This is a genomic window from Hydrogenophaga sp., from assembly GCF_030158645.1.
GTDB lineage: Bacteria > Pseudomonadota > Gammaproteobacteria > Burkholderiales > Burkholderiaceae_C > Hydrogenophaga.
In genome coordinates, this window is sequence record NZ_JAOASO010000045.1 from 1 (window position 1) to 54,803 (window position 54,803).

At 67.8% G+C, this 54,803-nt stretch carries 56 protein-coding genes and 1 tRNA gene (1 of these 57 running past the window's edge); 30 read left to right on the plus strand and 27 right to left on the minus strand.

What is annotated here, in order from left to right:
• Positions 1 to 132 precede the first annotated feature (132 nt).
• Genes Q1W68_RS05025 through rapZ form a run of 3 tightly spaced genes read left to right on the plus strand, consistent with a single transcriptional unit; the run spans position 133 to position 3,662 of the window.
• Positions 133 to 1,044, plus strand: a complete 912-nt coding sequence (locus tag Q1W68_RS05025) for an NAD kinase (protein ID WP_300653525.1) — start codon at positions 133 to 135, stop codon at positions 1,042 to 1,044.
• A 45-nt stretch (positions 1,045 to 1,089) separates the two neighbouring features.
• Positions 1,090 to 2,733, plus strand: coding sequence for a DNA repair protein RecN (recN, locus tag Q1W68_RS05030; protein WP_300653522.1), 1,644 nt, complete (start codon positions 1,090 to 1,092; stop codon positions 2,731 to 2,733).
• A 14-nt stretch (positions 2,734 to 2,747) separates the two neighbouring features.
• Positions 2,748 to 3,662 carry an RNase adapter RapZ gene (rapZ, locus tag Q1W68_RS05035; protein WP_300653521.1) on the plus strand — a complete coding sequence of 305 codons (915 nt, stop codon included), beginning with the start codon at positions 2,748 to 2,750 and terminating at the stop codon, positions 3,660 to 3,662.
• Here rapZ and mutY read toward each other — a convergent pair.
• From mutY to mutM, 3 genes are all read right to left on the minus strand, one after another.
• Positions 3,659 to 4,762 carry an A/G-specific adenine glycosylase gene (gene mutY / locus Q1W68_RS05040; protein ID WP_300653519.1) on the minus strand — a complete coding sequence of 368 codons (1,104 nt, stop codon included), beginning with the start codon at positions 4,760 to 4,762 and terminating at the stop codon, positions 3,659 to 3,661. The two genes, rapZ and mutY, sit on opposite strands and share 4 nt — an antisense overlap.
• Positions 4,759 to 6,702 (minus strand): dynamin family protein, encoded by a 1,944-nt coding sequence (locus tag Q1W68_RS05045; RefSeq protein WP_300715751.1) that lies wholly within the window; start codon positions 6,700 to 6,702, stop codon positions 4,759 to 4,761. The genes mutY and Q1W68_RS05045 overlap by 4 nt, the downstream gene beginning before the upstream one ends.
• A gap of 92 nt (positions 6,703 to 6,794) precedes the next feature.
• Positions 6,795 to 7,610, minus strand: a complete 816-nt coding sequence (gene mutM / locus Q1W68_RS05050; RefSeq protein ID WP_300653515.1) for a bifunctional DNA-formamidopyrimidine glycosylase/DNA-(apurinic or apyrimidinic site) lyase — start codon at positions 7,608 to 7,610, stop codon at positions 6,795 to 6,797.
• 235 nt (positions 7,611 to 7,845) lie between these two features.
• Here mutM and Q1W68_RS05055 point away from each other — a divergent pair, with 235 nt between their 5' ends.
• The 7 genes from Q1W68_RS05055 to pth all read left to right on the plus strand — a co-directional run bounded on the left by Q1W68_RS05055 (position 7,846) and on the right by pth (position 13,632).
• Positions 7,846 to 9,516, plus strand: a complete 1,671-nt coding sequence (locus Q1W68_RS05055) for a tetratricopeptide repeat protein (protein ID WP_300715752.1) — start codon at positions 7,846 to 7,848, stop codon at positions 9,514 to 9,516.
• A complete protein-coding gene (locus Q1W68_RS05060; RefSeq protein WP_300653511.1) occupies positions 9,513 to 9,986 on the plus strand; it encodes a lipoprotein insertase outer membrane protein LolB in 474 nt (157 codons plus the stop codon). Before Q1W68_RS05055 ends, Q1W68_RS05060 begins: the two co-directional genes overlap by 4 nt.
• 14 nt (positions 9,987 to 10,000) lie before the next feature.
• Positions 10,001 to 10,891: a 4-(cytidine 5'-diphospho)-2-C-methyl-D-erythritol kinase gene (gene ispE, locus Q1W68_RS05065; RefSeq protein ID WP_300653529.1), complete on the plus strand. Its 891-nt coding sequence runs from the start codon at positions 10,001 to 10,003 to the stop codon at positions 10,889 to 10,891.
• Positions 10,892 to 10,988: 97 nt separating this feature from the next.
• A tRNA-Gln gene (locus Q1W68_RS05070) sits at positions 10,989 to 11,065 on the plus strand.
• Between the two features lie 98 nt (positions 11,066 to 11,163).
• Positions 11,164 to 12,138 (plus strand): ribose-phosphate pyrophosphokinase, encoded by a 975-nt coding sequence (locus Q1W68_RS05075; RefSeq protein WP_069047428.1) that lies wholly within the window; start codon positions 11,164 to 11,166, stop codon positions 12,136 to 12,138.
• A 101-nt stretch (positions 12,139 to 12,239) separates the two neighbouring features.
• Positions 12,240 to 12,869, plus strand: coding sequence for a 50S ribosomal protein L25/general stress protein Ctc (locus tag Q1W68_RS05080; RefSeq protein ID WP_300715753.1), 630 nt, complete (start codon positions 12,240 to 12,242; stop codon positions 12,867 to 12,869).
• 91 nt (positions 12,870 to 12,960) lie between these two features.
• A complete protein-coding gene (pth, locus tag Q1W68_RS05085) occupies positions 12,961 to 13,632 on the plus strand; it encodes an aminoacyl-tRNA hydrolase (RefSeq protein WP_300654661.1) in 672 nt (223 codons plus the stop codon).
• Here pth and Q1W68_RS05090 read toward each other — a convergent pair.
• From Q1W68_RS05090 to Q1W68_RS05110, 5 genes are read right to left on the minus strand one after another with little or no spacing between them, the layout of a single operon-like run.
• Positions 13,569 to 13,880 (minus strand): YfhL family 4Fe-4S dicluster ferredoxin, encoded by a 312-nt coding sequence (locus Q1W68_RS05090; protein ID WP_300654659.1) that lies wholly within the window; start codon positions 13,878 to 13,880, stop codon positions 13,569 to 13,571. The genes pth and Q1W68_RS05090 overlap by 64 nt on opposite strands.
• A gap of 16 nt (positions 13,881 to 13,896) precedes the next feature.
• The gene (coaD, locus tag Q1W68_RS05095) at positions 13,897 to 14,415 is read right to left on the minus strand and encodes a pantetheine-phosphate adenylyltransferase (protein WP_300654656.1); all 519 of its coding nucleotides are present in this window, start codon (positions 14,413 to 14,415) and stop codon (positions 13,897 to 13,899) included.
• Positions 14,416 to 14,451: 36 nt separating this feature from the next.
• Positions 14,452 to 15,066, minus strand: a complete 615-nt coding sequence (rsmD, locus tag Q1W68_RS05100; RefSeq protein WP_300654653.1) for a 16S rRNA (guanine(966)-N(2))-methyltransferase RsmD — start codon at positions 15,064 to 15,066, stop codon at positions 14,452 to 14,454.
• 36 nt (positions 15,067 to 15,102) lie between these two features.
• The gene (locus Q1W68_RS05105; RefSeq protein WP_300715755.1) at positions 15,103 to 16,449 is read right to left on the minus strand and encodes a pitrilysin family protein; all 1,347 of its coding nucleotides are present in this window, start codon (positions 16,447 to 16,449) and stop codon (positions 15,103 to 15,105) included.
• Positions 16,446 to 17,849, minus strand: a complete 1,404-nt coding sequence (locus Q1W68_RS05110) for a pitrilysin family protein (RefSeq protein WP_300715756.1) — start codon at positions 17,847 to 17,849, stop codon at positions 16,446 to 16,448. Before Q1W68_RS05110 ends, Q1W68_RS05105 begins: the two co-directional genes overlap by 4 nt.
• A gap of 29 nt (positions 17,850 to 17,878) precedes the next feature.
• On the opposite strand from Q1W68_RS05110, the gene ftsY reads away from it, so the two are divergent.
• Positions 17,879 to 18,904: a signal recognition particle-docking protein FtsY gene (gene ftsY / locus Q1W68_RS05115; RefSeq protein WP_300715757.1), complete on the plus strand. Its 1,026-nt coding sequence runs from the start codon at positions 17,879 to 17,881 to the stop codon at positions 18,902 to 18,904.
• Positions 18,905 to 18,908: 4 nt separating this feature from the next.
• Here the strand turns inward: ftsY and Q1W68_RS05120 are convergent, their stop codons facing one another.
• Both Q1W68_RS05120 and Q1W68_RS05125 read right to left on the minus strand, forming a co-directional pair.
• Positions 18,909 to 19,118 carry a zf-HC2 domain-containing protein gene (locus tag Q1W68_RS05120; RefSeq protein WP_300715758.1) on the minus strand — a complete coding sequence of 70 codons (210 nt, stop codon included), beginning with the start codon at positions 19,116 to 19,118 and terminating at the stop codon, positions 18,909 to 18,911.
• Positions 19,115 to 19,699 carry a sigma-70 family RNA polymerase sigma factor gene (locus tag Q1W68_RS05125; protein WP_300715759.1) on the minus strand — a complete coding sequence of 195 codons (585 nt, stop codon included), beginning with the start codon at positions 19,697 to 19,699 and terminating at the stop codon, positions 19,115 to 19,117. The genes Q1W68_RS05120 and Q1W68_RS05125 overlap by 4 nt, the downstream gene beginning before the upstream one ends.
• A 59-nt stretch (positions 19,700 to 19,758) precedes the next feature.
• On the opposite strand from Q1W68_RS05125, the gene Q1W68_RS05130 reads away from it, so the two are divergent.
• The 9 genes from Q1W68_RS05130 (at position 19,759) to Q1W68_RS05170 (ending at position 27,082) form a co-directional block, all read left to right on the plus strand.
• Positions 19,759 to 20,277, plus strand: a complete 519-nt coding sequence (locus Q1W68_RS05130; protein WP_300654883.1) for a TlpA disulfide reductase family protein — start codon at positions 19,759 to 19,761, stop codon at positions 20,275 to 20,277.
• Between the two features lie 132 nt (positions 20,278 to 20,409).
• Positions 20,410 to 20,691, plus strand: a complete 282-nt coding sequence (locus Q1W68_RS05135) for a DUF2282 domain-containing protein (RefSeq protein ID WP_300654880.1) — start codon at positions 20,410 to 20,412, stop codon at positions 20,689 to 20,691.
• Positions 20,692 to 20,718: 27 nt separating this feature from the next.
• Positions 20,719 to 21,624 carry a DUF692 domain-containing protein gene (locus Q1W68_RS05140; RefSeq protein WP_300715760.1) on the plus strand — a complete coding sequence of 302 codons (906 nt, stop codon included), beginning with the start codon at positions 20,719 to 20,721 and terminating at the stop codon, positions 21,622 to 21,624.
• Positions 21,621 to 22,448 carry a DNA-binding domain-containing protein gene (locus Q1W68_RS05145; protein ID WP_300654875.1) on the plus strand — a complete coding sequence of 276 codons (828 nt, stop codon included), beginning with the start codon at positions 21,621 to 21,623 and terminating at the stop codon, positions 22,446 to 22,448. Before Q1W68_RS05140 ends, Q1W68_RS05145 begins: the two co-directional genes overlap by 4 nt.
• Positions 22,445 to 22,933 carry a DoxX family membrane protein gene (locus Q1W68_RS05150; protein WP_300654872.1) on the plus strand — a complete coding sequence of 163 codons (489 nt, stop codon included), beginning with the start codon at positions 22,445 to 22,447 and terminating at the stop codon, positions 22,931 to 22,933. The genes Q1W68_RS05145 and Q1W68_RS05150 overlap by 4 nt, the downstream gene beginning before the upstream one ends.
• 49 nt (positions 22,934 to 22,982) lie before the next feature.
• Positions 22,983 to 24,191, plus strand: a complete 1,209-nt coding sequence (locus Q1W68_RS05155; RefSeq protein WP_300715762.1) for an ABC transporter substrate-binding protein — start codon at positions 22,983 to 22,985, stop codon at positions 24,189 to 24,191.
• Positions 24,167 to 25,840 (plus strand): ABC transporter permease, encoded by a 1,674-nt coding sequence (locus Q1W68_RS05160; protein WP_300715763.1) that lies wholly within the window; start codon positions 24,167 to 24,169, stop codon positions 25,838 to 25,840. Before Q1W68_RS05155 ends, Q1W68_RS05160 begins: the two co-directional genes overlap by 25 nt.
• Positions 25,837 to 26,487, plus strand: coding sequence for an ATP-binding cassette domain-containing protein (locus Q1W68_RS05165; protein WP_300715764.1), 651 nt, complete (start codon positions 25,837 to 25,839; stop codon positions 26,485 to 26,487). The genes Q1W68_RS05160 and Q1W68_RS05165 overlap by 4 nt, the downstream gene beginning before the upstream one ends.
• Complete coding sequence (locus Q1W68_RS05170; RefSeq protein ID WP_300654861.1) at positions 26,477 to 27,082, plus strand: CDP-alcohol phosphatidyltransferase family protein; 606 nt, start codon at positions 26,477 to 26,479, stop codon at positions 27,080 to 27,082. The genes Q1W68_RS05165 and Q1W68_RS05170 overlap by 11 nt, the downstream gene beginning before the upstream one ends.
• A gap of 12 nt (positions 27,083 to 27,094) precedes the next feature.
• On the opposite strand, the gene Q1W68_RS05175 is transcribed toward Q1W68_RS05170, so the two are convergent.
• From Q1W68_RS05175 to Q1W68_RS05190, 4 genes are all read right to left on the minus strand, one after another.
• Positions 27,095 to 29,812, minus strand: a complete 2,718-nt coding sequence (locus Q1W68_RS05175) for an HAD-IC family P-type ATPase (protein WP_300659282.1) — start codon at positions 29,810 to 29,812, stop codon at positions 27,095 to 27,097.
• A gap of 123 nt (positions 29,813 to 29,935) precedes the next feature.
• Positions 29,936 to 30,580, minus strand: a complete 645-nt coding sequence (locus Q1W68_RS05180) for a BLUF domain-containing protein (protein ID WP_300651844.1) — start codon at positions 30,578 to 30,580, stop codon at positions 29,936 to 29,938.
• A gap of 91 nt (positions 30,581 to 30,671) precedes the next feature.
• On the minus strand, positions 30,672 to 31,985 hold the full coding sequence (locus tag Q1W68_RS05185) for a TIGR04283 family arsenosugar biosynthesis glycosyltransferase (protein ID WP_300659279.1): 1,314 nt from the start codon (positions 31,983 to 31,985) through the stop codon (positions 30,672 to 30,674).
• The gene (locus tag Q1W68_RS05190; RefSeq protein WP_300653347.1) at positions 31,982 to 33,040 is read right to left on the minus strand and encodes a hypothetical protein; all 1,059 of its coding nucleotides are present in this window, start codon (positions 33,038 to 33,040) and stop codon (positions 31,982 to 31,984) included. The genes Q1W68_RS05185 and Q1W68_RS05190 overlap by 4 nt, the downstream gene beginning before the upstream one ends.
• A 109-nt stretch (positions 33,041 to 33,149) precedes the next feature.
• Between Q1W68_RS05190 and Q1W68_RS05195 the strand changes: the two genes are divergently transcribed.
• From Q1W68_RS05195 to Q1W68_RS05205, 3 genes are read left to right on the plus strand one after another with little or no spacing between them, the layout of a single operon-like run.
• Positions 33,150 to 35,339 (plus strand): FAD-dependent oxidoreductase, encoded by a 2,190-nt coding sequence (locus tag Q1W68_RS05195; RefSeq protein WP_300715767.1) that lies wholly within the window; start codon positions 33,150 to 33,152, stop codon positions 35,337 to 35,339.
• Positions 35,339 to 36,091: a DUF3047 domain-containing protein gene (locus Q1W68_RS05200; protein WP_300715768.1), complete on the plus strand. Its 753-nt coding sequence runs from the start codon at positions 35,339 to 35,341 to the stop codon at positions 36,089 to 36,091. The genes Q1W68_RS05195 and Q1W68_RS05200 overlap by 1 nt, the downstream gene beginning before the upstream one ends.
• Before the next feature lie 23 nt (positions 36,092 to 36,114).
• Complete coding sequence (locus Q1W68_RS05205) at positions 36,115 to 37,305, plus strand: FAD-dependent oxidoreductase (RefSeq protein WP_300715769.1); 1,191 nt, start codon at positions 36,115 to 36,117, stop codon at positions 37,303 to 37,305.
• On the opposite strand, the gene Q1W68_RS05210 is transcribed toward Q1W68_RS05205, so the two are convergent.
• From Q1W68_RS05210 to senB, 5 genes are all read right to left on the minus strand, one after another.
• Positions 37,278 to 37,688, minus strand: a complete 411-nt coding sequence (locus Q1W68_RS05210) for a low affinity iron permease family protein (RefSeq protein WP_300652688.1) — start codon at positions 37,686 to 37,688, stop codon at positions 37,278 to 37,280. The genes Q1W68_RS05205 and Q1W68_RS05210 overlap by 28 nt on opposite strands.
• Before the next feature lie 69 nt (positions 37,689 to 37,757).
• On the minus strand, positions 37,758 to 38,453 hold the full coding sequence (locus Q1W68_RS05215) for a haloacid dehalogenase type II (RefSeq protein ID WP_300715771.1): 696 nt from the start codon (positions 38,451 to 38,453) through the stop codon (positions 37,758 to 37,760).
• Positions 38,450 to 38,839, minus strand: a complete 390-nt coding sequence (locus Q1W68_RS05220; RefSeq protein WP_300715772.1) for a RidA family protein — start codon at positions 38,837 to 38,839, stop codon at positions 38,450 to 38,452. Before Q1W68_RS05220 ends, Q1W68_RS05215 begins: the two co-directional genes overlap by 4 nt.
• Positions 38,840 to 38,842: 3 nt before the next feature.
• A complete protein-coding gene (gene selD / locus Q1W68_RS05225) occupies positions 38,843 to 39,916 on the minus strand; it encodes a selenide, water dikinase SelD (protein ID WP_300715774.1) in 1,074 nt (357 codons plus the stop codon).
• A 37-nt stretch (positions 39,917 to 39,953) separates the two neighbouring features.
• Positions 39,954 to 40,922, minus strand: coding sequence for a selenoneine biosynthesis selenosugar synthase SenB (gene senB, locus Q1W68_RS05230; protein WP_300659270.1), 969 nt, complete (start codon positions 40,920 to 40,922; stop codon positions 39,954 to 39,956).
• A 61-nt stretch (positions 40,923 to 40,983) separates the two neighbouring features.
• On the opposite strand from senB, the gene senA reads away from it, so the two are divergent.
• Positions 40,984 to 42,123, plus strand: coding sequence for a selenoneine synthase SenA (gene senA / locus Q1W68_RS05235; RefSeq protein ID WP_300652676.1), 1,140 nt, complete (start codon positions 40,984 to 40,986; stop codon positions 42,121 to 42,123).
• Here the strand turns inward: senA and Q1W68_RS05240 are convergent, their stop codons facing one another.
• Positions 42,124 to 42,924, minus strand: coding sequence for a helix-turn-helix transcriptional regulator (locus tag Q1W68_RS05240; RefSeq protein WP_300652673.1), 801 nt, complete (start codon positions 42,922 to 42,924; stop codon positions 42,124 to 42,126).
• 96 nt (positions 42,925 to 43,020) lie between these two features.
• Between Q1W68_RS05240 and Q1W68_RS05245 the strand changes: the two genes are divergently transcribed.
• Positions 43,021 to 43,962: a DMT family transporter gene (locus tag Q1W68_RS05245; protein ID WP_300652672.1), complete on the plus strand. Its 942-nt coding sequence runs from the start codon at positions 43,021 to 43,023 to the stop codon at positions 43,960 to 43,962.
• Here the strand turns inward: Q1W68_RS05245 and egtD are convergent.
• Positions 43,937 to 44,938 carry an L-histidine N(alpha)-methyltransferase gene (egtD, locus tag Q1W68_RS05250; RefSeq protein WP_300652670.1) on the minus strand — a complete coding sequence of 334 codons (1,002 nt, stop codon included), beginning with the start codon at positions 44,936 to 44,938 and terminating at the stop codon, positions 43,937 to 43,939. The genes Q1W68_RS05245 and egtD overlap by 26 nt on opposite strands.
• Before the next feature lie 170 nt (positions 44,939 to 45,108).
• Here egtD and Q1W68_RS05255 point away from each other — a divergent pair, with 170 nt between their 5' ends.
• The 4 genes from Q1W68_RS05255 to phnE are packed head-to-tail and all read left to right on the plus strand — an operon-like array spanning position 45,109 to position 48,488.
• Complete coding sequence (locus Q1W68_RS05255; protein ID WP_300652669.1) at positions 45,109 to 45,972, plus strand: putative selenate ABC transporter substrate-binding protein; 864 nt, start codon at positions 45,109 to 45,111, stop codon at positions 45,970 to 45,972.
• 16 nt (positions 45,973 to 45,988) lie between these two features.
• Entirely contained in the window at positions 45,989 to 46,822 is an 834-nt protein-coding gene (locus Q1W68_RS05260) for an ATP-binding cassette domain-containing protein (protein WP_300652666.1), read from the plus strand.
• Positions 46,823 to 46,824: 2 nt separating this feature from the next.
• Complete coding sequence (locus tag Q1W68_RS05265; protein ID WP_300652664.1) at positions 46,825 to 47,667, plus strand: ABC transporter permease; 843 nt, start codon at positions 46,825 to 46,827, stop codon at positions 47,665 to 47,667.
• Positions 47,664 to 48,488 carry a phosphonate ABC transporter, permease protein PhnE gene (phnE, locus tag Q1W68_RS05270; protein WP_300652662.1) on the plus strand — a complete coding sequence of 275 codons (825 nt, stop codon included), beginning with the start codon at positions 47,664 to 47,666 and terminating at the stop codon, positions 48,486 to 48,488. The genes Q1W68_RS05265 and phnE overlap by 4 nt, the downstream gene beginning before the upstream one ends.
• A gap of 3 nt (positions 48,489 to 48,491) precedes the next feature.
• Here phnE and Q1W68_RS05275 read toward each other — a convergent pair whose 3' ends face one another.
• The 5 genes from Q1W68_RS05275 to Q1W68_RS05295 all read right to left on the minus strand — a co-directional run bounded on the left by Q1W68_RS05275 (position 48,492) and on the right by Q1W68_RS05295 (position 53,273).
• Positions 48,492 to 49,784, minus strand: coding sequence for a type II toxin-antitoxin system HipA family toxin (locus tag Q1W68_RS05275; protein ID WP_300652659.1), 1,293 nt, complete (start codon positions 49,782 to 49,784; stop codon positions 48,492 to 48,494).
• Positions 49,781 to 50,077 carry a helix-turn-helix domain-containing protein gene (locus Q1W68_RS05280; protein WP_300652655.1) on the minus strand — a complete coding sequence of 99 codons (297 nt, stop codon included), beginning with the start codon at positions 50,075 to 50,077 and terminating at the stop codon, positions 49,781 to 49,783. The genes Q1W68_RS05275 and Q1W68_RS05280 overlap by 4 nt, the downstream gene beginning before the upstream one ends.
• A 92-nt stretch (positions 50,078 to 50,169) precedes the next feature.
• Complete coding sequence (gene egtB, locus Q1W68_RS05285) at positions 50,170 to 51,489, minus strand: ergothioneine biosynthesis protein EgtB (protein ID WP_300652652.1); 1,320 nt, start codon at positions 51,487 to 51,489, stop codon at positions 50,170 to 50,172.
• A gap of 9 nt (positions 51,490 to 51,498) precedes the next feature.
• Positions 51,499 to 52,611, minus strand: a complete 1,113-nt coding sequence (locus tag Q1W68_RS05290; RefSeq protein ID WP_300652649.1) for a PQQ-dependent sugar dehydrogenase — start codon at positions 52,609 to 52,611, stop codon at positions 51,499 to 51,501.
• A gap of 77 nt (positions 52,612 to 52,688) precedes the next feature.
• Complete coding sequence (locus Q1W68_RS05295; protein WP_300652647.1) at positions 52,689 to 53,273, minus strand: NnrU family protein; 585 nt, start codon at positions 53,271 to 53,273, stop codon at positions 52,689 to 52,691.
• A gap of 143 nt (positions 53,274 to 53,416) precedes the next feature.
• Between Q1W68_RS05295 and Q1W68_RS05300 the strand changes: the two genes are divergently transcribed.
• Positions 53,417 to 54,760, plus strand: a complete 1,344-nt coding sequence (locus tag Q1W68_RS05300; RefSeq protein WP_300652644.1) for a hypothetical protein — start codon at positions 53,417 to 53,419, stop codon at positions 54,758 to 54,760.
• A gap of 4 nt (positions 54,761 to 54,764) precedes the next feature.
• On the opposite strand, the gene Q1W68_RS05305 is transcribed toward Q1W68_RS05300, so the two are convergent.
• Positions 54,765 to 54,803: the 3' end of an outer membrane protein assembly factor BamE gene (locus Q1W68_RS05305; RefSeq protein ID WP_300715777.1), read on the minus strand. 438 nt of this gene lie beyond the right edge of the window; the window shows 39 of its 477 coding nt (coding positions 439–477); the start codon falls outside the window, past its right edge; the stop codon is at positions 54,765 to 54,767.

Consider the following 54,803-nt stretch of genomic DNA (forward strand, 5'->3'; position numbering starts at 1 on the left):
TTGAGCAGCAGCTTCGCGCGGTCGTCCAACATCGTTTCATTTTACGGAGAGACCGGTGCCCGGTACGGTTCGCAGGCGAGGGTTTTCGGGCAATCCACCACAGACAGGCTATGTTGTAATTTGGACATGAGCATGCCCCCCGACACACGGTCCACACCCTCCCGAACGGACCGTCCCTTGCGCTTCGCGCATGTGGTCATCGTCGGCAAATACCACGCACCCGGGTCGCGCGACGCGGTGGACGAGATCGCCCACTTCCTGCACGACCAAGGTTGCGATGTGTCGATCGAGCAGGAAACCGCGTTCAACACCGGGCTCACGCAGTACCCGGCGCTCACCGTGCCCGAGATGGGTCAGCACTGCGACCTGGCCCTGGTGGTGGGCGGTGACGGCACGATGCTGGGCATCGGTCGCCAGCTGGCGCGCTACGGTGTACCGCTGGTGGGCATCAACCAGGGACGCCTGGGTTTCATCACCGACATCCCATTTGAAGACTTCCGAGACAAGCTGCGCCCCATCCTGCGCGGCGAGTTTGAGGACGACCCACGCTCGCTCATGGCCGCGGGCGTGTGGCGCGATGGCCGCAGCGTGTTCGAGGCCACCGCCCTCAACGACGTGGTGGTCAACCGCGGTGGTGCGGCCAGCATGATCGAACTGCGGGTGGAGGTGGACGGGCACTTCGTGGCCAATCAGCGCGCCGACGGCTTGATCATTGCCTCGCCCACCGGCTCCACCGCTTACGCCTTGTCGGCTGGCGGCCCCTTGCTCCACCCGGCCATCGGCGGCTGGTTGATGGTGCCGATTGCACCGCACACCTTGTCGAACCGGCCGGTGGTGTTGCCCGGCCATTGTGAGATCGCCATGGAGATTGTTTCAGGCAAAGAGGCCAGCGCCAATTTCGACATGCAGTCCTTCACCAGCCTGCTGCCCGGCGACCGCATCGTGGTCCGCCGCTCCGAGCATGCCCTTCGCCTGCTGCACCCGGTCGGCTGGAGCTACTTCGACACCTTGCGGAAAAAACTCCACTGGAACGAAGGCGTCTGAGGAACCGGCAGAATCCGGCCTGTCCCCAACCTCACACACCCCGACATGAGCCTCCGCCGCATCGCCTTGCGCGACTTCGTCATCGTGCAATCCCTCGACCTGGAACTCGACCAGGGCTTTGGCGTACTCACAGGCGAAACCGGTGCGGGAAAATCGATTCTCATCGACGCACTCCAGTTGGCGCTGGGCGCGCGTGCCGAGAGCGGTGTGGTGCGCGAAGGCGCTGCGCGTTGCGAAATCGCTGCCGAATTCGACGCACTCCCCTCCGTCACACCCTGGCTGGAGGAGCACGGTTTCCCGGTCGACGACAGCCTGCTCTTGCGCCGCACCGTGGACACCGAAGGCCGCAGCCGCGCCTGGATCAATGGCAGCGCCGCCACCATGGCCCAGCTCAAGGCCCTGGCCGACGGTCTGGTCGACATCCACGGCCAACACGCCTGGCAGAGCCTCACGCGGGCGGAAGCCGTGCGCGACCTGCTCGACGCCTACGCCGGCATCGACACCCAGGCAGCCGCCCTCGCCTGGTCGCACTGGCGCCACCAGCGCAAGGCGCTGGACAACGCCACCGAGAAACAGAACACACTGCAGCAGGAAAGCGAACGCTTGTCCTGGCAGATCACCGAGCTCGACAAGCTCTCTCCCCTGCCGGGCGAGTGGGAAGAACTGAACACACAACACAGCCGCCTGGCCAACGCGCAAGGTCTGCTGGACGCCGCTCAAGCAGCCGTCACTGCCCTGGACGATGAAGAATCCAACGCCGCAGCGCTGATCCACCGTGCGCTGACGGCGCTGCAGGCACAAGCCCACATCGAGCCGCGTTTTGCAGACGGCATCGCCGCGCTGGAAGCCGCCCTCGCCCTGGTGCAGGACACGGTGCACAACCTGCACCAGTACACGCGCCACACCGACCAGGACCCGTCCAGTCTGGAAGCGCTCGACCAGCGCCTGGCGCAATGGGTGTCGCTGGCGCGCCGTTACCGCCGCAACCCCGAAGAATTGGCCGATGTGCTGGCGCAATGGAAGCGTGAACTCACCACCATCGACCGGGCGCTGGATCTGGACGCGCTCCAACAAGCCGAGCGGTCGGCCTGGAAATCCTTCAACACCGAGGTGCTGGGCATCACCAAGGAACGCCAGAAGGCAGCGCCCAAACTGTCGAAGGCGGTCACGCAGAGCATGCAGACCCTGGGCATGCAGGGCGGCGTGTTCGAAGTGGCTTTGCTGCGCCTCGATGAACCCCAGGCGCACGGCTGGGAACAGGTTGAATTCCGGGTGGCGGGCCATGCGGGCGCCACACCCAAACCGGTGGGCAAGGTGGCCTCGGGCGGTGAACTCTCGCGCATCGCGCTCGCCATCTCGGTGGTCACCAGCCGCCTCGGACAAGCGCCCACCTTGATCTTTGACGAAGTGGACTCCGGCATCGGTGGCGCTGTGGCACACACCGTGGGCCAATTGTTGCGCCAGCTCGGACGCGACCGCCAGGTGCTGGCCGTGACCCACCTGCCCCAGGTGGCGGCGTGTGCCGACCACCACCTGCTGGTGAGCAAACAGCTGGTGGGCAAACAAACACTGAGCACGGTGGCGCCAATCGGACACGAAGCGCGGGTGGTCGAGCTCGCGCGCATGCTGGGTGGCAGCGGGAAGTCGGAGATTTCGCTGGCGCACGCCCGCGAACTCCTCTCGGCGTGATCGCTCCAACCGCCATGACATCAACAAACGACGCCCCGATCCACCTGGTGCTGATCACCGGCATGTCCGGCTCGGGCAAATCGGTCGCACTCACCGCGCTGGAGGACGTGGGCTTTTATTGCGTGGACAACCTGCCACCCGAATTGCTCGAGGCCTTCATCGAACTCGAACAGAGCCACAAAGCCAGCAAGGTCGCGATTGCCATGGACGTGCGCAGCGCGGGCTCATTGCCGGGCTTGCCCAAGCGGCTGGCGCAACTTCAGCACCACGCGCAGCGTCCGGTGAACCTCACGACGGTCTTCCTCGACGCGACCACCGACACGCTGGTGCGCCGGTTTTCGGAAACGCGGCGCCTGCATCCGCTCTCGCTCAAGCAGTTCAACGACCAGCACCGCGCCCTGACCGACGCCATCGAGCAGGAACGGGAGCTGCTGGCCGAACTTCGAGACCAGGCACTGGTGCTCGACACCAGCCTGATCCGTCCCACGCACCTGCGCAGCCAGATCAAGGACCTGCTGGGTGCCACGCAAGCGCCACTCACGCTCGTGTTCGAGTCCTTCGCGTTCAAGCGCGGCATTCCGATGGACGCCGACTTCGTGTTCGATGTGCGCATGCTGGCCAACCCACACTACGAACCCCACCTCAAACCACTGACCGGCCGCGACGCAGCGGTGGCCGCCTACCTGAACGCGCAGCCGGAGGTGCGGCAGATGGAGCAGCAGATCACCGATTTTCTGGCGCACTGGCTGCCGCAAATGCTGCGCGACCACCGCAGCTATGTGACCGTGGCCGTTGGCTGCACCGGCGGGCAGCACCGCTCCGTGTACCTGGTGGAGCAACTCGCGCGAGCGTTCGGCGCGGATTGGTCAACGCGAGTGAGGCACCGCGAATCCGACAGCTGGCCAACACCGATGGTGCCCGGCGTTTAAGTCTGCGCAAACAGATCGGGCGTCTGCAAGGCCTGCAACAGCAGCTTCACAGGTGTGGGCAAGCCATGCTGGCCCAGGCGGGCAGCGTCCACCCATCGGCCTTCGGGCAATTCGCCGGGCATCGGCGCCGACGCCAGTTCCAGCAACAGGGGGTGCAATCGCAACTCACGGTGGGTGAGGCTGTGCGAGACAGCGTCCAGCGCGACCAGTCGATCCACCCAGGCTGAGGGCAAGCCAGCGTGGGCGGCCTGCTCGCTTTCAAACACCGGCGGGCAATACAGCCCGGCCCAGATGCCGCTGGCAGGTCGGCGCTGCAACCAGAAGCGCTCGGGTCCGTCGGCGAGCTTCACCAGCAACAACCACCAGCTTTCATGGCGGCGCTTCAAGGTGCGGGACTTCACCGGAAACCGCTGCGGCTCACCCGCTTGGAGGCCCCGGCAAATGCCCTGCATGGGGCACTGCCCGCAGGCCGGACGGCTGCGTGTGCAGACCGTTGCGCCCAGGTCCATCAGGCCTTGTGTGTAGGCGGTCATGTCGTCGGCAGCCGGGTTGTCCGGCAACAGCGCCTGCGCCAACGCCCACAACGCGCGTTGGGATTTTGTCTGGGCCAGATCGCCTTCAAACGCGAGCAAGCGCGTGAGCACCCTGCGCACATTGCCGTCCACGATGGACACGCGCTCACCAAAACAGAACGATGCGATGGCGGCCGCGGTGGATGCACCGATGCCGGGCAAGGTTTCGAGCCCGGCGGCCGTTGAAGGGAACTCACCGCCGTGCTGCTCGACCACCGCCTGCGCGCAACGGTGAAGGTTGCGAGCGCGGCTGTAATAGCCGAGGCCGCTCCACAACGCCATGACCTCGTCGGCGTCGGCGGCGGCCAACGCCTGCACGTCGGGGAATCGCTCGAGGAATTGCGCGTAGTAGCCCAGCACGGTGCTCACCTGGGTCTGCTGCAGCATGACCTCGGACAGCCACACGCGGTAAGGATCGCGACTGCCCTGCCAGGGCATGCCGCTGCGCCCGGCGCGGCGTTGCCACTCGATCAACAGGGGTGCAAAGTCGCGAGGCAAGTCGACCCGTTGGCCGACGACGCCGCTCATGCCGCCAGGGCTTCGGCGGGTTCTTCGTCCGGCGCGGCCATCAGGTGGTCCGTCAGCTCGGACAACTTGGTGTCCAGCAGATTGAGCTTGACCTGGTGCGTCTGCAGTTCGCGGATGCGCTCGTCAAGTCCCCCCGCCGCTTGCTGGATGCGTGACACCGCTTCAATGCGCCGGGTGAAGTTGCGTCGGCGTTCGCGCAGTTGGGCATCCAACTGTGCCGCTGCCGATTTGTTCCACAGCTCCACCTCGTTGACCGCGGTGTCGTACACCACGCGCAAGCGGCTCATGAGCGCGCGCGCCAGGCGTTCGGCAAATTCGGGATTGGCCAACTTGAGCGCGTTGCCCAGGCTCAGGTACTGCAGGTGGCTCTTCTCGATCAGGTCGAGGTCTTTCACATACTGGGCCAGCTGGGGCGGCATGGGCGCCTGCAACGAAAAGCCGTACTCGGCGTTCAGGCTCTTGAAACTGCCTTCCAACATGGACTGGATGTCGCCCGCCATGCCGTCGGCCTTGTGCATGTCGGCGCGCAGCCGGTCAAAGGTGTGGTCGTACGCGCGGCGCACGCCCAACTTGATGCCCGGCTGGCGCAGCGCCTTGGCCAACACCGCCACCTCGGTCTTGAGGTGGGTGGCACTCAACATGGCGAACAGGTCTTTGAGCAAGCGCAAGTGCACCGAACGCACCGCCTGGATCTTGGCACCACTGGCATCAAAATCGGCCTGTTCCTGCTCGATGCGCAGACGCATCTGCTTGATCACGCCGGCGTTCTTGCCGCGCAAGCCTTCCAGCTCCTGGATTTGCTCGACGAGGTCGCGCGAGCGGGTGTGCACCATGCGCGTGGTCTCTACCCGCAAGGACTGGATGCCGGTGGCCACCGCCGCGCTCAGGATCTTGCGCCGCTGCCCCAGCAGGTCCACACCGAGTGCCGTTTCCAGCTCCATCAGGTTGCTGGCCTCCAGCAGTTTCTTGTCGCGATGGACCTTGGCCAGCAGGCCTTTTTGTGCAGACACCGCCAGCACCTGGCGCGGCGAAAGTCCGAGGATCTCGGCCGAGTCGGTGCGCTGCGATGCGATTTGCAACTGCACCTGCTCGGGGGAGCTCAGCGCGTCCCACATGGTGTCGATCTTGTTGAGCACCACCAGCCGCGACTCTTTGCCTTCACCCAGCACCGACAGGTGCTGGCGCCAGATGGTCAGATCGGACTTGGTCACGCCGGTGTCGGCCGCCAGGATGAACACCACCGCTTGGGCCTGCGGCAGCAGGCTGACAGTGAGTTCGGGTTCGGCACCAATCGCATTCAATCCCGGCGTGTCCAGAATCACCAGACCTTGTTTGAGCAGCGGGTGCGCCATGTTGATCAAGGCGTGGCGCCACTTGGGCACCTCCACCGTACCGTCCGCAGCGGTCAGCGGATTGTCTTCAGGCGCTTCATCGCTCCAGAAACCCAGACCGCGTGCTTCGTCCAGCGTCACGCGCCGCACCTCGGCCACTTTCTGGATCGCACTCGCCAGTTGCTTGGGATCGTTCACGTCCAGATCAATGCGCTCCCACTTGTCGGGAGCGTTGCGCCAATCGAGCAAGGAGAGGGGCTGCAAACGGGTCTCGATGGGCAGCAGGCGCAGGCAGGGAGGCACTTCCGCGTCGTAACCCAGCTCGGTGGGACACATCGTCGTGCGACCCGCACTCGCCGGCATGATGCGGCGCCCGTAACCGGCGAAGAACACCGCGTTGATCAGCTCCGATTTGCCACGCGAGAACTCGGCCACGAAGGCCACCATGATCTTGTCGTTCTTGACCTGGGCGTGAAGTCCGTCAAGCCGCTCGCGGATGCCGGGCTCCATCAGGTCGTGGTCGGTCAACCACTCGGCAAGCAGCCGCAACCGCAAGGCAAACTGCTTGCGCCATGCACCGTGTTGATCAAATTCCTGGTTGAAACTCATAGTCCTGTGTCGCGTCCGTCAATCAATATAGCATCGGGTCCCGCCGCAAAACCGGACGGACCGCATGCCGTGCCAACGGCACCGGTCGTCGATCAAATTTTCTGGCAAGTGGTGCAAAAAAACGTCGATCTTTGCCCCTGACGCATGGACTTGACCGCCGTGCCACACACCCTGCAGGGCTGACCTTCCCGGCCGTACACCATCGCGTCCAACTGAAAGTAGCCCGACTGACCTTCGGCGCTGGAGAAATCGCGCAAGGTGCTGCCGCCCAGCGCCACGGCGCGGTTGAGCACCTGCACGATGGCGGTGTGCAGACGCAGAGCCCTCGGTTTGCTCAGGCGATCGGCGCGCACGGTGGGCCGGATTCCCGCCAGAAACAAGGCTTCCGATGCGTAGATGTTGCCCACCCCCACCACAATGTCACCGGCCAGCAGAACCTGTTTGATCGGCGAGCGGCGGAGTTGGAGGGCTCGGTGAAAGGCGAGCGGGTCGAACCCCCCTTCCAGAGGCTCCACACCCAGCTTGCCCAGCAGCTTGTCGGCGGGCGTGACATCAAGGGCCGGCGCATACACCACCGCACCGAACCGCCGGGGGTCGTGCAAGCGCAATGTCCCCCGGCTGGTCAGCAGCTCAAGGTGATCGTGATGGCCCCGAGGCGGCAGTTCGTGCGCGAACTGCAGACTGCCCGACATGCCCAAGTGCAGCAGCAGATGGCCTTCGTCCAGATTGAGCAACAGGTACTTGCCCCGCCGGGTAACCGATCGGACCAGGCGTCCTTCGAGCGAGGCCACGTCGCAACCCAGGGGCCACCGCAGCGGCTTGCCCATCTCCATCCGCAGTATCGATGCGCCCGCGATGCGGTCGGCGAAGCTGCGCCGCGTGACTTCGACTTCAGGGAGTTCGGGCATGGATCTGCATTTCCTTTGACACAGCCGGAACGCTTGTGCGGTCATCGGATCAGACCCCTGCGCCCCTGAAACCTTCCATTATCATGAACCGATGAATACCTTGCACCGCCTCGCAGGCCCATCCACTCGGCATTTCGGGCTTGCGCGCAGATCGGCCCTGGCCCTCGCTCTGGGCATTGGTTGCTGGAGCGCCCTTGCCCAGACGGCACCGGTGGTGCCCGCGCCAGCAAGCCCCGTGGCGCCAGCTGCCGGAGGTGTCGTCAGCTCGGCGCTGACCGCCCCGCTCTTTTACCAATTGCTGCTGGGCGAGTTGAACGTTCGCGCGGGCGAGCCCGGGACGGGCTATTCGTTCATCCTGGACGCCGCGCGCAAACAGCGCGATCCACTGCTCTACCGCCGTGCGGTTGAAGTGGCGCTGCAGGCCCGCTCGGGCGAAGCAGCCCTCACCGCAGCCCGGGCCTGGTCAGACGACATCCCGGGCAGCTCTGAAGCCAACCGCTTTGTGCTGCAAATCCTGCTGGCCCTCAACCGCGTCAATGAAACCGGACCGGTGTTGCAAACCATCCTCAAAGACGCCAGCGCATCCGAGCGCAACGACGCCATCAACGCCATTCCCCAGACTTTTTCTCGCGTGACCGACAAGGCGCGGGCCGCAGCCGTGGTGCGCGAAGCGTTGGGTCCCTATCTCAAGCAACCGGCCCACGCGGCGCCCGCCTTCACGTCGGTGGGCCGCATGTATCTGGCGCAAGACCAGTTACCTGAAGCACTCGTGTCGGCCCGCCTGGGCCACACCGCTGAACCGGCGTCTCCTTTCCCCGCCCTGCTGGCGCTGGAGATCATGGAGCGCGGGGAAGCCTCGGCCGAGCCCATCGTGCGTCAGCAAATCGAAGCCAGCAGCATCTCAACCCCTGCCGACACGGCAGTTGCACTCTCGTACGCGCGTACCTTGCTGGACACACAACGGAATGCGGAAGCCCGCGCACAGCTCGAAAAACTGACCACGCGTCAGCCCGAACAGGCGGAGCCCTGGCTGTTGCTGGGCTCCATGCAACTGCAGGAAAACGCCCTGCCAGCCGCCACCGCATCGTTGGAAAAGTACATGGGGCTGGCGCGACAGGCTGGCGACGAGCGATCCGCTCGCGGGCTCACGCAGGCCTATTTGATGATGGCGCAGATCGCAGAGAAGCGGCAGGACTTCCCCGCCGCCAACGCCTGGCTGGACCGCATCGAAAATGCCGACGACATCATGGCGGCGCAGATGCGGCGGGCATCGGTGCTGGCCCGGCAAGGCAAGATGGCGCAGGCCCGTGCCCTGCTGCGCAGCCAGCCCGAGCGCACCCCGGAAGACGCGCGTCTGAAGCTGGTGGCCGAAGCCCAGTTGTTGCGCGACTTCAAGGCGTGGAAAGAAGCGTACGAGGTCTACGGCGAAGCAGTGGCCCGGTTCCCCGATTTGCCCGATCTGCGCTACGACCAGGCCATGATGGCCGAGAAGGCGGGCAAGCCAGCGGACATGGAGGTGCTGCTGCGCGCATTGATCGCGGCCAAACCCGATTTCCACCACGCCTACAACGCCCTGGGCTATTCGCTGGCCGACCGCAACGAGCGCCTGCCCGAAGCCAAGAAGCTGATCGAAAAAGCGGTGGAACTGGCACCCGGAGATGCCTACATCCAGGACAGCCTGGGCTGGGTGGAATTCCGGCTGGGCAACACGGCGCGAGCGGTTGAAATCCTTCAAGCGGCGTATGGCAAGCGCCCAGACCCGGAAATCGCGGCGCACTTGGGTGAGGTGCTGTGGTCGCAAGGACAGCGCGATCAGGCGCTCAAGATCTGGCGCGAGGGCCTGCTGCTGTCTTCCGACAACGAGACCCTGCAAGGAACGCTCAAGCGACTGCGCGTCAAACCATGAGATGGGCAGCGCTGCTGGTCTCAGCCGCTTTGCTGTCGGCCTGCGCCACACCACAACGAGCCGTTCAGCCCGGGGAAGAACTCTGGAGTGGCCGTCTGGCCATGACCGTGCAGAGCGATCCACCCCAGTCTTTCTCGGCTGGCTTTGATCTGCGCGGTACGCCCAGTGCGGGCGAACTGCAACTCACCACGCCGCTGGGCACCTCGCTGGCCACCGTGGTGTGGTCTCCCGGCCGCGCGGAGATGCGCCAGGGCGGGCAGGTCACGCGTCGGGGCAGCCTGGACGAACTCACCACCGAACTCAGCGGCACCGCAGTGCCGGTGGCCGCCCTCTTCGGCTGGCTGCGCGGGCAGGCGGGCGAGGTACCCGGCTGGCAGGCCGATCTGAGCCGACAAGCCGAAGGACGCATCACGGCCCGTCGCATCGCGCCCGTGCCCACGGCCGAACTCCGGGTCGTCGTGGAGCCATGATGTCGGGAACCGGTTTGCGTCGACTGCTGGAGGTGCCGGCGCCCGCCAAGCTCAACCTGTTCCTGCACATCACCGGGCGGCGCGACGATGGCTATCACCTGCTGCAGTCCGTCTTCATGCTGATCGACTGGTGCGACCGTTTGCACTTCGAATGGCGTGCGGACGGCGGCATCAGCCGCGAAGACCTCACGCCAGGTTCGCTGCCAGCCGAAGACCTGTCGGTGCGCGCTGCCCGGGCGCTTCAGCGCGCCACCGGCTGCACCCAGGGCGTGCACATCGCGCTGGAAAAGCACCTGCCAGCCGAGGCCGGCATGGGCGGCGGATCATCTGACGCCGCCACCACCCTGCTGGCACTCAACCGCCTCTGGGGACTGGGACTGACGCGATCGCAGCTCTCGGCGATCGGGCTCACCCTTGGCGCCGATGTGCCCTTCTTCATCGGCGGGCGCCACGCCTGGGTCGAAGGCGTGGGCGAGCGCCTCACACCCCTGGGCATGCCCGCTGCGCGTTTTGTGGTGGTCAAACCACCGGGCGGCGCGTCCACGCAACGCATCTTCGGCGCGCCAGAACTCAAACGGGACACAAAAACGGCTATACTCCAAGGCTTTGCTGCAAACGACTTGCGAGAAGATGCCCAAGCAATTGGGGTGATCGACCTCCAGAAAATCCTGGAATTCGGACACAACGATCTTCAACCCGTGGCGCAGGCGCTGTGTCCCGATGTGGGACGCTGCATCCAGTGGTTGCAAGACCAAGGTTTGCAGGGGCGCATGACCGGATCGGGAACGGCGGTGTTTGCGCAGATGCCGCAGGCCATGCAACTGACCTCCGCCCCGAGCGACTGGACGGTTCGTGAATGCAGCAACATGGATGTCCATCCATTGCTCGACTGGTGCTCCGATTAGAATCGGCAAGCGTTCAGCCCAGGCAGTGGTTGCGCAACCTGCGACAAGGTTTTTTTCGGTGGTCTGTCCGGCTTCACGCTGAACAAATCTCCTGCGTAGGGGAGTCGCCAAGTTGGTAAAGGCACTGGATTTTGATTCCAGCATGCGAGGGTTCGAGTCCTTCCTCCCCTGCCACCGTATTCATCACATCACGTACCCAACCGGCCGTTCCACGAACGGCCATTTTTTGACGGCGATCCATTTGGGCCGTCGCTCAAACAGCTGGGAACCCCATGCAAGTTCAGCCGCCCGATTTCATGATCTTCACCGGCAACGCCAATCCGGTGTTGGCCGCAGAGATCGCACAGCATCTGGGCACCCAGCTCGGTGCGGCCAACGTGGGGCGCTTCTCCGACGGTGAAGTCACTGTGGAAATCACACAAAACGTGCGCGCCCGCCACGTGTTCGTGATCCAGTCCACCTGCTCGCCGACCAACGAGAACCTGATGGAACTCATCATCATGGTCGACGCGCTCAAGCGCGCATCGGCTGTGAGCATCTCGGCGGTCATCCCCTACTTCGGTTACGCCCGCCAGGACCGCCGCCCGCGCTCCGGCCGTGTGCCGATTTCGGCCAAGGTCGTGGCCAACATGCTGACCGCCGTGGGCGTGAACCGCGTGTTGACCATGGACTTGCACGCCGACCAGATCCAGGGTTTCTTCGACATCCCGGTGGACAACATCTACGCCTCGCCCGTGCTGTTGGGCGACCTGCGTCAGAAAAACTACCCCGACCTGCTCGTGGTCTCGCCCGACGTGGGCGGTGTGGTGCGCGCCCGCGCGCTGGCCAAGCAGCTCAACTGCGACATGGCCATCATCGACAAACGCCGGCCCAAGGCCAACGTGTCGGAAGTCATGCACGTGATCGGCGACATCGACGGCCGCAACTGCGTGATCATGGACGACATGATCGACACCGCCGGCACGCTGGTCAAAGCAGCCGAGGTGCTCAAGGAACGCGGCGCCAAGCACGTTTACGCGTACTGCACGCACCCGATCTTTTCGGGACCGGCCATCGAACGCATCGCCAAGGGCAACGCCCTCGACGAAGTGGTGGTCACCAACACGATCCCCTTGTCGCAAGCCGCCCAGGCCTGCGCCAAGATCCGCCAGCTCTCCGTGGCACCGCTGATGGCCGAAACCATCGCGCGCATTGCCTCGGGCGAGTCGGTGATGAGTTTGTTTGCCGATCAGGACAACCTCTTCTAAGAGGCCCGGAAGGCAGCAAGAAGCGGGTGGCCCCCATGGTGGGGGTCGCTCTTTTGAAACAGAGGCGTTCTGGTCGCGGAACCCCTCCACAGGAGTCAGTTATGCAATTCGTCGCTTTTGAGCGCGCCAAGCAGGGTACGGGTGCGAGCCGCCGTCTCCGCAACACCGGCCGCACGCCCGGTATCGTTTTTGGTGGGGAAGCACCCGCCGCCACGATCGAACTCGATCACAACGCCCTGTGGCACGCCCTGAAGAAGGAAGCGTTCCACTCCTCCATCCTCGAGATGGACGTGGCCGGCACCGTGCAAAAAGTGTTGCTGCGCGATGTGCAGTACCACCCGTACAAGCCCCTCGTGCTGCACGTGGACTTCCAGCGCGTGAACGACAAGACCCGTCTGCACAAAAAAGTGCCGCTGCACTTCATCAACGAAGAGAACTCGCCTGCGGTCAAGACCGACAAGTGCGTGATCAACCACGTGATGACCGAGATCGAAATCGAGTGCCTGGCCACCCAGTTGCCCGAGCACATCACCGTTGACCTCGGCGAAGTCGTCAAGGGCGGCACCGTTCACACCGGCGACATCAAGTTGCCCAAGGGCATCAAGCTCGTGATGCACGGCCGCAAGAACCTGACCATCGCGACCGTGGTGGAGCCGGTTGAAGACGTGGTGGTGGCTGTTGTGGCCGCACCTGTTGACGACAAAAAAGGCGCCAAAGGCAAGAAGAAGTAATCTGTCTTCGGACCGATAACCGCCTTGAAACGGCCCGCCTTGGCGGGCCGTTTTGCTTGGTGCCCCAGAGACCTGCCGATAATCCCACCCCATGATCAAACTCATCGCCGGCCTGGGCAACCCGGGCCCGGACTACGAACACACGCGACACAACGCCGGATTCTGGTGGGTGGACGAAGCGGCGCGCCTGCTCAAGACGTCGCTGCAGATGGAGCGGGGCCATTTTGGTCTGGTGGCGCGTGCGAACGTGGCCGGCCAAAGCGTCTGGCTGGTCGAGCCGCAGACCTTCATGAACCTCTCGGGCAAGTCGGTGGCGTCGGTCGCGCGATTCTTCAAGATCGCGCCCGAAGAGGTGCTGGTGGTGCACGACGAGCTGGACCTGCCCCCGGGAGAGGTGAAGCTCAAGAAGGGGGGCGGTCACGCCGGCCACAACGGCCTGCGCGACATCCACGCCCAACTGGGCAGCCCCGACTACTGGCGCCTGCGCGTGGGCATCGGCCACCCGGGCAACAAGAACGAGGTGGCGAACTGGGTGCTGAAAAAGCCTTCGCCCGACGACCGCATCTCCATCGCTCAGGCGCTGGATCGCAGCCTCAAGGCCTTGCCGCAGTTGATCGCCGGGGAGATGGACAAGGCCACCGCACTCATCCACACCAGCAAGCCGCCGAGGCCCAAACCACCCCGCCCGTTGAAGGCCGATCAGGTGCCTGCCGAGGGCATGCCGGGGGAAGAAGGCGCGTCCCCGGCAGCCGACAGGGGCTGACCCGCTTTCTGCAGGCGCTGGTATTTTTGCCAGAGCGTTTCGCGCGATTCGATGTGGTCGGGGTGGATGGGAATGCAGCTGACCGGGCAGACCTGCACGCACTGCGGCTCGTCGAAATGCCCCACACATTCGGTGCAGCGGGACGGGTCGATCTCGTAGATCTCCTCGCCCATGTAAATGGCCTGGTTCGGGCATTCGGGCTCGCACACATCGCAGTTGATGCATTCGTCGGTGATGAGCAGGGCCATGGCGATCGCTCCCTGTTCAGGCCTGCAGCGGAGCCGGTTTGAGGTTCGCGCCCACGTGGGCGTTCACCATCTGCGACACATCACCGCCCAGTTGCGAAATCTCGCGCACCAGCGTGCTGGAGATGCACTGCAGCTCGGCCTGCGGCAACAGGAACACCGTCTCCACCGCCGGGTTGAGCTTGCGGTTCATCGCCGCCATCTGGGCTTCGTAGTCGAAGTCGGTCAGGTTGCGGATGCCGCGCACCACGGCGCAAGCGCCTTGTTGGCGGCAGAAATCCATGATGAGACCGTCGAATGGCAGCACACGCACCTGACCGGGCATGCGCGAGGCGGCTTCGGCCGCCATGTCCAACCGCTGCTGCAATGAAAAGCGGGTCTTCTTGTGGTGCGCGATGGCCACCGCGATGATCACTTCGTCGAACAACAACGCAGCGCGGCGCGCCACGTCCTCGTGACCCAGCGTGAGCGGATCGAAGGTGCCGCTGTACACCGCCACACGGGGCTGTTTCGAGGTCGGGGAAAGGTCGGAAGACATGGCGCGAATTATGCGCGCGGGGCGGTCAGCGCCCGCTCACGGCGCGGGCAATGGCCGCAACAGGTGAAAGGCCACCGCGCCCGCCTTGCCCTGCCGGTGCACCTGAAGCCCCAGCGTCGCCAGTTCGTCGTCGAGCCAGGGGCGCGGCGCTTCCAGGTAGACGAAGCCCTCACCACCGATGGCCTGCCGCGCCGCCGCCAAGGCCGAGAGCACCAGGGTTTCGTTCTGCGCATCGGCGAACGGCGGATCGAGAAACACCACGTCAAAGCCCTGACCGGCGCGCTGGCGCAGCGCGGCCACACCATCACCGCGCTCCACGCGCACCGCAGTGGCCTTGAGCTTGGTCACCGTGCGGCTGAGGTTGGCGAGCAGAGCGCTGTCCTGCTCCACCAACACCACCTCCACCGCGCCGCGCGAAGCGGCTTCCAGGCCCAGCGCGCCGGTGCCGGCAAAGGCGTCCACACAGCGCAGGCCGGTGAGGTCCTGGCCCAGCCAGTTGAACAGGGTTTCGCGCACGCGCGAGGGTGTCGGTCGCAGGCCGGGCCGGTCGGCCACGGGCAGCAGCGTGCGTTTCCAGAGGCCGCCGATGATGCGGATTTCGTGCGGAGCGCTGGCCGCGGCGCGCGCCGCGGAAACGGGAGGTTTTTTCATGCCACCGAGCTTACGCGACCCGAACCCGCATCGCGCTCAGGGCTGGGCCCCCACCACCACGGTCACCATGCGGTCCGGCTGCAACACCCGGGCAAACGAGCGCCGGATGTCGGCCACGCTCACACGCTCGATCTGCTGCGTCCAGGTGTCCAGGTAGTCCAGTGGCAAGCCGTTCCAGCCGATGTTGGCCACGTTGTCGAGCAGCTTGCGGTTGCTGTCGATGCGCAGCGAAAACCCGTTCACCAGGAACGCCTTGGCCGCCACCAGCTCGGCCTCGGTCGGCCCCTGCTCCACAAACTGCTTCACCACGTTGCGCGAGACCTCCACCGCCTGCGCGGCCTGGTCGGGCCGCGTGGTGAGGCCGATCTGGAAGGCGCCTGCGTGACGACCCGGTGCGAAGTAGCTGAACACGCTGTAAGTGAGACCCCGCTTCTCGCGTACCTCGGTGGTCAGGCGCGACACGAAGCCACCGCCACCCAGGATGTAGTTGCCCACGAACAGCGGGAAAAAGTCCGGGTCGTTGCGGGCAATACCGGGTTGACCGATGGACACCTGGGCTTGCGCGGCAGCAAACGGCAGGCGTTCGTCGATCGCGCGCTCCAGCGCCCGCACCTGCGGCACCGCGGGCAGCGGCTCGCATCCGTGCGACTTCAGCGGTGCCATGAACCGACCCACGATGGCGTCGGCCTGCGCGCGGTCGATCGCGCCCACCAGGGTCACCTGCGCGCGGCAGGCCACCACATGGCGGCGGTAGAAGGCCTGCATGTCGGCCACGTTGATCGCGTTGAAGGTGGCGGCATCAGGCTGGAAACCATAGGGATGCTGGCCGTACACCGCGCGCGCAAACGCGCGGCCCGCCTGCGTGCCCGGCCGGTTTTCGGCTTCCTTGAGTGACGCCAGCAGGCGCTCGCGGTCGCGCTGCCACACCGCCTGGGGCCAGGCGGGTGCGGCGATCTGGCGCGCGGCCAGGGCCACAGCGCGCTGCAACAGGTCGGGCTCGGTCAGGGTACGCAGCGACAGGGTGAAGCGATCGGCGCTGGCCTGCGCGCCAAACTGTGCGCCCAGATCCACCCAGGCTTCGCTGAGCCGGTTCTCGTCCAGCGCGGGCAGGCCGGGCTGTGCGGTCACACCGCCCGAGAGCAAACCCGCCGTCGCGTTGGCCAGGCCGGCCTGCGCCGCCGGGTCGCGCCGGCTGCCACCGTCGAAGTCGAGCTGCACGTCCAGCATGGGGATGGACGGGCTCGCGACCAGGTAGACGCGCGCGCCGCTGGCGTGGGTCCAGTGCTCGATGGGAATGGCAGCCTGGGCGTTGTGGATCACGCTGGCGAGCAGGACCGCCAACACGGCGGTGGAACGAAAAGAGATTCTCAGAACGGCTTTCATTTCTGGCCCCCCTGGGGCACCAGCACCGCGGTGGTGAGCTGTTGATCGGAGAAATAGCGCTGCGCCACCGACTGCACTTGCGCGGCGGTCACCGCCTTCAGGCGGCCCATCAGCCGGTCGCCGGTGTGGATGTCCAGGCCATTGGCCCAGTAGCTGCCGAGTTCCTGCGCCTGGTTGAACACCGAGTCGAGTTTGTAGACCTCACCCGCCGTCCACTGCGTCTTCACGCGGCGCAGCTCGTCCTCGCTGATGCCCTCGCGCGCGATGCGCTCCACCTCGGATTTGAGCGCTGCGGCCGCCATCTCGGGGGTGACGCCGCGCGCCGGCACCGCGCTCAGCGAGAAGAGCTGCGGACCGCGGCCCATGAGGCCATAGGAGGCACCTGCGCTGTCGGCGATGCGTTTGCCCGCGGTGCCCTGGCCCTGCACCAAGGCGCGGTCCAACCGGGCACCGGCGTAGCCGTCGAGCACGGCCGAGAGCACCGTCAAGGCCAGCGCGTCCTGGCTCGCCGCGTCACCCTCGGCGGCACCGCTCCAGCGCGGCACCTTGTAAGCCAGCGCCACCACAGCCTGGTCGGCCACGGCGCGGTATTCCATGCGGCGCGGACCGGACTGCGGCGGCTCTTCGCGCGGCTTGCGCGCCGGCACGGCACGGGCGGGGATGGGGCCGAAATGTTTCTCGGCCAGTGCGCGGGTCTTTTCCACATCGACATCACCCGCGATCACCACGGCGGCATTCGCCGGCGTGTACCAGCGTTGATGGAACTCACGCGCATCGTTGGGCGTGAGCGACTCGATGTCGCTCATCCAGCCGATGATGGGCCGGCGGTAGGGGCTCGCCTGATAGACCATGGCGTTCATCGCCTCGAACATGCGTGCACGCGGCGACTCTTCGGTGCGCTGGCGCCGCTCTTCCTTCACGACCTCGATCTCGCGCTTGAACTCGTCGTCGCTCCACTGGTTGCGAGCGAAACGATCGGCTTCGAGCTTCATCACGGCCTCCAGCGCCTGCGCCGGCACCTGCTGGTGGTAGGCCGTGGCGTCGCGGCTGGTGAAGGCGTTGTCGCGCCCACCCAGGGCCGCGATGCGGCGCGAGAACTCGCCGGGCTTGAGGTCGGGCGTGCCCTTGAACATCATGTGTTCGAGCACATGGGCCACGCCCGAGGTGCCGTCCACCTCGTCGATGGAGCCCACCCGGACCCACAGCATGTGGGCCACGGTGGGCGCGCGTCGGTCGGGTCGCACGATCAGCGTCATGCCGTTGGACAGCGTGAAGCTCTGGGCCACCGGGGCGGCGGAAGGCGGGGTGGGGGTCTGTGCCAACGACCCGAAGGCCGCGAAAGCCAGTGCGATGGACAGTGCGGCGTGGCGCCCGTCCGGCAGGTTCAGAGTGCGTTTCATAGAATGCAATGGATTCTAGAGATGGACAAATGTTCTCGTTCTTTCGCAAAAAAGCCCCCACCGAGCCCTCACCGGCCAACCCCACGCCCCCCGCAGCCACACCTGCGGCAGCGCCTTCCGTCGAACTGGCACCCCCGCCACCCACCGCCGCACCCGTGCGCCAGGGCTGGCTGGACAAACTCAAGAACGGGCTGCGCAAGACCGGCTCGAGCATCGCCACGGTATTCACCGGCACGCAGATCGATGACGCCCTGTACGAAGAGCTGGAAGCCGCGCTGCTGATGGCCGACACGGGCGTGAAGGCGACCACCCACTTGCTGGCCGACCTCAAGCGCCGGGTGAAGGAGAGCAAGACCACCGACCCCGCCGCCGTCAAGGGCCTTCTCGCCGATGCCATCACCGACCTGCTGATGCCGCTGCAAAAGCCGCTGGTGATCGGTGAACACAAGCCCACCGTGATCATGGTGGCGGGCGTGAACGGTGCGGGCAAGACCACCTCCATCGGCAAACTGACGCGCCACCTGGCACAGGGGGGCGCCAGCGTGCTGCTGGCCGCGGCCGACACCTTCCGCGCTGCCGCGCGCGAGCAACTCGCGGTGTGGGCCGACCGGAACACGGTGGAAATCATCACGCAGCAAGGCGGCGACCCGGCCGCGGTGAGTTTCGACGCGGTGACCGCCGGGCGCGCGCGCGGACGCGACGTGGTGCTGGTGGACACCGCCGGGCGCCTGCCGACCCAGCTGCACCTGATGGAGGAGCTGCGCAAGATCAAGCGCGTGGTGCAGAAAGCCGATCCGTCATCACCGCACGAGGTGCTGCTGGTCATCGACGGCAACACCGGCCAGAACGCCCTGGCCCAGGTGAAGGCCTTCGACGAGACCCTGGGCCTCACCGGTCTCATCATCACCAAGCTCGACGGCACGGCCAAGGGCGGGGTGATCTGCGCGATCGCCCGAGAGAAGCCGGTGCCGATCTACTTCATCGGGGTGGGTGAGAAGCTGGAAGACCTGGAGACCTTCAACGCGCGCGAGTTTGCGCAGGCGTTGCTGTCCTGAGCACTCAGCTTTCGTTGTCGGAGTAGTTGCGCCACTGGCCCATGACGTTGCGCATGGTCAGCAACTGGCGCTCGAAGCGCGGACAGGCCTGACACATGGCCATGTGCACGCGCAGCGCCAGGCGCTCGACCAGCGGCAGGGCGCGGTCTTCGCGGGCAATCAGAAGCGCGGAGACTTCCTTGCAGGTGCGGCGCAGCGGATAGGCGGGCTTCATTTCGTTGACGGTCGGGCAAACCAGTTGATTTCAAGGCATTCGCGCAAGCGCAGCCGGGCCCGGTGCAGTTGAACGTACAGGTTGGTCGGTGTGAGCGACAGTTCCTTACAGATCTCCTCGCTGGAGAGTTCCAGCCATTCGCGCATCAGGAACAGGCGGCCCTGCACGGGCGGCAGTTTGTCGGTACAGGCTTCCAGCACCGCGAAGAACTGGCGGCTGTTCAGGTCCTGCTCCGGGTTGCCCCACTCGGCGGGTTTCTCGGCGTAGTGTCCATCGGCTTTGAAAGCCATGTGCTCCAGCGGGTCGGCGCCGTCGTCCTCATGGCCGCTGGACAGGCACACCTCGCGGCTGTTCTGCCGCAGGGCATCGATGATCTTGTGCTTGAGGATGCCGACCAGCCAGGTCTTGAGCTGGGACCGCTGCTCGAAACCCTGGGGGCGCGCAATTGCGGCCAGCATGGTTTCGGACACCGCGTCCTCGGCCCAGGTGTCGTTGCGCAGCTGCAGGCGTGCGAATTTGAGCAGGTACACGCGCAAATCCGCGACTTGTTGCTCGAACGACGGGGGGTTGGGCTGCGGCATGGGGGCTGAGTGTAATGAAACGTCGGGCACAACGACTGACGGGCACTCTGGAGGCTCCCATGTCACTGTCACCCGCCCATTTCAAAGCGCGACTCGTTGCGCTGACCCTCACAACGGTCCTCTTTGCGCCCGCGGCGGCGGCACAAACCACGCCCGGCGTGCCGCAGCAGTTGCTCGGCAAGACGCTGGACGGCCAGGCTTTTGACCTGCAAGCCCTGCGCGGCAAGGTGGTGATGGTGGTCTTCTGGTCCACCGATTGCGCGGTCTGCCGCGACAAGATGCCCGAGCTGCGCGCCAACGTGAAAGGCTGGGCCGGTCAACCCTTCGAGCTGGTCGGTGTGAGCACCGACCGCCTGCGCAGCAACGCCGTGAACTACCAGCGATTGGTCAATGCCACGGTGCCCACGGGCCAGCGCTTCACCACGCTGTGGACCGGCGAGCCGCAGTACCGCGACAGCTTCGGCTCGCCAGGTCAGTTGCCCGCGGCCTTCCTGCTCGACAAGGCCGGACAGCTCGTGGAGCAGTACCACGGCCGCATTCCACCCGAGGCGTGGGACCGCATCGCCGACCTGCTCTGAACAATTTGTTCCAGGCGACGTAAGAAAGCCGCCCGACGCCAGACCAACCCCCAACCCGCTTGTGATGTGACCGAAAACCGGTTCTTCGCGGTGGGTTGTTCTTCAACCTGTCCTTTCCTTCAGGAGCTTCCCATGAACCAACGCACCATGATCGCCGCCGCCGCCACTTCGCTGATGTCGCTGGCCCTGCTCTCCTCACCCGCCTTTGCACAGACCGCCGCCAAGGAGAAATGCTTCGGCATCGCCAAGGCCGGCCAGAACGATTGCGCCAACATCGCCGGCACCCATTCGTGCGCGGGCCAGTCCAAGGTGGACAACGACAAGGGCGAGTGGAAATACGTGCCCGCCGGCACCTGCAAACAGATGGGTGGCATGGGCCTGGAGCAGGCCAAGATGGACATGAAGAAGTCCTGATCGCCGCACCCTTTCAAGGCCAACGCCATGATCGCCACCGAACCCCGCCCGCAGACCCACGAGGTCGCACGCGTGGGCATCGGCTGGCGGCACCCCCATCACGCCGAGCTGCTGCAGCGGCAGCCGGCCCTGGACTTCATCGAGGTCCATTCCGAAAACTTCTTTGCGCCCGGTGGCGCTGCGCGCGCCGTGCTGCGCCAGGGGCGTGAACACTATGCCGTCAGCCTCCACGGCGTGGGCCTGTCGCTGGGCTCGGCCGCCGGCATCGACGCAGCGCACCTCGACCAGCTCGCGGCGCTGGTGGCCGAGATCGAGCCGGTGCGCGTGAGTGACCACGCCTGTTTTGCACGCGGCAGCCTGTCGTCTCAACCCGAGCACGCGGTGCACGCCGCCGACCTGCTGCCCACCCCCTTCACCCGCGAAGCGCTGGATGCGATGTGCGCCAACGTGCAACGGGTGCAGGACCGCCTGCGCCGTCCGATCGCGGTGGAAAACCTGTCCGCCTATGTGCGCTGGCAGGTCAACGAACTGGGCGAGCCCGAGTTCCTCAATCATTTGGTCCGGCGCACCGGCTGCCACCTGCTGGTGGATCTGAACAACATCTTCGTCAACGCCCTCAACGACCGGCTGCTGGGCTCGTTGCAAGACCCGCTGGACGCGTGCCTCGGCTGGCTCGACGCCATCGAACCGGGCGCCGTGGTCGAGCTGCACCTGGCCGGCCATGTCGACTGCGGCGACATCGTGATCGACGACCACGGCAGCCGCGTCGTGCCCGCGGTGTGGTCGCTGTACCGCCACGCCCTGTCGCGGTTCGGCGCCGTGCCCACCCTGATCGAATGGGACACCGACGTGCCCGACCTGCAGGTGCTGCTCGACGAAGCGGCGACAGCACGCGCCCACGCGGGCCAGACCCTGGACCCGGCGGTCGCATGAACACCCTGATGCTGCAGCAGCAAAGCCTGCTCGACGCGCTGTTCGCCCGCCCCGGCAGCCCACAGGCTGCCGGGGCCGTGCATCACCTGAACACGTGGATCGAGCCGCGTGCGTCCCGCGGCCTCATGGCCTACCAGGCCAACGGCCATGCGCTCGCCGAGCGCTGTCTGCCCGCCGCCTACCCGGTGGTGGCGCAGCTCATCGGCCAGGACAGCGTCCACGCGCTGGCCCGCGACCTGTGGCACCGCCATCCGCCGGTGGGTGGCGATCTCGCCCAATGGGGCGATGCCCTGCCCGCCTTTCTGAGCGACAGCGACCAACTTGCCGACGTGCCCTACCTGGCCGACGTGGCGCGCGTCGAGTGGGCGCTGCACCGCGCGGCCAGCGCCCCGGATGCCGACCCCGACCTGCCCAGCTTCGGCCGCCTGTCCACCGAAGACCCCGAATCGCTCACGCTGTGGCTCGCACCCGGCACGGCCCTCATCCCCAGCGACTGGCCGGTGGTCAGCCTGGTCACCGCGCACACCAGCGGTGAACCCACCCTGGCCGAGGCCGGTCAGCGCGTGCGTGACCGCGTGGGTGAGACCGCCCTGGTCTGGCGACAGGGCTGGCAGCCCTGCGTGGCGGCGTGTCCCGCCAACGCGCTTGGCCTGCTGCGGGCGCTGCAGCGCGGCGCGGCGCTGACCGAGGCCCTGGGCGAGGCCCCGGCGGATTTCGATTTCTCCGACTGGCTCACGCAGGCCGTGCACAGCGGTCTGGTGCTCGGCGTGGCCGACGCCACACCCCCACCCCCAAACACCCCACACACCGAGGAAACCCCATGAACACACCCACCCTCCTGCAGCGCGGCCATGCGCTCTGGTCTGTCGTCACACAAGCGCTCAACGCGGCGCAACCGCTGGCCGCGCTCGCCGCACGCATCTACCTGGCCCAGGTGTTTTTTCTCTCGGGCCTGACCAAGGTCCGCGACTGGGAAACCACGGTCCTGCTGTTCACCGAGGAATACAAAGTGCCCCTGCTCTCACCCCAGCTGGCCGCCCTGTCGGGGACGGCGGGTGAGCTGGTGTTGCCGGTGCTCTTGGTGCTCGGTCTGGCGGGGCGCTTTTCGGCGCTGGGGCTGTCGGTCGTGAATGCGGTGGCGGTGGTCAGCCTGGCCGAGATCGCACCCGCCGCGCTGCAGCAGCACATCACCTGGGGCGTGCTGCTGGCCGCGCTGGCCATCCACGGTGTCGGCAGGTGGTCGGTGGACTGCCTGTGGATCCAGCCCCGCCTCAACCGGACAGCGGCAACGGGCATGGCCTTGAACTAAGCTTCCGCAGGTCCATCGAAACCCATCGAATTTCCACGGAGACAACGCCTTGCCCCATTCCACCGCCCACCTCTCCCGCCGCCAGCTCCTGCTCGCCGCCGGCGCCGCCACCCTGACGCCGGCCTGGGCCCAGTCCGGCTGGCCCGCCATCGAACAGGCCGCGCGCGGCCAGACCGTGTTCTGGAACGCCTGGGCCGGCAGCGAGCAGACCAACGCCTACCTGCAGTGGGTGGCGCAACAGGTGCAGGCTTCGCACGGCATCAAGCTGCAGCACGTGAAGATCACCGACACCGCCGACGTGGTCAAACGCGTGCGCGCGGAAAAGGCCGCGGGCCGCACGGCCGCCGAGGGCACGGTGGACCTGGTGTGGATCAACGGCGAGAACTTCGCGGCCATGAAACGCGAAGGCCTGCTGTTCGGCCCGTACGCCGAATCGCTGCCCAACTTCAAGCGGGTCGACGTGGCCGGCAAGCCCACCACGCTCAACGATTTTTCCGTGCCCACCGACGGCATGGAATCGCCCTGGGGCATGGCGCAGTTCACCCTGTTTGCCGACAGCAAACGCCTGCCGCAGCTGCCTCAGAGCATGCAGGCGCTGCTGGCGCTGGCGCGGGCCCAGCCCGGGCGCATCACCCACCCGCGCCTGCCGGACTTTCACGGCACCACCTTCATCAAACAGGCGCTCGTTGAATTCGCACCCGACGCCAAAGCCCTGGCACAGCCAGTGACCGACGCTGCCTTCGCCGCGCAGACCACCGCGCTCTGGCCGTTCCTGGACGCGCTGCGCCCGCACCTGTGGCGCGCGGGCAAACAGTTCCCGCAGAACGCCGCCGCCGTGCGCCAGATGATGGCCGACGGTGAGCTGCTGATGGCCATCACCTTCAACCCGAACGAAGCCGCCAACGAGATCGCGGCCAAGCGCCTGCCCACCTCGGTGGTGAGCTGGCAGTTTGAAAAAGGCACGATCGGCAACACGCACTTCGTCGCCATTCCGTACAACGCACGCAGCAAGCCCGGCGCGCAGGTGGTGGCCAACTTCCTGCTCTCGCCCGCCGCGCAGGCGCGCAAGGCCGACATCGCGCACTGGGGCGACCCGACGGTGCTCGACGTGCCCCGCCTGCCCGCCGCCGAGCGGGCGCTGTTCCAGACCGGCAACCTGCCCGGCCTGGTGACCCAAGGCGCCCCCACGCTGCCCGAACCCCACGCCTCGTGGGTCGATCCGCTGGAGAAGGAGTGGGCGCGCCGCTACGGCGTGTGATGCGTTTGTCGTCGAACGTTTCACGTCGGCACCTGGGTGCAGGCGCCCTGCTGGCGCTGGCGGCCGTGCCGGTGCTGTGGACCGCGCTCGAAGCGCTCAAGACCGGCAGCCACCCTGCGGCCTGGCGTGCACTCGCGCAAGACCCCGCGCTCACCCACGCCGCGCTGCTGACCCTGTGGACCGGCTTGGCCTCCACGCTGCTGGCCTGGTGGGGCGCGGCCGCGCTGCTCGCACGCGGCTTCGTGCGCCAGCGCCTCGCGCGCCTGCTGCGCGGCCTGCCGGTGATGCTGGCCACGCCCCACGCGGCGCTGGCCATCGGTTTTCTGTTTCTGCTCGCGCCCAGCGGCTGGCTGCTGCGCGCGCTCTCGCCCTGGCTCACCGGATTCGACAGCCCCCCGCCCTGGCCCACCACACAAGATCCCTGGGGCCTGGGCCTCATCGCCGCGCTGGTGGCCAAAGAGATTCCGTTCCTGCTCTGGACCGCCGCCACCCAACTGCAGCGCGACGACGTGCGCCAGCGCTGGCGCGCCGAGCACGCCCTGGCGCAAACGCTGGGCTACGCGCCGCGACGCGCCTTCTGGCTGGTGCTGTGGCCCCAGCTGGCCACCCGCCTGCGCTGGCCGCTGCTGGCGGTGCTGGCCTATGGGCTCACGGTGGTGGACATGGCGCTCGTCATCGGCCCGGCCAGCCCGCCCACGCTGGCCGTGCTGGCCTGGCAGTGGCTGCAGGACGCCGACCCGGCCACCTACGCGCAAGGCGCCGCGGCCGGCGTGTTGCTCGCGCTCATGGTGCTGGCGTGCAGCGCACTGTGGCTGGGCTTGCAGCACCTGCGGCGCAAGGCCTTGGCGCATGGGCACGGCGTACGCGGCTCGGTAGCGCGAACACCGGGCAGCGACATCGGCCTGTGGTTGCTGGTGGGCGTGTACGCCGCCGTGCTGCTGGCCCTCGCCGTGGGCAGCGTCAGCGGCGTCTGGGCCTTTCCAGCGGTGTGGCCGCAGAGCTTCACCACCACGGCCTGGCAACAGGTGGCGCAGAGCAGCGACACGGTAGTCACCACGCTGTGGATGGCGGTGGGCAGCAGTGCCATGGCGTTGCTGTGGAGCGTGGCCTGGCTCGAGCTCGCACCCCGCCGCTGGGACGATGCCCTGCGCCCGCTGCTGTACCTGCCGCTGGTGCTACCCGCCGTGCTGTGGGTGGTGGGGCTGTACGGCGTGGGCCTGCAACTGCGGCTGGAAGGCCAGGCCAGCGGCCTGCTGATCGCTCACACGCTCATGGTGCTGCCCTACGTGCTGCTCTCGCTCAGCCCCGCCTACCTGGGATTCGACCCCCGCTACGCCCAGCTCAATGCGAGCCTGGGTCGATCGAGCGCGGCGTTTTTGCTGCGCGTGAAGTGGCCGCTGCTCAAACGCTCGATCGCCTCCGCTGCGGCGGTGGGCTTCGCGGTCAGCGTGGCGCAGTACCTCCCCACGCTCTACGTGGGCGCCGGCCGTTTCGCCAGCGTGACCACCGAAGCCGTCACACTCGCCTCGGGCGGGCAACGCTCGCTCACCAGCGCCTACGCCGGCCTGCAGCTCGCGCTGCCCGTGCTGGCCTTTGCGCTGGCGGCCTGGCTGGGCCGACCCCGACGATTCCGATCCACCACCGCATGACGCTCTCCGTTCACATCCGCCACCTCGCCACCCGCGACCACACGCTGGTGCAAGACCTGCGCTTCGACGTGCCGCCCGGCCACATCCTCACGCTCATGGGCGCCAGCGGCAGCGGCAAAAGCTCGGTGCTCGCGGCCATCGCCGGCACGCTGCACGGCGTGACCGAAGGCAGCGAGGCCTTGCGCTTCGAGGGCACGGTGACGCTGGACGGGCGTGACCTCACCCCCCTGCCCACCGCGCAGCGCGGCATCGGCCTGCTGTTCCAGGACGACCTGCTGTTCGCCCACATGACGGTGGCCGAGAACCTGCTGTTCGCCGTGCCCGCCGGGCCGAAGCGCGAGCGGCTGGCCGCGGTGGCGCAAGCGCTGGACGAAGCGGGCCTGGCCGGCTTCGGCGCGCGCGACCCGGCCACGCTGTCGGGCGGCCAACGCGCCCGCGTCGCGCTCATGCGCGCCCTGCTGGCGCGTCCCCGGGCCCTGCTGCTCGACGAGCCGTTTTCCAAACTCGACGCCGCGCTGCGAGACCAGTTCCGCGCCTTCGTGTTCGACCACCTGCGCGACAGCGGCGTGCCCGCCGTGCTGGTGACGCACGACGCAGCGGACGTGGCCGACCCTTCGCTGGTGGTGGAGCTCGGCCGTGCTGGATAGCGCCATTCAACAGATCTTGAAGCCGGTGCTCAACCGCATCGCCCGCGGGCTGGTGCGCGCTGGCATCGGTGCCAACGCGCTCACGTTCATCGGCTTCGCGATCGGCATGGCCGCCGCCGTGGCCATCGTGTTCCAGCATTTCATGGCCGGTCTGGTGTTGTTGCTGCTCTCGCGGCTCATGGACGGGCTCGACGGTGCCGTGGCACGGCTCACCCACCCCACCGATCGGGGCGGCTTCCTCGACATCACGCTGGACTTTCTGTTCTACGCGTCGATGCCGCTGGCGTTCGCCCTGACCAACCCGGCGCAGAACGCGCTGCCGGCTGCCGTGTTGCTGGCCAGCTTCATGGGCACGGCCAGCAGCTTCCTGGCGTTTGCCATCGTGGCGGCCCAACGCGGGCTGGCCTCCACCGAGTTGCCCGACAAGAGCTTCTACTTTCTGGGTGGCTTGACCGAGGCCACCGAGACCATCGCGGCGTTTGTGGCCATGTGCCTGTGGCCGCAGTGGTTCGCGCCCATCGCCTATGGCTTTGCCGCCCTGTGCGCGATCACCACCGCGCTGCGCATCGGTTGGGGCTGGCAGCGCTTTCGCTGACCGCCCCGGCCTTCACATGCGGTGAACACCGCGGCGGCGCAGCACCCACTTCTCCGCCTCCACCGCCAGGAACATGCCGCCCGCCAAAGCGGCGATGACGCCCCAACTTGACGCGTCCAGCGCGGACGTGCCGAACAGCCGCTGCATCGGCGGCGCGTAGGTCAGCAGCATCTGCAGCACCAGCGTGACCACCACCGTGCCCAGCGCGACCGGGTTGCCCCTCCAGGTGGCGCGCGTGAAGGCGCTGGCGGTGAAGTGCCGCACGTTGAAAAGGTAAACGATTTCGCCCATCACCATCATGTTGATGACGGTGGTGCGCGCCATCTCCAGGCCTGCCCCGCGCGCCAGCTGCCAGTTGAAGACAAGAAACGAGGCCCCCATGAGCAGCAGGCTCACGAACACCACGCGCATCAGCATCCAGCGCGTGATGAGGGGTTCGTTCGCCGGTCGGGGTGGGCGCTGCATCACGCCGCGCTCGGCCGGCTCGAAGGCCAGCGAGATGTCCAGCGTGATGCTGGTGACCATGTTGATCCACAGGATCTGCGCAGCGGTGACCGGCATCGCCAGGCCGGCAAACACCGCCGCCAGGATCAGGCCGGCCTCACCACCGTTGGTGGGCAGCACAAACAGCAGCGACTTCTTGATGTTGTCGAACACGGTGCGCCCCTCGCGCACCGCCGCCGCGATGGTGGCGAAGTTGTCGTCGGTGAGCACCAGGTCGGCCGCTTCGCGCGCCGCGTCGGTGCCGCGCTGGCCCATGGCCACGCCGATGTCGGCGGCCTTGAGTGCCGGCGCGTCGTTCACGCCATCCCCCGTCATGGCCACCAACTGCCCCCCGGACTGCAGCGTGGCCACGAGGCGCAGCTTGTGTTCGGGGCTGGCGCGGGCGATCACATCGGTCTGTGCGAGCCGTTCCTTCAACGCGGTGTCGTCGAGCTGGTCGATCTCTGCACCGGTCAGCGGTGGGCCATCGCGCAGGCCGATCGCGCGGCCGATGGCAGCGGCCGTCACCGCGTGGTCGCCGGTGATCATCACCACGCGGATGCCGGCGCGCCGGCACTCGGCCACTGCCGCCACAGCCTCGGCACGCGGGGGGTCCATCAAACCCACCAACCCGAGCAGGGTAAAGCGCGGGGTGATGTCGCCCATGTTCAATCCCACCGTGCCCGCCGGCAGGTCGCACTCGGCCAGCGCCAGCACCCGTTGGCCCTGGGAGGCGGTCTCGTCCATGCGCGCCTGCCAGGCGGCCCTGTCCAGCGGACCGCCTGCGGAGTCGCTCACGCACAGCGAGAGCACGCGCTCGGGTGCGCCCTTGAGCAACACGAACACGCGCCCGGCGTGGTCGTGGTGCAGCGTGGCCATGAAACGGTGTTCGGACTCGAACGGGATGTCGTCCCGCCGCGGCGTGAGCGCCGCCTCTTCCGCTGGGTCCAGCCCGGCCTTGCGCGCCATCGACAGCAGCGCGCCTTCGGTGGGGTCACCGGCCAGCACCCAGCCCGCCGTGGACGTGTGGTGCAGCTGGGCGTCGTTGCACAGCAACGCGCAACGCGCGAGGCGCTGCAGGTCGGCGTCCTGCAGCGCGTCCAGCGCCGCGCCACTGCGGTGGAACCCGCCCTCGGGTGCGTATCCGGCACCTGTCACGTCCAGCGTGCGGCCCGACAGCATCACGCACACGGCGGTCATTTCATTGCGGGTCAGGGTGCCGGTCTTGTCGGTGCAGATCACGCTGACCGAGCCCAGCGTTTCCACCGCGGGCAAACGCCGCACCACCGCGCGCTGGCGCGCCATGGCGGCGGTGCCGATGGCCAGCGTGATGGTGACGATGGCCGGCAGGCCCTCGGGAATGGCCGCCACAGCCAAACCCACCACCGCGAGGAACAACGCCAGCGGCGGCAGGCCACCGATGAAAAAACCGTAGAGAAATGTGATCACGCTCACCACGCCGATCACCAGCGTGATCCGGCGCGCGAACTGGTCCAGGCGGCGCGTGAGCGGTGTGGCCAGGCTGCCAAGGTCGGACACCAGTGCGCCGATCTTGCCGATTTCGGTCTGGCTGGCCGTGGCCACCACCACGCCGCTGGCCTGCCCCACCGCCACGGTGGTGCCGGCAAACGCCATGCACAGCCGGTCGCCCAGCGACGCATCCAGCGCCACGGGTGCAGCGTCCTTCTCGGCCGGCACCGACTCACCGGTCAGCGCGGACTCGTCGATCCGCAGGTTCTTGGTGCGCAGCAGCCGCAGGTCGGCCGGCACGCGCGCGCCCGACTCCAGCAGCACCACGTCGCCCGGCACCAAGTCAGCGGCGTCGATCTCGTGGCGGTCCCCACCGCGCAGCACGGTGGCCCGGCTGGCCAGCATGGCGCGCACGGCTTCCAGCGCACGTTCGGCCTTGCCCTCCTGCACGAAACCAATGACCGCGTTGATCACCACCACACCCAGGATCACCGCCGCGTCCAGGTAGTCGCGCAACCAGAGCGTGACGAGTGCGGCCGCGATCAGCACGTAGATCAGCAAGTTGTTGAACTGGCGCAGCACCCGCATCCCCACGCTGGCGGGCGCCACCTGCCCGATGCGGTTGGGGCCGTGGTGGGCCAGGCGCTCGGTGGCCTGGGCAGGGGTGAGGCCGGTATCGGTGGATTTCAGGCCGTCCAGAACCTGTTGACCTGGCTGGCTGTGCGGGCACGGTACAGCCAGGGGAAGCGTTTCAGACGTCCGATGTTGAAGGGGCATGGCACAACATACGCCTTCGGCACAGGAACCACCATGACCATCATCAAAAAGGGCATTCAGACGTTTGCCCACGGCCCCATGGGATCGGCATGGGTCGGGTGCCGCTGGAGACCTGCCTCGGATCTACCTGAGCAGCGCGATCACGAGAGCCGCCAGACAGGCCAGCGCAACACCCACCACCACCTTCACGAAGCTTGTGCTGCCAGGTGCTGCAGCGGGTGGGATCTTGGAAGGCTGGCCCGGTGTGGCTGCGCGCGGCGAAGCGCGCCGCGCGGGCTGCACGACCGGATCGGTCCCTGCGGCGAGCGCCTGCAGCTCGCTGGGCACGGTGTCCACCGCGTCGTCCTCATTGCGCATGAAGCGAACCGCCGCGTCGATCTGGTCTTTTGTCAGCTGATAGGGGTCGAACTCCGACCCGCCCCATTGCCGCAAAAGCGCCTGCAGGCGTTGTTCGCCCGGAACGTACTTCATCGACCAGGCGCCGAACGTGCGCGTGTTGATCGACGACTGCAACAACACCGTCACGTCGCGGTGACGGGGGTCGTTTTCGATCTTGCTGTAGAGGTTCTGCACGATCCGCGCATCGCCTTCGAGGCACTGCAGAAAGTAGCCATCCCCAAACAGAAGACCGCCCACCACGTCGAGCCGGGCGTTGTTCTTGCGGGACTTGGCCAGAATGCGGGCGATGCCGGGATCCAAGCCCTGGTGCGTCGCGCTGGGGGTTGTCACAGAGCGGCTGGCGTACACGAGCCGGATCAGTTGATTCAAGGGAGGGGTCCTGTCGATGGGAAGGAGCGTGGGCCTTGCGGCGCACGCAGAGATTTTCGATCAGATCGCGCGGCCCCGGCCCGCGTCGGGTTTATCGGACAGCGCGCGCGTCGGTCAACGGCGTCGAGCGCCATTTCAGCCAGTCGGCGGGTTCGTCCACATCCCACAGCGTCGCCAGTTCGCGCCAGCTCGCACCCGCCACACGCACGCGCTCGCGGGTCTGCGTCAGCACCTGTGGCGTGCTCCATGCAACGTCGGTGAACACCTCGGGCACGGGCTTGCGCAGGCCCACCAGCACATAGCCGCCGTCCTCGGCCGGGATCAGCACCACATCAACCGTCTGCAGCGCGTCGGCGGCTTGCTGCAGGTGCACAGGCGTGAGCGCAGGGCAGTCGGTGCCAACGATGAGCAGGGGCATCCGGGACGGCTTCGCAAAGTGGTGGGCCATGGCCGTCGCCATGCGGATGCCCAGGTCACCGTCGGGCTGTGTGAGGGCGTTCACACCCCGGTGGCGTGCGAGCGCGCGAAAGAAGCGGTGCGCCGCATCGGGCGCACACCACAGCGTCAGTTCGCCCGTGCTGGCGGAGCGCACGGTGGCCAGGGTTCTCAGGGCAAAGCCCCGCTGCGCACGGGCGGCACCGGCCGCGCCGAGCAGCGGGATCAACCGCGTCTTGGCCAGCCCGGCCACCGGGGCCTTGGCCATCACGGCCACGGCCGCCGGCGCGCGGGGCCGGTAGCCGTAACGCAAGGCGAGCGTGTGGGCATCCATTCCCAGCGCATGCGCAGCGCGCAGCCGCCACATCAGCAGCACGGTGCGCCAGAAACCGTGCTGGTCCCAGCGGCGGCCCGAGGTGGTCACGCGATCACGCAGGCAGGCCGGCGCTTCGATGGCCTTCAGGCGCTGGCTCAGATCGATGTCTTCCATCAGGGGCATCGCCGCGAAACCACCCAGCGATTCGAACAGCCGCCGCTGAACGAACACGGCCTGGTCGCCGGTGGCGATGCCGGTGAGGCGCGAGCGCCGGTTCATGAACCAGGCCACCATGGGCAGCAGCGGGTGCTGTCCGTCGATGCGAACGTCGAAGCGACCCCAGCGGTGGCCGCGTTGCAGCACCTGCTCGATCAGCCGGTCGGCGTTGGCGGGCAGGTGGGTGTCGGCGTGCAGGAACAGCAGCACATCGGCGCGGGTGGCGGCAGCGCCCGCGTTGAGTTGCGAAGCGCGGCCGCGCGGGGCCTGCAGCGCCTGGTCGGCCAGCGCTTGGGCGATGGCCGGGGTGCCGTCGGTGCTGCCACCGTCCACCACGATGAGTTCAGCACCGCGCGCGCGCAGCGGCGCCAGCGCCTGCAGCTTCGAAGCCAGCGTGCTGGCTTCGTTGAGCACCGGCACAACCAGGGCCAGCTTCATGCGCGCATCCCGCGTTCAAACCGGTCGAAGCCGTCGAGCACCTCGGCCATCACGGCGGGGCCGAGGTAATGGTCCACCCGGTTGCGCACATGGGCCACCAACGCAGCTTCGCTGCGCTCGCTGGACCAGTCTTCGCCGTCGCCACCCGCACGCGCCGACGCTGACGACAGCGCGCGCCACTTGGCGCACCAGGTGATGGACCACAGCCACATGGCGCGGCGCAGCGGCCCGTGCCAGGCCTGCGCACCCGATGCGGTGGACCCCACCGCCTCGGCCCAGGCCGCATAAAAATCCAGCACCTCATACGCGGTGAGCACGGCCTGCGTGTCCACATCCCAGGTGGTGGAGGTGTAGAGCGTGGCGTGGGCCAGGTCCAGGCCGGGGTGGGCGTAGCGGCACTTCTCCAGATCGACCAGCACGGCACGACCGTCGGGCTGCACGATGAAGTTGCCCGGGTGGGCGTCGAAGGCGACGAGGCAGCGCGCGGGCCGATCGGATCGTTCCAAAAGAGCCTGCAGTCGACGGCGCTCGCCCTCGATGGCCGCCATCACCGGCGCGGGCAAACCGGCCGCGCCGAGGTGAGCGGCCTGCGCGTCGATCTCGTGGGCCAGCGACCGCAGCGGGTCGGCGGCGTTCAACAGGGGTGCGCGCGCCGCCGCCTCGGGCAGCGGCAGCGCGTGCAGGGCCGCGAGCGCCGCGGCCAGCGCGGGCAGGTCGTGCGGCAGGCGGGCCGGACGGCCCTCGATGGCCTGCACCAGCAGCGCGCCGCGTGGCAAGTGCTCGGAGGGCGGCAACACGCCGTGCAACACCGGCGTGTGGCCACTGGCCGCCGCGCGCTCGAAGCAGGCGCGCTGGTAGTGCAGGTTGTCCAGCGCGGCCAGGCCCAGCTGGCTCTGCTTCGGGATGCGCGCGAGCCAGCCGGTGCCTTGCAGGCGCACGTGGTCGTGCGCCAGGCCTTTGTCGGGCAGCGGCACCAGGGGCTGGTCGGCGGCGGGGTGACCCGCCGCCTGCAAGGCCGAACGCAAGCGCTGAATGACGTCGTTGGAAATCGGCAAGCCGGGATACCTCGGGGAAGACGGGATGAAGGCGGCGTTGAAGGGGCGAAGGTGTAAGAATGCACCGGCCCTGGCGACCGACAGGTTGCAAACCCACACTGGAATTGTCGTGAGCTTTCGAAAAATCTTTCTGCTGGCCGTGGTCGCTCTGGGCATCGCGGCCTTTTTCTGGCTCGATCTGGGGCGCTTTCTGAGCCTGGAGTACCTCAAACAGAGCCAGGACCGCTTCGAGGCACTTTACGCGGCCGAGCCGCTGAAGGTGTCGCTGGCGTACTTTGCACTCTACGTGGTGGCCACCGCGCTTTCGTTCCCGGGCGCGGCCATCATCACGCTGGCCGGTGGTGCCATCTTCGGCCTGTGGTGGGGCACCCTGCTGGTGTCGTTCGCCTCCAGCCTGGGCGCCACGCTGGCGTTTCTGGTCTCGCGTTTCGTGCTGCGCGACAGCATCGAGGCCAAGTTCGGCAACCGCCTGGCCGAGATCAACCGCGGCATCGAGAAGGACGGCGCGTTCTACCTCTTCACGCTGCGGCTGATCCCGGTGGTGCCGTTCTTCGTGATCAACCTGGTGATGGGCCTCACGAAGATGAAGGCGCTGACCTTCTATCTGGTGAGCCAGATCGGCATGCTGGCCGGCACGCTGGTGTATGTGAACGCGGGCACGCAGCTGGCGCAGATCGACTCGCTCAAGGGCATCCTGAGCCCGGCGCTGCTGGGTTCCTTTGTGTTGCTGGGCGTGTTTCCGTTGATCGCGAAAGGCATCGTGGGCCTGCTGCAGAAACGCAAGGTGTACGCGCGCTGGGCCAGCGTGAAGCCCAAGCGCTTTGACCGCAACCTCATCGTGATCGGTGCGGGCGCGGGTGGCCTGGTCTCGGCCTACATTGCGGCGGTGGTGAAAGCCAAGGTCACGCTGGTGGAGGCACACAAGATGGGCGGCGACTGCCTGAACTACGGCTGCGTGCCGAGCAAGGCGCTCATCAAGAGCGCGAAGCTGGCGCACCAGATGCGCCACGGCGACACCTACGGCTTGCACAGCACGCCGCCCACCTTCAGCTTCAAGGCGGTGATGCAGCGCATCCAGGCCATCGTGCGCGCCATCGAACCGCACGACAGCGTGGAGCGCTACACCGGGCTCGGTGTGGAGGTGCTGCAGGGTTACGCGAAGCTGGTGAACCCCTGGACGGTGGAGATTGCGCTGAACGACGGCAGCAAGCAGACGCTCACCACCCGCAGCATCGTGATCGCGGCCGGTGCCCGGCCGTTTGTTCCACCCCTGCCCGGTCTGGAAGACAGCGGCTACGTGACCAGCGACACGATGTGGGAGAAGTTCGGTGAACTCGACGAGGTGCCCCAACGCCTGGTGGTGCTGGGCGGTGGGCCGATCGGCTGCGAACTCGCGCAGAGCTTTGCGCGCCTGGGCTCGCAGGTCACGCAGGTGGAGATGGGGCCGCGCGTGATGGCGCGCGAAGACGAAGAAGTGAGCGAGCTGGCGCGCCAGGCGCTCCTGAAAGACGGTGTGGATGTGCGCACCGGGCACAAGGCACTGCGGGTTGAAAAACATCCTGAGGGGCCTTCGACAGGCTCAGGCCGAACGGGGGGCGTGCTGGTGGTGGAACACGCCGGCGCCGAACAACGCATCGAATTCGACGAGCTGCTGTGCGCCGTGGGCCGCAGCGCGCGCCTCACCGGCTACGGCCTGGAAGAACTGGGCATTCCGACGAACAAGACGGTGGAGACCAACGAGTACCTGCAGACGCTCTACCCCAACATCTACGCGGCGGGCGACGTGGCCGGGCCCTACCAGTTCACCCACGTGGCGGCGCACCAGGCCTGGTACGCGGCGGTCAACGCGCTCTTCGGCGACTTCAAGAAGTTCAAGGCCGACTACCGCGTGATCCCCTGGGCCACCTTCATCGACCCCGAGGTGGCGCGCGTGGGACTGAACGAGCAGGAGGCGAAAGAACAAGGCATCGCGGTGGAGGTGACGAAGTACGGCATCGACGACCTCGACCGCGCCATCGCCGACAGCGAGGCACACGGCTTCGTGAAGGTGCTCACCGTGCCGGGCAAGGACACCATCCTGGGCGTGACCATCGTGGGCACGCACGCGGGTGATCTGCTGGCCGAGTACGTGCTGGCCATGAAACACGGCCTGGGCTTGAACAAGATCCTGGGCACCATCCACACCTACCCCACGCTGGCCGAGGCCAACAAGTACGCGGCAGGCGAGTGGAAACGCGCGCACGCGCCGCAGCAGTTGCTGGCCTGGGTGGGCCGGTTCCACGACTGGCGGCGCGGGTGATGGCGCCAGCCCGCGCGCTCCTTGCGGCACTGCTCGCCACCGGTCTCAACGCATGGGCGCAGACGCCCTTGCCCGCCTTCGTGCAGACCGATGGCACGCTCAACCCCGCGTGGCGCTTCGTCGGATTCCCCAAGGCCAAGGCCGACCTGCCGCCCACCCGTTTTGAAGCCGGGCGCGTGGACAGTGTGGCCGCCGTGCAGGTGGCCACCGCGTCCAGCTACGGCACGCTGGTGCACGACTGGGCAGGCACCGCACCCGCCCGGTTGCAGTGGCGCTGGCGGCTGGACACACCGCTCTCGGGCGGCCAGAGCGCGCCCGACATCCTCACCAAAGCCGGCGACGACGCAGCTCTCAAGGTCTGTGTGATGTTCGACCACGCGCTGGACCGTGTGCCCTTTGTGGAGCGCACCGTGCTGCGCATTGCGCGCAGCGTGAGCGGCGAAGCCCTGCCGGCCGCCACCGTGTGCTACGTGTGGGACAGCACCCACACCGCTCTCACGCAGGGCCCCAACCCGTACACCAAACGCGTGCGCTTCATCAGCCTGCAGGGGCGAGGTGCGCCGCTGGCACGCTGGATCAACGAGTCGCGGGACGTGGCACAGGACTTCGCCACGCTCTTTGCCGACGAGTTGCCCGCAGGCACCCCCGCACCGCCCATCACCCGCGTGCTGCTGGGCGCCGACAGCGACAACACCGCCAGCACCAGCAGCGGCTGGGTGGCCGACCTCCGGTGGTCCGACCGGGCGCCTTAACGCGCCACGTACCATCGGAGCCCATGCACCACGGCATCAAAAAACTCCTCTTCCTCGGCGCCGGACATGCCCATGTGCATGTGCTGGCCAGCCTGGCGCAGCACCGGCCCGCCGACCTGGACGTGACGGTGCTCACCCCCTTCGGATACCAGACCTACAGCGGCATGACACCCGGTTTCGTGGCCGGCCACTACACCGAGGCCGACTGCCGCATCGCGCTGGAGCCGCTGGTGCGCGCCGCCGGCGCGCGCTGGGTGCAGGGCCGCTGCAACGGCATCGACCCGGTGGGCAACACGGTGAGCGTCACGGTGGCCGGCGGTGCCCAGGGCGTGCCCGCCACGCTGCCGTTTGACGAGCTGTCCATCGACACCGGCGCCGTGATCGACCGCGCACGCCTGGAGGCCGACATGCCGGGCGCCGCCACCCACGCGCTGGCCGTGCGCCCGATCGAGGCCTTTGCCCAGCTCTGGCCGCAGGTGATGGCACTGGCGCAGCAGAAGCCGGTGTCGCTCGCGGTGGTGGGCGCGGGCGCGGCCGGCATCGAACTCGTTTTCGCGGCAGAGCAAGCCATCCGCCAGCACGGCATGCCGGGCGCGCGCTTCACGCTCATCACCGGCGGCCCCGAGGTGGCGGAGAGCTACCGCCCGGGTGTGCAACGCAAGGTGCTGCGCCAGTTGAAGCGCCGCGGCATCACGGTGCTGCGCGAGGCCTGCGTGGGCATGGGCGCGGGTGAGGTGCTGCTGGGCAACGGCGCGCGCCTGGCCTGCGACGTGCCGCTGCTGGCCATCGGCACCCACGCGCCGCCCTGGCTGCAGGGCAGTGGCCTGGCCTTGTCGGATTCGGGGCACGTGCTGGTCAACGCGTTTCAGCAGAGCACCAGCCACCCGCAGGTGTTTGCCGCGGGCGACGTGGCCACGCGCGCCGATGTGCCGCACGCGCGCAGCGGCGTGTACGCCGTGCGCGCAGGCCCGCCGCTGGCGCACAACCTGCTGGCGTTTCACCAGCGCCAACCCCTCAAGCCCCACCAGCCGCCGACCAACACGCTGAACCTGCTCTCGTGCGGCACCGGCCACGCCATTGCGAGCTATGGGCCGCTGAGCCTGGAAGGCGCCTGGGCCTGGCGCTGGAAGGACCGCATCGACCGCGGCTTCATCGAGCGTTACCGGGTCGGTCCCCGCCCCGCTGCTCAGGCCTCGGGCGAATCGGTGTCCTGACGGCCGCTCTCCAGTTCGGCGCGCGCCGCGCTGGCCAGCGACTGGTAACGCCGCCGGAATTCGTCGAGGCTGTCCTGCTCCAGCTCTTCGAGGTCGAGCAAGGCGTTGTGGGCGCCTTTGGTGGCGCGGATCAGTTCGTCGATCTTGATCTGCAGCGCCTCGGAATCGCGGTTCTGCGTGTTCTGGATCAGGAACACCATGAGGAAGGTGACGATGGTGGTGCCGGTGTTGATCACCAGCTGCCAGGTGTCGCTGAAATCAAAGAGAGGTCCGGTGATGAGCCACACCGCGATCACCGCGGCGGCCAGCGCGAAGGTTTTGGGCCGTCCGCTCAGGCGCGCGATCTGGTTGGCAAACTTTGAGTATCCGATTCGGCTGGCCATGCGCGTTCTCCTGAAAACCGTGCTGGACCCATGCTACGCGCAGGGCCACACAGTCAGCCAGCCGGGCCGTCAACAGCCGAGCTGCTCGGCCAGGTGCACCAGGCTGCGCGCGTGAAAGGTGTTGGCCGCATCGGGTGACACGTCCTTGGGGTGCTGGGCACCGAACTCCAGCGGGCGCTCGATGTAGGCGGTGCGCAATCCGCAGGCCCGCGCCGCGGCCAGGTCGTCCTGGTGGGCGGCCACCAGCATCACGTCGCCGGGTGCCACGTCAAACACCCGGGCCACGCCCAGGTAGGTGGCCGGGTCGGGTTTGTAGGCGCGGAACACCTCGGCCGAGAGCACGCAGTCCCAGGGCAATCCCGCGCGTTTGGCCATGTTCGTGAGGAGACCGATGTTGCCGTTGGACAGGCTGCAGATGGTGTGGCGACTCTTCAGCCTGGTGAGCCCGGCCACCGTGTCGGGCCACGGATCGAGCCGGTGCCAGACCTTGTTGAGGTGCTGCTTCTGCGCCTCGGTGAGGTCCGTCAGTCCGAACTGCGGCAGCAGGTCATTGAGGATCAGCCGGTGAAGATCGTCGATCAGCGTCCAGCCCAGTTCGCCCGAGCGCACGCGCTGCATGGCCGGCTGGTAGCCCGCGCGCCAGGCCAGCGCAAACGCATCGGCGTCCACCTGCGGGTAAAGCGAAGCGACTTCGCGCTGGATGCTGCCGTGCCAGTCGACCACGGTGCCGAAGATGTCGAAGGCGAGGATGGGTGGGTGGGTCATGGGTTGGACCGTTTGAGTGCCGTGACCTCGATCTCGATCTTCATGCGCGGATCGAGCAGGCCGGCGGTGATCATCATGGCGGCGGGGCGCGCCACACCCAGGTGTTTGCGCAGCACCGGCCAGCAGGCTTCGAAGTTGGCGCCATCGGGCAGCACGTAGTTCACACGCACCACGTCGTCCAGGCTCGCACCCGCCTGCTGGAGTGCGGCGGCGATGTTCTGCAGGCACTGCTCGGCCTGCTCCACCACGCTCTCGGAGATGGTCATGGTGGTGTAGTCAAAGCCGGTGGTGCCCGAGACGAACACCCAGTCGCCCGCCACCACGCCGCGCGAATAGCCGATCTGCGCTTCGAACGGCGAACCCGAGCTGATGTGCCTGCGGTCCATGGTTCAGCGCACTTCCAGGCGCACGCCGTCGGCGGCGGGTGCCACGATCTCGCCAATGTCGGCGGCGCCGGCAAAGCCGTGCTGTTGGAAGATCGCCAGCACCGCGTCCACCGCCTCAGGCGCGCAGGCCACCAGCAGGCCGCCGCTGGTTTGCGGGTCGGACAGCAAGGCCTGGTCCACCGGCTGCAGGTTGCTGGCCAGACGGACTTCATGACCGTAGGCCGCCCAGTTGCGGCCCGAAGCACCAGTGACCATGCCGGCTGCGGCCAGTTCGCGCACGCCGCCGATGAGCGGCACGCGCGCCATGTCGATGCGCACCGTGGTGTTGGCGCCGCGCGCCATTTCCATCACGTGGCCGGCGAGACCAAAGCCGGTGATGTCGGTGAGCGCGTGCACGCCGTCCAGCGCCGCGAGATCGGGGCCGGGCGTGTTGAGCTTGGTGGTGTTCTCGATCATCTGCGCGTAACCCTCGGTGCTCAGCGCGTCTTTCTTCAGCGCGGCCGAGAGCACACCCACGCCGATCGGCTTGCCCAGGATCAGGCGGTCGCCCACCTTCGCATCGGCATTGCGCTTCACACGCTGGGGGTGCACCAGGCCCAGGGCCACCAGACCGTAGATGGGCTCGACCGAGTCGATGGTGTGGCCACCCGCGATGGGGATGCCGGCCGCGCGGCAAACGTCCTGTCCGCCTTCCAGGATCTTGCCGATGGTCTCCGTGGACAACACACCGATGGGCATGCCGACCAGCGCCAGCGCCATGATGGGTGTGCCGCCCATGGCGTACACGTCGCTGATGGCGTTGGTGGCGGCGATGCGACCGAAGTCGTACGGATCGTCCACGATGGGCATGAAGAAGTCGGTGGTGGCGATCAGCGCCTGCTCGTCGTTGAGCTGGTACACGGCCGCGTCGTCGGCGGTCTCGATGCCGACCAGCAGCTCCTTCGGCATCGGCATGGCCGCCGTGCCTTTCAGGATCTCGCTGAGCACGCCGGGCGCGATCTTGCAGCCGCAGCCGCCGCCGTGCGAGAGGCTGGTGAGGCGGGGCTGGGTGGCGGCGGTGGGGGTGGGTGCGTTCATGGGTGTCTCCAGGGGAAATGAATTCGGTGGCGCGCGTTCAGCGCAGCTCGTGCAACACGGCCAGCAAGTTGGCCTGCTCGGTGCGTGGATCGAACAACGGCACGCGAAGCTCACATTGTGCGTGCAGGGCGTCCAGCCTGCCACCGGCCTCGCCCAAGCCCGCACGGCAGTCGCGCAAGGCCTGGACCAGCGCGGGCGCATCTCCGGGCGCAAAGTAGCCGCCGTAGTCGGTGCCCAACATGCCCACATTGCCGTCGATGCGGGAAGCCAGCACCGGCGTGCCGCACAGCACCGCCTCCAGCAGCACATGGGCACCGCCTTCCATGCGGCTGGTGTGCACCAGCACATGCGCTCGCTGGATGCGCGCGCGTGTCGCAGCGTGTGGCAACCCACCGAGCCAGCGGTAGTGCGGGCAGTCCCGCGCGGTGGCCTGCGCAGCCTCGCCCAGCGTGGGGTCGAGCGCGGCGCCGATGTGGTCGATGTGGATGCCCTCGTCGGGGCTCAGCAGGCGGGCTGCTTCAAACAGGGTCTGCGGCCATTTTTCGTCGCGCAGGTGGCCCACCATCACCGCGCGCAGGTGGGTGGTGGTCTTGGCCAGCGTCTGGCGCCGCGTGCCCGACTGGAACACCACGCGGCATTTGCCGCGCAGCGCCTCGGGCAACGCCAGCGGGCCTTGCGCCTGCAACGCGACGAGGCGGTGCGCGAGCGCCAGCGAGCGTTGGGCATCGGCATCGGTTCCGATGTCGCGGTAAAGGTCGGTGCCGGTGAGTGCCAGCACCAGCGGGCGCTCCGGATGCGCTTTCGCCCAGGCGGCCACCGAAGGGGCCGAGCGGCGGGCGTGCAGGGCCAGCAACACATCACCCTCATCGCCCTGCGCCCATGCTTTTGCCACCCTCACCCGATAATGACCCGAGAGCATTCGCGTCCAGCGGCGGGCGGTTTGCCAGTTGCCGTTGTTGGCATCGGCCAGGGCCGGCGTGACGATACAGATCGAAGGTTTTTTCATGGGTTTGAGCAGGTCAGCGATTGTGGGCGATGCGCCCTCGGGCGGGTGGTCCGCGGCCGACATGGCCCGCCATGCCGACCGGGCAACGCTGGTCAGCGCGCTGGTGGACGCACGCGAGCGCACGCTGCGGCAGTTTGCGGCCTTCGAGCACGCCCTCGGCCCCAGCCTGCGCGTGCCCTGCGCGCCCGAGCTCAACCTGCCGCTGTGGGAGCTCGGTCACATCGGCTGGTTCGCCGACTGGTGGATCGCACGCAACCCGCAGCTCGGTCGGGGCCTGCAGGCGGACCCGCTGGTGGCCCGAAGCCCCGCCCGCCAGGTGGCGCGCGGCGTGGACGCCGAGGCCCTGTACGACTCCAGCGCGATCGCGCACGACCACCGCTGGCAGCTCGACCTCCCCGACGCCGAGACCACCCGCGCCGACCTGTCGGCCAGCCTCGCCCAGACGCTGGCGTTGCTGTGGGAGGCGCCCGATGACGACACCGGCCTGTACTTTTTCCGCCTCGCCCTGTTTCACGAAGACATGCACGCGGAGGCGGCGGTTTACATGGCGCAGGCGTTGGGCATCGACGTGGGCCATCCCTCGCCGCCCGTTCGGGCTGAGCCTGTCGAAGTCCGCACGGTCCACGTGCCGGCCAACCGCTGGACCCTGGGCTGGAGCGGCCCCGGCTTCGCTTTCGACAACGAACTCGGCGCCCACCCCATTGACGTGAACGCCTTCGAGATCGACGCCGGCCCCGTGACCTGGGCGCGCTACCTGCCGATGGTGGACGCTGGTCTGGCCAGCGTTCCTCGTTACCTGCGGCGCACACCCCGGGGCTGGGAAACGCAGCGCTTCGGCACCTGGCAAGCGCTGGACCTGCAGGCCCCGGCCTGCCACCTGAGTGCCACCGAAGCGCAAGCCTGGTGCCGCTGGACCGGGCGGCGCCTGCCCACCGAAGCCGAATGGGAAGTGGCGGCCCACACTGCGCCGGGCTTTGCCTGGGGCGAGGTCTGGGAATGGACCGCGAACGCCTTCGCGCCCTTCCCCGGCTTTGCACCCCACCCCTACCGTGACTACTCGCAGCCGTGGTTCGATGGCCGCCCGGTGCTCAAGGGCGCCAGCAGCGCCACCCACCCACGCATGCGCCATCCCCAATACCGCAACTACTTCCCCGCCGAGCGCACCGACATCCTGGCCGGCTTTCGCAGCGTGCGCCCCTGATCACCGACCCTTGCGGTAAGCGTCGGGCGTGGTGCCGGTCCGGCGGCGAAACATGCCGATGAAGGCCGAGGTGGAGGCGTAGCCCAGGTCTTGTGCGATGTGCTCCACCTTCCCGCCGGCTTCCAGCAGGGCCATGGCTTTCACCGTGCGCAAGCGCTGGCGCCATTCGGCCAGCGTCATGCCCAGCTGGCTCTGGCAGCGGCGCATGAGCGTGCGCTCGGTGGTGTGGACCAACGCCGCCCAATCGGCCACCGAACGCGCATCGCCCGGCGCCGCCTCCAGCGCCTGCAACACCGGCGCGAGCAGCGGGTCGTTGGACGTGGGCAGGTAACTGCCGCTCACCGGCGCGGTCTCCAGCTGGTCCAGCACCACCTGCAGCAGCCGCTCGTGCGGCGCGCCGTGTGCTTGCGCGGGCGGCGTCTGGCGCAGGTGCTCCAGCAGACCGTGCAGCAAGGGGCTCACGGTGAGCGCACACACCTGCTGCGGCATGCGCGTCGCACGCTCGGGCACCACGTACACCGAACAGAACGAAGCCTCCTGGCGGTTCATGCCGGTGTGGTCCACGTCGGGGGGGAGCCACAGGCCGTACTGCGGCGGGATCAGGTAGTGCTCGGTGGCGAGCTGCACCTCCATCACGCCGCTGAAGGCGTAGACGAACTCGCCCCAGTGGTGGCGGTGGTGCGGGTAGGCCGCGTCGGCCGGCATCTGCGCTGCGCGGAACACGATGTCGCCCGGCAGCGCGTCGGTGAACGGCGCGGTCTGCAGGTGTTTGGCGGGCGGGCGGGCGGGGGAGCGCGGCATGTTGACGGTCTGGGGAAGCGATTTGTCCGATTCTCGTTATCTGCCGCAGATCGGTCAAAGGACAATCACCCACCCGAACCCCCAACGAACGCCTTTGTGGACACCCGCCAATCTCTCGACGCCCGCGCCATTGGCCTCATGGTCGTGCTCTGCCTCACCTGGAGCCTGCAGCAGATCGCGCTGAAGGCGACCGCGGCCGACTTCTCACCCATCCTGCAAATCGCGGTGCGATCGGGCATCGCCGCTGCGCTGGTGGGCCTGCTCATGTGGCGCCGGGGCGAAGGCTCGCTGCTGGCCGACGGCGCCTGGAAACCCGGCGTGGTGGCCGGTGCCCTGTTCGGGCTTGAATTCCTGCTGGTGGGCGAAGGCCTGGGCCACACCTCGGCGGCGCACATGGTGGTGTTTCTCTACACCGCGCCGATCTTCGCGGCCCTGGGCCTGCAGTGGAAGCTGCCGTCCGAACGGCTGGCACCGGCGCAGTGGCTGGGCATCCTGCTGGCCTTCACCGGCATCGCCATTGCCTTCCTGCTGCGGGACACGCAGGGCAACCAGGACTGGAGCCGCATGCTCTGGGGCGACCTGCTGGGATTGCTGGGGGGCGCGGCCTGGGGCGCCACCACCGTGGTCATCCGCACCACGCGGCTGAGCCGCCTGCCGGCCACGCAAACCCTGCTCTACCAGCTGCTCGGGGCCTTCGCGCTGCTGCTGCCGGCCGCCTTCCTCCTGGGCCAGACCACTTTCAACCCCACCCCGGTGGTGTGGGCGAGCCTGGCGTTCCAGTCGGTGGTGGTGGCCTTCGTCAGTTTTCTGGTCTGGTTCTGGCTGATGCGAAGCTACCTGGCCTCACGGCTGGGCGTGTTGTCGTTTCTCACGCCCTTGTTCGGTGTGGTGCTGGGCGCCTGGCTGTTGGGTGAGCGCATTGAAGCCAGCTTCCTCACCGGCGCCCTGCTGGTGCTCGCCGGCGTGGTGATGGTGAGCGGTCATGAGCTCTTCGCGCAGTGGTGGCGCAACCTCAGGCCGGCGCCCAGAACACGCTGAACCAGCCCTGGGCGTCGCTCCAGTGGCGCGCCTCGCCGAAGCCGGCGTTGCGCAACAGCGCTTCAAAGTGGTCGGGCTGCCACTTGTAGGAGCTCTCGGTGTGCAGCCGTTCGCCCGCGGCAAACACACGCTGCCCACCGGGCCAGCACACGGTCTGCTGCGCACTCGCTTCCAGGTGCATCTCGATGCGCGAAGCCTCTTCGTTGAACAGCCCCACGTGGCGCCACGCAGCCGGCGCAAAGTCGGCCCCCAGCACGCGGTTCACGTTGAGGAGCAGGTTGCGGTTGAACGCGCCGGTGACGCCCAGCGCGTCGTCGTAAGCCGGCTCCAGCACGGCGCGGGGTTTGACGCGGTCCACACCGATCAACAAGCCCCCGCCCGCGCCGCCCGAGCGGCACACCGCGTGCGCTTGCCTGAGCAGGGCCAGTGCCTCGACCGGGTCGAAGTTGCCGATGCTGGAGCCCGGGTAGAACACCACGCGCGGCGCCTGCGCGGCCGGGCCGTCGGCCAGCCAGTCGGCCACCTCGGCGCCGAGCGCAAAGCGGCTTGAAAAATCCATGCCCACGCCCAGCATCGCCAGCGCCGGGTGTTGCTGCTGCAGCTGCTGCAAGGTGTCGCGCAAATAGTCCACCGAAATGTCGATCGCCACATACGCGGCGGGCCGCAACACCGGGAACAGCCGGGCCGCCTTCACACAGCTGCCCGCGCCCAGGTCGAGCAGGATGGATCCGCCGGGCACCACCTGCGCCATGTCGGCACCGTGCTGCTGGAAGATCGCCGCCTCGGTGCGCGTCGGGTAGTACTCGGGCAGCTCGGTGATGGCGTCGAACAGGCGCGAACCCAGCGCGTCGTACAGGAACTTCGGCGAGATGTGAGCCGGCGTGGCCTGCAAACCAGCCACGAGTTCGGCGCGCAAGGCGGCCCGGTCTTCGTGGTGGAGCTGGATGAAGGGCGGAGCTGTGGTCTGGAGGGTCATGGGCGCTTTCGGGAAGGGTCTTTATAGCGGAGGCGTCTTTCAACGTCGGTGCGCTGACCCGCTTTTCTACAGGGTCTTGCAAAGCTGACGGTCACTCGCCCGGCGCGGCGCGCGTCTGGAGCGGGTCGGGTCTAATACGCGCTCCCCAATCCCCCTTGACCGGATTCACCATGTTCACAAACACCCCCCGCACCCTGCGCGCACTGTTCACCTGCGCCGTGCTCAGCCTCACCGCCGCCGCCCACGCGCAAACCGTGTTCCGCGTCACCACCATCCCCGAAGAAGCCGCCACCGAGCAGATCCGCAAGTTCACGCCGCTGGCCACCTACCTCGAAAAAGAACTCGGCGTCAAAGTCGAATTCACCCCGGTGAGCGACTACCCCGCCGCCGTGGAAGCGCTGGTCAACAAAAAAGTTGACCTGGTCTGGTTCGGCGGCTTCACGTTTGTGCAGGCCAACATCCGCTCGGGTGGCAAGGTCGTGCCGCTGGCCCAGCGCGAGGAAGACACCAAGTTCCAGTCGGTCTTCATCGCCAAGACCGACTCGGGCATCAAGACCCTGGCCGACATGAAGGGCAAGCAGGTCTCGTTCGGCTCGCAGAGCAGCACCTCGGGCCACCTGATGCCGCGCAGCTTCCTGCTGGCGGCCAACATCGAGCCTGAGAAAGACTTCCGCCGCATCGCCTACAGCGGCGCGCACGACGCGACCATCGCCTCGGTGGTCAGCGGCAAGGTCGACGCGGCCGCGCTGGACATCACGGTCTGGAAAAAATTCGTGGCCGAGAACAAGGTCGACACCAAGGCGGTCGACGTGTTCTTCACCACGCCGGGTTACTTCAACTACAACTGGTCGGTGCACGCCGACACGCCGGTGGCGATGCAGCAGAAGATCAAGGCCGCGCTGATCGGCCTGTCGCCGGCCAACCCCGAGCACGCCGAGATCTTGAAGCTCAACCGCGCCACGCGTTACATCGAAACCAAGCCCGAGAACTACAAGGGCCTGGAAGCCGCTGCGCGCAGCGCCGGCCTGCTCTGATTCACCAGGCGGTCGGTTGAACATCACCCTGCAAGGCGTCTCGGCACGCCACCCGGCCGCGCGCTCCGGCCATGCGCCCGCGCTGCGCTCGCTCGATCTGCAAATCGCCTCGGGCGAGCAGGTCGCGGTGATCGGGCCGTCGGGCGCGGGCAAGACCACGCTGCTGCAGGTCATGGCCTGCGCGCTGCCGCCCACCGAAGGCCGCTTCACGCTCGACGGTCGCGAGCCCTGGGCGCTGCCGCGATCTGCGCTGCAGCGTCAACGGGGCCAGTTGTTTCTGGCGCCGCAGGTCCCGCCGCTGCCGCCGCGCCAGCGCGTGGTCACCTCGGTGCTCGCCGCGCGCCTGCCGGCCATGGGTTTGCCGGCCAGCTTGCGATCGCTGTTCTATCCCAACGACATCCCGGCCGCCTTCGACGCACTGGACCACTTTGACCTCGCCGACAAGCTCTTTGAACGGGTCGACCGGCTCTCGGGCGGTGAGCGCCAGCGCGTGGGCCTGGCGCGCGCGCTGCTCGCACCGGCCCGGCTCTGGCTGATCGACGAACCTTTGTCCGCGCTGGACCCCACCCGCTCCAAACAAGCCGTGTCCGCGCTGCAGGACGGCGCGCGCGAGCGCGGCGTGACGCTGGTGGCCACGCTGCACCAGGTGGACGTGGCGCTGGCCCACTTCCCGCGCATCGTCGGTTTGCGAGACGGGCAGCTGGCCTTTGACCTGCCCGCCGCCGAGGTGACGCAGGAGCGCCTGGCACGCCTGTACGACCAGTTTGAACACGAGCTGCGTGGTGAGGTGCCGGTGGTGGTGGCCGAGCCGCAGGCCACACCGCAACCCGCGGTGATGCACTGCCGCTGAGCATGAGCGCGGCGATCCATTACTTGCGCACCGCGCCCGCGCGCGACCCTGCCTGGGCCTCCCGCGTCTTCTGGCTCGGCTTGGGCGCCGTGCTGCTGTGGCCGCTCATGGTGGCCACCGAGTTCAAGCCCTGGATCTTTCTGGAGCCCGACAACCTCAAGGTCACTCGCCAGTTTCTGGCCACCTTCTGGCCGCTGGTGGTCAACGCCGAGTTCATGGGCATGGTGGCGCGTGAAACCTGGCGCACCGTGGCCATGGCGACCGCCGGCGTCACGCTGGCGTTGATCGTGGCCATCCCGCTCACGCTGCTGTCGGTGCGCCTGCTGTCGGTCTCGGCCCTGTCGGGCCGCATGGCGCGCGGGCCGTTCTGGCTGCGCCAGCTGGTGCGCTGGTTGCTCATCGTGCTGCGCAGCATCCCCGAGCTGGTCTGGGCATTGGTGTTCGTGCGGGTGGTCGGCCTGGGCCCCACGGCCGGCGTGCTGGCGATCGCGCTCACCTACGGCGGCATGCTGGGCAAGGTGTATGGCGAGATCCTGGAAAGCGGTGAATCGCACGCCACCGAAACGCTTCTGCGCAACGGCAGTGGCCGCCTGCAGGCCTTCTTTTACGGCCTGCTGCCGACCAACGCGGCCGAGCTCACCAGCTACACCGTGTACCGTTGGGAGTGCGCGATCCGCTCCTCGGTGGTGCTCGGCTTCGTGGGCGCGGGCGGCCTCGGCCAGCAGCTCGACAACTCCATGAAGATGTTCAACGGCGGCGAGGTGGCCACCATGCTGCTGGTGTTTGTGTTGCTGGTCGCGCTGGCGGACCGGGTGAGTTCGTGGCTGCGAAAGTCGCTCGGATGAAACCCACCGCCGCCAACCCACCCTACAAGCTGCCCCCGCGCCTGTTCGACGCGCGCTGCAAGGCCTGCTGGTTCACCGCCGGCCTCATGGTGCTGGTGGTCGCGAGCTTCGCCTCGCTCGACCTGCAGTGGGGCCAGTTCCTCTCGCTGGAGGCGGCGCGCAGCATGGGCCGCTTCGTGGCGGAATTTTTCCCGCCCGACCTCTCGCCGGTGTTCGTGAAGAAGGTCGCCGTCGGCGCCTGGGAAACCCTGGCCATGTCGGCGCTGGGCACGGCACTGGCCGCGGCGGCCGGCCTGGCGCTGGCCCTGCCGGCGAGCCGCCTGCACGAGGCCGACGCGGCCTGGGCCCGCGTGCCCACCCGCTGGGTGCTCAACGCGCTGCGCAGCATCCCCGAGCTGGTGTGGGCCGCGCTGCTGCTCATCTCGGCCGGCCTGGGTCCGTTCGCCGGCACGCTGGCGCTGGCCTTTCACACCACCGGTGTGCTGGGCCGCCTGTTCGCCGAAGCGATTGAAAACGCACCACCCGGCCCGGGCGACGCGCTGCGCGTGCAGGGTGTGGGCAATGTCCGCGTGTTTCTCTACGCCACGCTGCCCCAGGTGCTGCCGCAGCTCATGAGCTACACGCTGTACCGCTGGGAAAACAACATCCGCGCCGCCGCCGTGCTGGGCGTGGTGGGCGCCGGTGGCCTGGGCCAGCTGCTGGCCTTCCACATGGGCCTGTTCCAGATGAACAAGACCGCCACCATCCTCGGCGCCATGCTGCTCATGGTGGCGGTGGTGGACGCGGCCAGCCACGCCGCGCGGCGGTTGCTGACACGGTAGTAATCACACCCGACGCGGCCGTTTGCCGCGCCGGCTCTGCGCCTCCAACTGCTCTGCCACTGCGGCCAGTTGCTCAGGGCGCTCAGCCAGCTCGGCAGCCCTGACAAAGGCGGGCTGGAACCGCGCCACGTTCTCGCCCGGCACACCCTGCTCCCGCAGGCGTTGCTGCCAGTGGCCCGCCACGTGGTAGGCGGCATCACCGAGCCAGGCCACGGCGTCGGGCAATTCAACACCGAAGTAAGAACAGACCGACAGCAGGTTGGGAGCCGAGCAGTCCTGCGAACCATCGGGCAACACGCTGAGCGCCAACGAGCCCACGAAACTGGGCAACGGTGTGATGTCGAAGGCGGGCGACAAGCGCCAGCCCTGGCCCGTGTGCAGCAGGCCGTGGTTGCGAGGGTGGTCGTCCCGGTTGCCCACCAAGGCGTTGTAGGCCATGCGACGCCACAGCTCGGTGAGGTCTTGTCGGCAATGCTGCTCGTCCGTGATCCAGCGCCGCATGCGGTCGGCCAGCACCAGGTAAGAGCGGCGGGCGTCGCCCGGCAAGGCACGGGCGTCCAGATCCAGCACCGTGCGGGCACTGGCATACAGGTGGCGCTGCGGCCGCCGGGGATCGCCGGCGCGATCAAAGCGTTCGATCAGAAAAACCTCGTGGCTGTCGTGACGGATGAAGCGGACCCTGGGCACCCGCAGCCCCAGCTCGGCCGCCATCTGCATCACCACAAATTCGCGCGCTGGAAGGTTGGGCGCGTCGCCCCGGTCTTGCAGCTTGGCCAGCCACAAGGAGCCATCGTTTTCGATCGTGGCCTTGGGGCGTTCACCGCCGGCACTGGTGCCGTCGTCCTCGTTCATGCGGCGTATGGCCCGGCTCGACGGCGTGTCCTCATCCAGCAATTGCACCTGCTCAATCAACTCGTGCAGGGTGTGCGGCGTCCAGCGGAGCTTGGCCTCGATGTCGCTGCACACCTCGATGGCGCCCACGCCATCGGGTGGGCCCAGCGCAAGCAACTCCAGCGGACCCAGTTCCCGGGTGTGCCGGGCCTGCAGCCGGTCACGGCCATAACCATCCGGCACGGCGTCCTCGATCACGCCGGGCAGCGCATGTTCGCCCAACAGCTTGATGGCCGCTGAGCCACGGCCCAGGCGCAGGTGCATCGGGTCCAGCGGGCGCACGCCTTGGGCCGATTTGTAGTGACCCTCGTAAACGAAACGGCCTGCGCCCGCCTCCACGTCGATGTGCGCGGCCAACACCGGTTCGTTCGATCCGGGCAGCCAGGTCCAGACCGGCGAAGTCATCGAGGTCTCCGCAATTGGTGGGTGGCGAACGTGGTCAGCGCCGGATCGCGCTGCGGCGCCAGCAGCTCGTCGAACTCGGCCAGCAGACCCAGGGCATCCAGCGCGCGGGCCAGCGTGCCCAGGGCCACCCCGGGATGGCCTTTTTCCAGCGCCACGATGGAGCTGGCACCCACGCCCGCGAGGTGCGCGAGGTCGCGTTGCGTGAGTCCCCGAGCGCGGCGCGCGAGCGCCACGCGCTCCCCCAGGTCTTGCAGGGAGCGGCTCGGGAGAACGGGAAATGGCGTTGCGCTCATTGCTGAAATTTCAATCCAAAACTTAGCGATTGGACTGATTTTCCAGCATTGTTGTGTTTTGTCCAGCCAAAACGGCCGATGACGCTGATGCGCTACAGACTGCGCGCCAACCGCAACCCGCTGAACTGCCAGCGCACATCGGTCGGGAAAAAGTTGCGGTAGCTCGCGCGCAGGTGCGACGCCGGGGTGGCGCACGAGCCGCCGCGCAGCACGGTCTGGTTGACCATGAACTTGCCGTTGTACTCACCCACCGCGCCCTCGGTGGGCTGGTAGCCCGGGTAGGCGCTGTAGCTGCTCGCCGTCCATTCCCAGACGTCGCCAAACATCTGCAGCAGATCCGTGCCGGCCGCGCGCGCGGGCATGGGGTGCAGGGCGCCGGCGTCCTGCAGGTTGCCCTGCACCGGCAGGCCGGCCGCCGCGGCTTCCCACTCGGCCTCGGTGGGCAGTCGGGCGCCGGCCTGGTCGGTGTGGGTGGCCGAGGTCCAGCGGGCGAACGCGTCGGCCTCGAAGTAGCTCACGTGCACCACCGGCGTGTGCGGATCCAGCGGCACATCGCCGTGCAGGGTGAACACGGTGGGCAGGGCGTGGGTGTCTTGGTGGAGCGTCCAGTACAGCGGCGCGCGGATGCCTTGCGTGCGCACCCAGTCCCAGCCAGCCGCGAGCCACCAGCGCGGGTCGGTGTAGCCGCCGTCGCGCACAAATTCCAGCCACTCGCCGTGCGTCACCAGGCGGTTCATGAGCGCGTGCGGCTCCAGCCACTGCCGGTGGCGCGGGGATTCGTTGTCGAACGCAAAACCCTCACCGGCGTGGCCGATCTCGACCAAACCCCCTTCACGCTCGATCCACTGCGCGGGCACCGGCGACACCGAGACCAGCGGCCAGGCACGTTGGTACACCGGGCGCAGCGGGTTGATGGCGAGCAGGTGCTTGATGTCGGTGAGCAGCAGCTCCTGGTGCTGCTGCTCGTGGTGCAGGCCCATCGCGATCAGGCTCAGTGCGTCGGCACTGTCGGTGTGCGCGATCAGGTGCGCGATGCGTTCGTCCACCTGCTCGCGCCAGCGCCACACCTCGGCCAGGTCGGGCCGGGTGACCAGCCCGCGCTGCGACCGGGGAAACTGCTCGCCCACGCCGTTGTAGTAGCTGTTGTAGAGCACGCGGAACGCGGGGTTGAAGGGCTTGAAACCGGGCTCATGGGGCTCCAGCACGAAGGTCTCGAAAAACCAGGTGACGTGGGCCAGGTGCCACTTGGTCGGGCTGGCGTCGGCCATGGACTGGGCCTGGCAGTCCTCGGGCGAGAGCGGTGCGGCCAGCGAGCGCGTTTGTCCCCGCACCGCCTGGTAGCGCCGCGCGAGTTCCGTGCGATCCGCACCGGAACGGTTGCCTGCGGCGGGCTGGGGGGAGTCGTGTCGCATGGAGGCCTTTCAGCGCGCGGGCAGCAGGCGCAACAGCTGACCATCGCGGTCGTCGGTCAGCAGGTAGATGAACCCATCGGGGCCTTCGCGCACGTCGCGCACGCGCTGGTTGAGCTTGGGCAGCAGTTTTTCTTCGCGCACCACACGGCCACCTTCGATGACCAGACGCGAAAGGTAACGGAACTTGAGCGATCCGGCCAGCAGGCTGCCCTTCCAGGCTGGCCCGTAACGGTCGCTGGTGACAAACGCCAGGCCCGACGGTGCGATCGACGGGGTCCACTGGTGCAGCGGCTGCTCCAGCCCCGCCTTGCTGGTGATGCCGTCGCCGATGGCGCCGCCACCGTAGTTTTCGCCGTGCGTGATCACCGGCCAGCCGTAGTTTTTACCCGCCTCGGGACGGTTGATTTCGTCACCGCCTTGTGGCCCGTGCTCGGAAGTCCACAGCCGGCCATCGGGCCCGAGCGCCGCACCCTGCAGGTTGCGGTGGCCGACGCTCCAGATTTCGGGCAGCGCGCCCAGGCGACCGACATGGGGGTTGTCCACGTGGGCGCCACCGGTGGCGCGCACGCGCACCACCTTGCCGTGGTGGTTGTCCAGCGTCTGGGCGTCGTTCATGCGGGAGTAACGGTCACCCAGGGTCAGAAACAGGCTGCCATCACCCGCCTGGACGATGCGGCAGCCAAAGTGCGATCGGCTGCTGATCTTGGGGGTCTGGCTGAAGATGACCTTCACGTCGTCGAGTCGGGTCGAGTCGCTGGAGAGCGTGGCCGACGCCAGGGCGGTGGAATTGCCGCTGCCGGTGGCCGCGGGCTCCGAAAAACAGAAGTACAGCGTGCGGTTGCGGTGGAAGTTTCGGTCGGTGATCACATCGAGCAGGCCGCCCTGCCCGCCCGCGTCCACCGCCGGCAAGCCCCCGAGCGGCGCACCGAGGCGGCCATCGGCGCCCACCACCCGCATGCGTCCGGGCCGTTCGGTCACCAGCATGCGGCCTTCGCCGATGAAGGCCACACCCCACGGGTTCTGCAGGCCGCTGGCCACCACCTCGGTGGTCTGGGCTTGCGCCAGCGTTGACGTGAGGCCGCCCACGGCCAGGGCGAATGAAAGGGCAATCGAGCGTGTCATCAAGGGCATCTCCGGTGTCGTTTCACAAAGTCGACCGGGTTGGTGCCCGTGGGCACCCGAGGGTTCCCCCACGCCGGTCAACCGAAGGGCCGAACGCCGAACAGAAAGGCGTGCGCCCACACCACGAACAGCACGTACAGGCCCAGGCCACCCACGACGGCGATGGCGTCGTTGGCCTTGCTGCCGGGCAGCGCCGGGGCCGGGCGCGTCAGGCCCGCTGCAGCGCGTTTTTTCACCGAGATGCGGTCTGCCACCGCCCACGCCAGGAAGCCACCGAAGAGCAACACATCGGCCAGCGTGCCGTTGGCCAGCAGGTGGGCCAGGGCCCAGAGCTTCACCGCCAACAGCATGGGGTGTTTGGCCGTGCGCTGGATGCGCCCGGGCAGGTAGGTCGCGAGCAACAGCACGAACACGGGCAGCATCAACAGCGCAGCGAGGTGCCGGAAGCCATTGGGCAAGGTGTAGAGCAACACCGGCGCCTCACGCGCCGCGCCATAGCCCACGACGATGAGCACAAAGCCGGCCAGCGAGACCAGTGAGTACAGGCCCTTCCAGGGCCCTTCACCCATCTGCTGGACCAGGCGGTTGCGCCCGTTGACCGACACGATGGACACCGAATGGATGCCCAGAAACAAGACCAGACCGAGGATCAACAACACCATGAGAGGGCTCCTGTGCACCCGGCCACCCGCCACCGGGCGGCCTGAGAACTGGGCTGACTCTAACGGGCTTTCATGCCCGAGCACGCCGGCCGGCCTTTGGGCGTGAGCAGCCTGCCCGCTGCAAAACCTGACAGAGTCCGCGCATGCCGCGCCTGCAACGCATCTCCGCCGTCCGCAACTGGACCGAGCGCCACGCCCACCGGCCACTCAAGCTGGCAGAAGACGATGACGGTCGCATCTGGCTGCGCCTGGACGATCTGCGCCAGTGGATGCCCGGACTGCCCCAGGACGCCGCCCTCGCGCAAAAGCACCCCGGGCAGGTGCGGCTGGCCGACGCTTCCACCCGCCCCTACCTGGAAGCCAGCGCGTTCGCCTGGCTCACCCGCAAAAGCACCAACGCGCCCACGCTCAAGCTGGTCGCGTGGCTGGAGCACAACGTGCTCGCTCCCGCCCGCCGGCGCCATGCCTGGGCCGACTACCAGGGCCACGACGGCATGGCGAAATACCGCGACGTGCTCCCCGCCAATGTCGAGAAGATCGTGCGCCACGTGGAGGGAGCGCCCTGGTGGAAGCTGGAGCTCGACCCGCGCTTCTGGGTCATCACGCAGGGGCACTGGCGCATGGCCAACACGCTGGTGGCCGGCTTCGCGCTGGGGCTGCTGGCGCTCGGCGTGGCGGGCTGGCTGGAGAGCAAGACCTGGGATGTGGAGAACAGTTACCTGTCCTGGCTCTGGGCCGCCGTGGCCGTGACCCTGTGGGCGCTGGTGTGGAACGGCGCGTGGATCGTGGGGGCCGTGCGCACCAGCGCGCGCCGCGTGCACGAAGGCGTGGCGCCCTGGGTGGCGGTGGCGGGTCTGGTGGCCAACATGGTGGCCGCGCTGGTCATGGCCCTGGCCGTTGCCTCCAGCCTGGGCGCCCTGCTGCAGGGTTGGTGGTCGCACTACGGGCAAGGCCGCGGCGCGGTGACCATCACCCCGATGCGGTCCGAGAGCGGCGAGGTGACCCGTCTGGGTGTGACCGGCCACATGGGCGTGGGCAGCACCCGCGCGCTCATGCGGGCGCTGGCGCAGTACCCCGACGTGCGCGTGCTCGAGATCACCAGCACCGGCGGGCTGATGACCGAGGGCCACGGCATGGCGCGCGTGGCCTTGCAGCGCGCGCTCAACACGCAGGTCACACAAACGTGCGCCAGCGCCTGCACGCTGGTGTTTGTGGCGGGCGAGCGGCGCCTGCTCGCACCCGAAGCCCGCATGGGATTTCAACCCCGCCCGGGGCCGTTCGGGTGGTTGGGCCTGGACCGGTCGTCCACGGATCAGGTGGTGGCCGACTTTTACCGGGAGCGCGGCGTGCCCGAAGAATTCATCCAGAAAGCGCTCGGCGCACCCGGGTGGGATGTGTGGGAGCCCGGTCAGACCGGCCTGCTCGGTGCCGGCGTGGCCACGGGCCGCACCACCGCAGACGCACCCGGCGCGCCGGCCGGCAACTGACACGTCAAGGAATGGCGCCGTTTTTGTTGCACTCGGGCGGCTC

Coding starts and splice junctions, on each gene's coding strand:
- Q1W68_RS05240 (WP_300652673.1), bottom strand. CDS start 42,924: ATGCCGCGCTCCCCCGCCCGCCCGCCCGCCAAACACCTGCAGACCGCG.
- Q1W68_RS05215 (WP_300715771.1), bottom strand. CDS start 38,453: ATGACCCACCCACCCATCCTCGCCTTCGACATCTTCGGCACCGTGGTC.
- Q1W68_RS05220 (WP_300715772.1), bottom strand. CDS start 38,839: ATGGACCGCAGGCACATCAGCTCGGGTTCGCCGTTCGAAGCGCAGATC.
- Q1W68_RS05200 (WP_300715768.1), top strand. CDS start 35,339: ATGGCGCCAGCCCGCGCGCTCCTTGCGGCACTGCTCGCCACCGGTCTC.
- Q1W68_RS05130 (WP_300654883.1), top strand. CDS start 19,759: ATGTCACTGTCACCCGCCCATTTCAAAGCGCGACTCGTTGCGCTGACC.
- mutY (WP_300653519.1), bottom strand. CDS start 4,762: ATGAGCGGCGTCGTCGGCCAACGGGTCGACTTGCCTCGCGACTTTGCA.
- Q1W68_RS05105 (WP_300715755.1), bottom strand. CDS start 16,449: ATGAAAGCCGTTCTGAGAATCTCTTTTCGTTCCACCGCCGTGTTGGCG.
- ftsY (WP_300715757.1), top strand. CDS start 17,879: ATGTTCTCGTTCTTTCGCAAAAAAGCCCCCACCGAGCCCTCACCGGCC.
- senB (WP_300659270.1), bottom strand. CDS start 40,922: ATGAAAAAACCTTCGATCTGTATCGTCACGCCGGCCCTGGCCGATGCC.
- Q1W68_RS05140 (WP_300715760.1), top strand. CDS start 20,719: ATGATCGCCACCGAACCCCGCCCGCAGACCCACGAGGTCGCACGCGTG.
- Q1W68_RS05080 (WP_300715753.1), top strand. CDS start 12,240: ATGCAATTCGTCGCTTTTGAGCGCGCCAAGCAGGGTACGGGTGCGAGC.
- Q1W68_RS05255 (WP_300652669.1), top strand. CDS start 45,109: ATGTTCACAAACACCCCCCGCACCCTGCGCGCACTGTTCACCTGCGCC.
- Q1W68_RS05290 (WP_300652649.1), bottom strand. CDS start 52,611: ATGACACGCTCGATTGCCCTTTCATTCGCCCTGGCCGTGGGCGGCCTC.
- Q1W68_RS05280 (WP_300652655.1), bottom strand. CDS start 50,077: ATGAGCGCAACGCCATTTCCCGTTCTCCCGAGCCGCTCCCTGCAAGAC.
- Q1W68_RS05165 (WP_300715764.1), top strand. CDS start 25,837: ATGACGCTCTCCGTTCACATCCGCCACCTCGCCACCCGCGACCACACG.
- Q1W68_RS05275 (WP_300652659.1), bottom strand. CDS start 49,784: ATGACTTCGCCGGTCTGGACCTGGCTGCCCGGATCGAACGAACCGGTG.
- phnE (WP_300652662.1), top strand. CDS start 47,664: ATGAAACCCACCGCCGCCAACCCACCCTACAAGCTGCCCCCGCGCCTG.
- Q1W68_RS05210 (WP_300652688.1), bottom strand. CDS start 37,688: ATGGCCAGCCGAATCGGATACTCAAAGTTTGCCAACCAGATCGCGCGC.
- mutM (WP_300653515.1), bottom strand. CDS start 7,610: ATGCCCGAACTCCCTGAAGTCGAAGTCACGCGGCGCAGCTTCGCCGAC.
- pth (WP_300654661.1), top strand. CDS start 12,961: ATGATCAAACTCATCGCCGGCCTGGGCAACCCGGGCCCGGACTACGAA.
- recN (WP_300653522.1), top strand. CDS start 1,090: ATGAGCCTCCGCCGCATCGCCTTGCGCGACTTCGTCATCGTGCAATCC.
- Q1W68_RS05045 (WP_300715751.1), bottom strand. CDS start 6,702: ATGAGTTTCAACCAGGAATTTGATCAACACGGTGCATGGCGCAAGCAG.
- egtD (WP_300652670.1), bottom strand. CDS start 44,938: ATGACCCTCCAGACCACAGCTCCGCCCTTCATCCAGCTCCACCACGAA.
- egtB (WP_300652652.1), bottom strand. CDS start 51,489: ATGCGACACGACTCCCCCCAGCCCGCCGCAGGCAACCGTTCCGGTGCG.
- Q1W68_RS05295 (WP_300652647.1), bottom strand. CDS start 53,273: ATGGTGTTGTTGATCCTCGGTCTGGTCTTGTTTCTGGGCATCCATTCG.
- selD (WP_300715774.1), bottom strand. CDS start 39,916: ATGAACGCACCCACCCCCACCGCCGCCACCCAGCCCCGCCTCACCAGC.
- Q1W68_RS05145 (WP_300654875.1), top strand. CDS start 21,621: ATGAACACCCTGATGCTGCAGCAGCAAAGCCTGCTCGACGCGCTGTTC.
- rapZ (WP_300653521.1), top strand. CDS start 2,748: ATGACATCAACAAACGACGCCCCGATCCACCTGGTGCTGATCACCGGC.
- Q1W68_RS05120 (WP_300715758.1), bottom strand. CDS start 19,118: ATGAAGCCCGCCTATCCGCTGCGCCGCACCTGCAAGGAAGTCTCCGCG.
- coaD (WP_300654656.1), bottom strand. CDS start 14,415: ATGTCTTCCGACCTTTCCCCGACCTCGAAACAGCCCCGTGTGGCGGTG.
- Q1W68_RS05060 (WP_300653511.1), top strand. CDS start 9,513: ATGAGATGGGCAGCGCTGCTGGTCTCAGCCGCTTTGCTGTCGGCCTGC.
- senA (WP_300652676.1), top strand. CDS start 40,984: ATGGCCCGCCATGCCGACCGGGCAACGCTGGTCAGCGCGCTGGTGGAC.
- rsmD (WP_300654653.1), bottom strand. CDS start 15,066: ATGAAAAAACCTCCCGTTTCCGCGGCGCGCGCCGCGGCCAGCGCTCCG.
- Q1W68_RS05265 (WP_300652664.1), top strand. CDS start 46,825: ATGAGCGCGGCGATCCATTACTTGCGCACCGCGCCCGCGCGCGACCCT.
- Q1W68_RS05090 (WP_300654659.1), bottom strand. CDS start 13,880: ATGGCCCTGCTCATCACCGACGAATGCATCAACTGCGATGTGTGCGAG.
- Q1W68_RS05125 (WP_300715759.1), bottom strand. CDS start 19,699: ATGCCGCAGCCCAACCCCCCGTCGTTCGAGCAACAAGTCGCGGATTTG.
- Q1W68_RS05300 (WP_300652644.1), top strand. CDS start 53,417: ATGCCGCGCCTGCAACGCATCTCCGCCGTCCGCAACTGGACCGAGCGC.
- Q1W68_RS05205 (WP_300715769.1), top strand. CDS start 36,115: ATGCACCACGGCATCAAAAAACTCCTCTTCCTCGGCGCCGGACATGCC.
- Q1W68_RS05175 (WP_300659282.1), bottom strand. CDS start 29,812: ATGCCCCTTCAACATCGGACGTCTGAAACGCTTCCCCTGGCTGTACCG.
- Q1W68_RS05135 (WP_300654880.1), top strand. CDS start 20,410: ATGAACCAACGCACCATGATCGCCGCCGCCGCCACTTCGCTGATGTCG.
- Q1W68_RS05150 (WP_300654872.1), top strand. CDS start 22,445: ATGAACACACCCACCCTCCTGCAGCGCGGCCATGCGCTCTGGTCTGTC.
- Q1W68_RS05025 (WP_300653525.1), top strand. CDS start 133: ATGCCCCCCGACACACGGTCCACACCCTCCCGAACGGACCGTCCCTTG.
- Q1W68_RS05185 (WP_300659279.1), bottom strand. CDS start 31,985: ATGAAGCTGGCCCTGGTTGTGCCGGTGCTCAACGAAGCCAGCACGCTG.
- Q1W68_RS05110 (WP_300715756.1), bottom strand. CDS start 17,849: ATGAAACGCACTCTGAACCTGCCGGACGGGCGCCACGCCGCACTGTCC.
- Q1W68_RS05075 (WP_069047428.1), top strand. CDS start 11,164: ATGCAAGTTCAGCCGCCCGATTTCATGATCTTCACCGGCAACGCCAAT.